Below are 54,493 nucleotides of genomic sequence, written 5' to 3'. Positions count from 1 at the left end.
GTACTGAAAAGTCTTGTTGCGCTGCGAGTGATTTAGCTGGCTTTACCCGAAGCCTGATGTGCCACTCCGTGGGTGAGCCATTCGGTGATGCTTTGGGCAAGGTCTTCGATGCTGGGGCGCTGCTCATCATCGGGGGCACGTAGCCAAAGTTCTCCGGCGGCACGAACCATGCCGATGGATGCCCGTGGCCATAGTTCGAGGGCCGGACTTGCACTTCCGCCGGGGCCAATGCCGATGTAGTCGTGCATGCGATCGCGCATCATCGAGGTGAGTTCCTCGAAGAAGTCATTTAGTGCGCCTTCGCGGACGCGTCCGCCGGCTCCGGCCGGGTCGGTAAGCACGTCGGTTGCCGGTGATGCTGTGACAAAGAAGTAGACGTTTGGCGAGTTTGCGGCCATCTTCAGGTAGGCGAGCATCATTGCATGCAGCGCATCTGATGGTTCCGTTGAGTTGCGTCCGGCAGTAATGACTCCGGCACGGAATTTGCCGATGACGTATTCGCCCACCGCGTGCCGTAACCCGTCCTTGTCGCCGAAGTAGCGGTAGAACACCGACTTGCTGGTGTTGGCCTGGGTGGCGATGTCGTCCATTGACGCACCGGGGCCCAGAAGGTGGATGGCGCGACGTGCAAGCCTGATGAGTTCGAGGCGGCGGGCGGCCCGGTGGGCGTCCCAGCGTGCTGAGCGGCCGTCACCGTTTGGTTCGAGCTGTTGCGACGATGCCTCGTCGACCGATTGGATGTTCACGATACCCAGCGTATCAGGTACGCTGGGTATCAGTAACACATCTCACATTTCTCTTTCAGGAGTTTCTTACATGAGTGCACAGTCCGATACCCCGGCAATCCGCCAAGCCGTCATCATCGGCGGCAACCGAATTCCTTTCGCCCGCTCAAATGGCGCCTACGCCAAGGCCAGCAATCAGGACATGTTCACCGCAGCACTCGACGGACTCGTGGCACGCTTTGGGCTGCAGGGCCAGCGCATTGGTGCAGTTGCCGGCGGTGCGGTGCTCAAGCACTCCAAGGACTTCAACCTCATGCGCGAATGCGTACTGGGCTCCTCACTTGCCTCCGACACTCCCGCCTACGATGTGCAAATGGCCTGTGCCACCGGAATGGAAGCCATCGGCTCGTTGGCCAACAAGATCAAGCTCGGTCAGCTGGATTCGGGGATCGGCGGAGGCGTTGATACAACCTCCGATGCGCCCATCGCCGTTTCCGAGGGCCTGCGCTCCATGCTCTTGGAACTCTCACGCGCTCGCTCAACCTCGGCCAAGCTCAAGGCCATGAGTAAGTTCCGCCCCTCATTCCTGGCACCCAACGCACCGGGCACCGGCGAACCACGCACCGGGCTGTCGATGGGGGATCACCAGGCGTTGACCACCAAGGCCTGGAACATCACCCGCGAGGCACAGGACGAGTTGGCTCTTGCCAGCCACAAAAACCTTGCCGCTGCCTATGAACGGCACTTCTTTGACGATCTGATCACCCCGTTCGCCGGAGTCTCCAAGGACACCAACCTGCGCGGGGATTCGACCATCGAGAAGCTCGGCAGCCTGAAGCCGGTCTTTGGCAAAAGCCTTGGCGATGCGGCAACCATGACGGCGGGCAACTCGACGCCATTGACCGATGGTGCCTCCGCAGTGTTGCTGGGTTCCGAAGCATTCGCCCGTGAAAATGATCTGCCCATGCTGGCAAACTTCGTTGACTTTGAGGCCGCAGCCGTCGACTTTGTGCACGGCGCCGAAGGACTGCTCATGGCTCCGGCCTATGCCGTGGCACGCATGCTCAAGCGCAACAACCTCACCCTGCAGGACTTTGACTTCTACGAAATCCACGAGGCCTTCGCCGGCACCGTGCTTTCCACTCTGGCGGCTTGGGAAGATGAAGAATTCTGCAAAAACAAGCTCGGACTCGATGCCCCACTGGGTGCCATTGATCGATCCAAACTCAATGTCACCGGATCCTCGCTGGCCGCGGGCCACCCATTCGCCGCAACCGGCGGACGCTTGGTGGCTACCCTTGCCAAGATGCTGCATGAAAAGGGCTCGGGCCGAGGACTCATTTCCGTGTGCGCCGCCGGCGGACAGGGCGTCGTAGCAATCCTGGAGGCACGCTAACAATGGCCGATAAGTACCTTGAACTAGTCAATTCCGGTTTCACCAAAAACCTTGCCAAGACCTTGGGACTGCCGCGTCCCTCGATTCTGCGCCGCTACGAACCCGGCGCGCCACTGGTCCCCGGACCGGTCCTGTTGCTGGGCGGCTCACCACAGGCTCAAAACATCTCCGACACCCTGCTGGGCTGGGGGCTAGATGTGCGCAGGCATGCGGTGGGCGAAGGCAAAATTGGTGCAATCATCCTGCTACTCGATGAAGTAAGCACACCGGGTGAACTCTCCGAACCCATGCTCGCCGCAGGACACGCGCTGCGCCAGCTGGCTCCCGGAGGACGCGTTGTCTCGATCAGCCGCAAGGCCCTCGCCACGGATGCCCCGGCACTTACGGCAACCCGATCCGGTCTTCAGGGTTCCCTGCGTTCGCTGGGCCGCGAACTACGTGGTGGGGCCACGGCAAACGGCGTTGTACTCGGCGAGCGCGTCGATGCAACGGCCCCATCGGCCATTGCCGCAGTGCGCTTCCTGCTTTCGGGGCGTAGTGCCTATGTTGATGGACAGTTCTTGGAGGTTGATACCACCGACGGTGAGCTGCCGGCGAACTTTGAGAAGCCGTTGGCTGGCAAGGTTGCCGTGGTGACCGGTGCTGCGCGCGGAATTGGTGCCGCGATTGCCGCAACGTTATTCCGTGATGGGGCAACAGTTGTAGTTGTCGATGTGCCCGCCGCCGGGGATGCGCTGGCAAAGGTGGCTAACCAGGTGGCGGGAACCGCATTGCAATTGGATATCACTCGTGTCGATGCAGGTGCCGTGATTATTGATCACGCGCTAGCGCGTCACGGGAAGCTGGATATTGTTGTGCATAATGCGGGGATCACCCGCGATAAATTACTCGCCAATATGGACGCTGCGCGCTGGGATTCGGTGATCGCGGTGAATATTGAATCGCAGCTGCGGATGAATGAGACGTTCTTGGGTGCAGAACTTCCTGGCCTGCGGCTTGTTTCCTTGGCGTCGACCTCCGGAATTGCTGGTAACCGCGGGCAGACTAATTATGCTGCGTCAAAGGCCGGTGTGATGGGTATGGTCACTGCAAGCGCACAAGCTTTCGCCGCAAGCGGTGGGGGCATTAATGCCGTGGCTCCGGGATTCATTGAGACGGAGATGACGGCGAAGATCCCCGTGGCGACGCGAACAGTTGCCCGCATGTTGATGCCGTCTTTGATGCAGGGTGGTTTGCCGCTTGACGTTGCCGAGGCAATTGCATTCCTGGCTTCGGATGCTGCAGGTGGCATTAACGGTCAAACCTTGCGGGTTTGTGGGCAGTCGCTGGTGGGTGCATAAATGCGTAAGACCATCGATCTAGAACGGGTTCCGACACTTGGATCGTTGTATGCCAAGGCACTGGGTGATCGGGTCAAGGAATTGTTGCCCGGTGCTAAAACATCTTTACTTGTACTTCCCGAGGTTTCGCATCGGGTTGCTGCGCTACGCCCGGACCGGGATCAACTGGTCGCCTATCAGCGTTTGATGGGCGATACCGTGCGCGAGGAACTTCCCAGTGTCTTTGTCCATGGGTTGGTCTTCCCCGTGGCAATGTCGGTGCTGGTACGAGACGATTTCCCCTTGCCCTTATTGGGGATGGTTCATTTAGCCAACTCGGTTGAACATTTTAGGCCGATAAGCCCCAGCTCGGAGCTTGAGGTGATTGCCTACGCTACCGATCTGCGTGAACATCGATCGGGGACTCAGCTAGATATGGTTGCCGAAGTTCGTCAGGCCGATGAACTGATATGGCGTGGCGTCTCAACCTATTTGGCACGCGGTGTGTGGTTGGGCAGTAAGCCCGAGCGCGTGGCGGTGTCTCATGATGAGTTTGTGCCACCCAGACGCAGTGCATCGTGGAGCTTGGCGGCAGATACCGGCCGGGCGTATGCGGCCGTGATGGGGGATTACAACCCGATTCATCTCTCCGCATTGAGCGCCAAGGCCTTGGGTATGAAACGGGCAATAGCGCACGGTATGTATTTGGCCGGACGAACGTTGGCCTCCAGCGCACCGCACGAGGGTGGCTATACCTGGAGCATTGACTTTGCTACCCCGGTATTCTTGCCGTCACGTGTTGATGTTTCCTTTATTGAAAGCGTGGATTCCACACGCTTCTGCGGGTGGAATGCCAAGAGCGGAAAACCGCATTTCTCCGGAACAATACAGCGGCTCTAAGCACAGTGCATTTCTGAGATATGAACTAAATTTTGTGGGCAGTGACCAGATCATCGGTTGCTGCCCACCTTGTTAGGCGACTATTGCGAATTTGGGAGAAAGCGCAAGCATGTAACTACGGTTTGATCTGTGTTCCGGTGGCCCAACGATCATGCTCATCGAGATGATTGCGGCTCACCGCGGGGTTGCCCGCATCTGCCTGTGCCATGACCTCCATTTGAGCCATAAGCACGGCGGCGGACTGCCACGTGGTCAGCGAGGACGGGGGATTAACCTCGGCGTTTCGAGCGATTTCGCGACGAAATTTATCGCTAAACCCGAACATCGTGGGTACATCAATATTTCGGTCCCAGAGCCAGCGGGCCAGGGTTTTTGCCTTGGCAGCACGGTTGGCCGTTGCCTTGGTGCCGTGGCTAAACGGGTCTCCGGCGGGCAAGGATTCTAACCAGTGGGCTTGTTCGTGGGCGAACTGTCTTTGGATCAACATCGACTCTGGTTCTTCGAGGGCCAGCAGACCCATTTTCGTGAGCAGACCAGATACCTCGGTCCAGACCTCTACCGGTGGGTTTGCCGCTAAGCCGGCCGCCCGGGAAAATCGTTCGCAGCGTTCGGGGGACAAACCGTTAGTTGCCGATAGGTCGAGGTTTCTGTCCCATAGCCAGCGTGCGAGAACCTGAGACTGCGTTAGTTGGTCGGCGGAGGACACCTGCAGCGCCGGTTCGGTAGCGCCTCTTGCCTGATTCCCAACTGCTGGAACAGCGGAGAATGCTTCGTGCTGCGTTGGTTGAGGTAGCTGGGAAATAGTTTCGGCGCGCGAGATGAGCAGTTCAATTTCGCTAAGAATCGAGCCCGGTTTAAGGTCGCCTTCCGCACTGATGAGTGAGCGAATGGACAGGACCATCTGCTCGTAGGCCGCTAGGCGGTGCTGTGGCCACGTCATGGGGACTGCTCCTGGATCTTCGATTGAATCTTTGCCAAAGCGCATATTCGGGATAAATAACTTGGGATGAAGTGAGAGGTCACAACTCAACCCGACTAACCAGCAATGATCAAATCATGATGCAGGCACACGATGGCTCCTAAATCGCTGGATCTTGGGCCGATACGTGGTGGAAATTAGCTGACCGGGGACATTCTAGAAAGCTGCAGAGTCATGGAGTTCTGGCTTAGAACTGACGATAGGAGAATTCTGAGCCATCGCATAAGAGTCTAGCGATGCAAGAGCAGTTTGTTCCCACCCCATTCCGGAGGCAAATACTGCTGCTTGCTTCCCTAAACGTTTGCGTAGTTCCACATCCTCGGCCAATGACACTAGGGCTGCGGCCCATGCCTCGGGCTCATTCTCATCAACAAGAAGCCCACTCACGCCATCACGCATGGCAAAAGGCAAACCACCAACACGATGGGCAAGCACCGGGGTTCCACATGCCTGAGCTTCCAAGGCCACGAGCCCGAAGGATTCACTGTAGGAGGGCACCGCAACTACGTCGGCACATCTGAAGGCTCGAGCCAGATGTTCGGCTGGCATCGGCAAGATAAATCTGACCATATGCTCGACGGCCTCGGCCTCAACCAGTTTTTGCAGATTCAATTCTTTAGCTCCGGAACGTGCCCCAATCACCGAAAGTTTTACATCTAGATCCGGGCGTTCACGAGCAATAATCCCTAAGGCACGTACCAAGAGCTGCGGACCTTTGAGTTTTTGAATACGTCCGGCGAAGACCACACGTAATGAGGTAGACGAGCTCTCACGCTCCGGGCATACCCGAGGATGGAACACTTCAAGGTCAACGCCCGGGGCCACCACGTCAATGTGGTCGGTAGCTGTGCCGTAAAGCTGTTCTAGTTCAATGGCCTCGGCCGGGGTATTGGCTGTCAACCGATCGGCTTGCTGACAGAGCAACATTTCACCAGCGATGCGGTCAGATGATTCCTCGGTTTTTGCCGACGCCTTTTTCACCTTACCCATGGTGTGCATGGTGTGAATCAAGGGGATGCCCCAATGCTCACTGAGTTCTAGCCCCACGATTCCCGAAAGCCAGTAATGCGAATGAATGACATCGTAGGGTTCAAAATGTGCTGCATACGCGCAGATTGCATCTGCCGATGCCTGGAGATGATTTGCTAATTCCTCCTTGCTGATCTTGCCCGTTGGTCCAGCTTGAACCTCATGGCAGATCACCCCGGGCGCCATTTCAACCGAACGGTTCTCCCAAGCGGCACGAGTGAAAACATCCACGTGCGCCCCCTGTGTAGCCAAGGCGAGGGCAAGCTGACGGATGTAAACATTCATTCCACCGGCATCGCCCGATCCAGGTTGTTCCAAGGGTGAGGTGTGTAGCGAGATCATCGCAATACGCTTGGGTTGAATCAAATGATCAGACATCGTGAAGAACGCCGCCTTGTGGAAGAGGAACAATACATCGGGTACCGAGAGCAAAAGTGGATTTGTAGCCAACGAATGCACCCCCACTCATCCTAGTAACAACGAAGCGACGCAAAAGATGCCCCAGTAAACAAAAGCTTAGAAGCGGCCATGAGCATGAGGCTGCTCACATTTTGCTAACCGCGCCGTGAAATATGTGGACGAAAAGCGGAAACTTCCTTGTGAACACGGGGTTTTGCGAAGAGTAAGGGTCGAATTGGAGTCAGTGCGAACCCCATGCTAGAGTCTTATCTCGCTGCGAACGAAGGAAAAGAAGTTCTTCAAAGAATTTCACCTAAAGGTTCGTCAGTCACCAGCGAGGGTGGCGGAATGGTAGACGCGCTAGCTTGAGGTGCTAGTCCACGTTAGTGGGTGGGGGTTCAAGTCCCCTCCTTCGCACAGATCAACCCCTGATCAGATAACAATCTGATCAGGGGTTTTCTCGTTCTTAATTCAAGTCCAGGCGTCCAGATCCCCAAATTTTCTACAATCGGGACGTGAGGGGTGGTGGGTGTAAAGCCTTCGGCCAAAACCGTGCTAGAATTTTCACGCTACGAACAGCACATTGAAAGTTCATCGAACATTCAATGTGGTTCGTTAGTCACCAGCGAGGGTGGCGGAATGGTAGACGCGCTAGCTTGAGGTGCTAGTCCACGTTAGTGGGTGGGGGTTCAAGTCCCCTCCTTCGCACAGATCAACCCCTGATCAGATAACAATCTGATCAGGGGTTTTCTCGTCTCTAGGCAAAGTAGGGTCGCCCCGAGAAATGGGGGCAGAGTTTTGCTTTTATGACGCGCGCACTGATGTGAGCTGAAACTCGCTAAGGTTGAAAACGCATGCACTCACAGTGAAAGGCAGCTCCCCGAACTCATGAACGCCGAATCAACACCATCGAGTCAACTCAGCGCCGAAGACGAAGTGGCAGAGATCTGCCAGCGACTGATCCGCTTCGACACCTCAAATTTCGGAAACAATGACGGGTCGGGGGAGCGGGCCGCCGCCGAATACGTTGCCGAACTCATTAGCGAGGTCGGACTTGAACCGATCATCCTCGAATCGGCACCAGGGCGCAGCAACGTCATCGTTAGGGTCGAAGGAACGGATCAGGGTCTTGGGGCTCTGATCGTTCACGGCCATTTAGATGTTGTACCAGCATTCAAAGACGAATGGTCTGTCGACCCATTCTCGGGTGAACTTAAAGATGGCATGATCTGGGGTCGAGGAGCCGTGGACATGAAAGACATGGACGCCATGATTCTTTCGGTTCTTCGCGACATGCAACGCAAGGGAACCCGCCCCCGCCGCGATCTCATCTTTGCTTTTTTCGCCGATGAGGAAGCCGGAGGAGACTACGGAGCCAGCTGGCTTGTGGAACACCACCCAGAACTATTCGAAGGCGCCACCGAGGCAATCAGCGAGGTCGGTGGATTCTCGGCAACTATCGACGGCGAGCGCGCCTACCTGCTACAAACGGCCGAAAAGGGCATCGCCTGGCTCAAGCTCACTGCTAGCGGCAGAGCCGGGCACGGGTCACAAATCAGCGAAGCAAATGCGGTAACTCGACTCTCCAAGGCCGTCACCCGCATTGGAGAGTATCAATGGCCGATCTCCTACACCGATACCACCCGGGCCTTCCTTGAAGGAATTTCCACCATGACGGGCATCGAATTTACCGATGGTAACCCGCAGATATTGCTCAAGGAGCTGGGCAACGTTGCCCGATTCGTGGGAGCAACATTGCAAAACACCTCAAACCCCACGGCACTAAACGCCGGATACAAGCACAACGTCATCCCCGGATCCGCCGAAGCCCTGATAGACGTGAGAACCCTACCCGGGCAACACGATGAGGTCTTGGCCAAGCTACGCGAGCTTGCCGGCCCCGACATAGTGCTCAGCTCCATCCATGAAGACAGGGCTTTGGAAGTGCCATTCGCTGGCAACCTCGTAGACCACATGGTTGCGGCGTTAGGAAGAGAAGACCCCGATGCAATAGTCCTTCCATACATGCTCTCGGGCGGTACGGATAATAAGTCCCTGGCCCGCTTGGGCATCACCGGATACGGATTTGCGCCACTACGCCTGCCAGCAGAACTCGACTTCACCGGGATGTTCCATGGAGTCGACGAACGAGTGCCGGTGGACTCCCTCAAATTTGGTACTCGTGTGCTCCGCGATCTACTGATCAACTATTAGTTGCTCAGGGCATTTGAGCACCATCACAACCCACGTTTTTGAAAGCGAACCGTCACCACATGAAAACTATTGACCAGGTCTTGACCACCGAACTTCTTGAACGGATTCGTTCACGTGCAGCTGCATACGACGAAGAAAATATCTTCTGCACCGAAGACTTCGAGGAACTCAAGGCCGCCGGATATCTCAGGGCCATGCTGCCCGTGCAGCGCGGAGGCTTCGGCTGGGGACTTGAGCAGCTGACCGCGGCTCAACGACTTCTGGGTTCCCATGCTCCGGCAACAGCACTTGCAGTAAATATGCACCACGTATGGGTTGGCGTCGCTACCCTCTTGGCTGCACGCGGAGATACACGCCTGAATATGGTGCTTGATTGGGTGCAAGCCGGCGAAGTCATGGCTTTTGGGGTTTCGGAGTCCGGAAACGATGAGGTGCTCTTCGACTCAACAACCACTGCCGTGCCGGCAGGCGACGGTTCTTACGCATTTACCGGGGTCAAGATCTTTACCTCTTTGTCCCCGGTCTGGACCAAGCTTGGGGTGTTCGGCAAGGACACCAGTGGAACCCAAGATCGTCTGGTCCATGGGTTTCTAGACCGTGAGAGCGAAGGGATTGAGATCCCTAATAACTGGAATACGCTGGGCATGCGTGCAACCCAATCAAATACAACGATTTTGAAGGATGCGCGGGTCCCGGCCGAGCAAATACATTCATTCCTACCCGTGGGACCCAATGCGGATCTGCTGGTTTTTGGAATATTTGCTTCATTCCTCAGCCTCACCGCTTCGGTCTATGTTGGTGTTGCCGAACGTGGCATGCAACTAGCCGCAGCGAATCCTGCACGCAGGAAATCTTTGAAGCATGATGGTCGTAGTTACGATCAAGACCCCGATATCCGTGCTCAGGTTGCCGGGGCCGGAATGAAAGTATTGCAGCTCGATGCAATGCTGCGGATCACCACACGCGATCTTGACGAACTTGTTGACCACGGAGCCTCACTCTTCCCGCGCCTTGTCACACTACGCACCCAGGCCGGGGATACGGCCCGCGAATGCATAGATATTGCTGCCCGGGTCTCGGGTGGGGGACAATACTTCCGCGGCTCCGAGCTGGAACGGCTCTATCGCGATGTACTGGCAAGCCTCTACCATCCATCAAATGCCGAATCAGCGCGTTCAACGGTTGCTAACTGGCTTCTTGGCCCGGTGCTGGACTAGCCCCCCATGAGGGGGAAGAACCCGGGTCTTTGGCTAAGCGCGAATGTTAAGCGTGGGAATGACCCGGGTAACTCGGCGCCGCAACCAATACTTTTGCCCGCCACCCTCAAAGAGGCAGCTACGCATCAGCTCCCACTTACCGTATTCGGCGTGCTCACGTATGGCCCCACGTATCAGTGAACGTTGTTCGTGCGGCAAGGTAGTGATGACCAAGTATTCGTATCGATGTGCAGCGTCCCCGATTTCGAGGGCGTTTGCTTGCGCCGCCGGAATTAACTTTTCTATCATCTGCCCTGCTGTCCCTGTCCATCGCGTGATACTGCATGTAACGTCATGCTCATGAGCACAGACCCTCGCGTAGCACTCAGCGTCCTGATTAGCTGCCTTGAAGAACATCTAGCGGCAGTGGCCTCCAAACGTGGTGCCGAAGATGCGGCACTGAGTTCGGCATTTCTGGCCGTCGCAGATGCCTTCGAGGAGTATGAGGATGCCCTCTATGAAGCCTACGAAGAGTTCTTACCGCTGAGCGTAGTGGATGAAGACGATGATGACGAGGGGTACAACGATCAAGCAGTGGGACCGGGCGGATCCCGGGAATAACCCGTGTGAGTAATCACAACGCGTATCTAGTCCGCTGGTATTAACTTTCTCGCATCTGGGAGTGCCAGCGAGGTAACAGAGGCGTTGGTGAAGTAGTGTCGGTACGTGAATTGGTTTGAAGCGGCTTTCCTGGGCCTGATCCAGGGTCTGACAGAATTTTTGCCCATCTCCTCAAGTGCGCATCTGCGCATTATTGGTGAAATGCTCCCTAACGCATCCGATCCGGGTGCCGCATTTACAGCAATTACTCAGTTGGGCACCGAAACCGCAGTGGTGGTGTTCTTCTGGAAAGACATTGTGCGCATTATTGGCGCGTGGTTCAACGCACTACGTGGCAAGGTCCCACACCGCGACCCCGATGCGCGCATGGGCTGGTTGATCATCATCGGTTCAATCCCCATCGCAGTCCTAGGCCTGCTCTTTGAAAGCCAGATCGACACAACGTTCCGTTCATTGTGGATCGTTGCTACAACACTTGTGGTCTTTGGCCTCATCCTTGCGGTTGCCGACCATTATGGTAGCCAGAACCGCCAACTGACCCAGCTGACCCCCAAGCACGGTATTTTCTTTGGTTTGGCTCAGGCCATGGCGCTCATCCCAGGTGTTTCACGCTCCGGCGGCACCATCACCGCTGGCCTATTCATGGGCTACACCCGTGAAGCCGCAGCACGATACTCCTTCCTCCTGGCAATCCCCGCCGTCTTCGCCTCGGGACTATACAAGCTGGCGAAGTCCCTCGATGAACCCGGAATCTATTCCCTGCCCCAAACGGGTCTTGCAACGCTTATCGCCTTCATCGTTGGGTTTGTGATTGTTGGCTGGTTCCTGAAGTTCGTTTCTACGCACAGCTACCGCCTCTTCGTCTGGTACCGAATTGCTCTTGGTCTTGCACTGTATGTGTTGTTGGGTTTTGGCGTCATCAACGCCTAAAGCATGATTTCGGTGTAATTTTCACCCGATCCTGCGCATACATGGAATAACCCCGCCCCTTATCGGCTTATTGAAAGTAAAGTACCCACCACATCCCCGCTGTGGCAGATGCCCCAGAGAAAGGACGCTCCGTGCTTGCATGGCCTGCGCCCACCATCCCGCATATCCCGGGAAACGCACCAATTCTTGAAATTCATGACACAGCGACGGATCGCTTGGTTAATACCGCAGCAGCAGATCAGGCAAATGCTCCGGCAAGCATGTACGTCTGTGGCATCACCCCGTACGACGCAACCCATATGGGCCACGCTGCCACCTACGTGGCCTTTGACTTGTTGCAGCGCACCTGGCGCGATGCGGGGCGGGCAGTGAACTATGTGCAGAACGTGACAGATATTGATGACCCACTCCTTGAGCGTGCGGCAGCCACCGGCGTTGACTGGGTAGCCCTAGCCGAAGAGCAAACAGATCTTTTCCGTGCCGATATGGAAGCGCTTAATGTTATCCCGCCGCAGGAATACATTGGGGCGGTCGAATCAATCAGCTGGCTGGTGCCACTTGTTGAAAAACTCGTCGCCAAGGATCTTGCCTACTTGGTACCCGGTGAAAACGGTGAGCCGGACGGGGACATCTACTTTGACTCGGTGGCAGCATCTAACGAAGCCTGGAAACTTGGCACCGTCAGCGGTTATGACCGCGAAACCATGCTCGGATTCTTCTCCGAACGCGGAGGGGACCCGCAACGTCCGGGTAAGCGTGATGCACTAGATCCGCTGCTTTGGAGAGTAGCCCGTATCGGTGAACCCCGTTGGCACGGTGCAAGCCTCGGCGAGGGTCGCCCGGGATGGCATATCGAATGTTCGGTCATTGCCAGGCGTTTCCTTCCCGCACCATTTACGGTGCAGGGTGGCGGATCGGACCTGATTTTCCCGCACCACGAATTCTCCGCCGGCCATGCCGCAGCACTCGATGGCAAGGCTCTTGCCGAAAGCTACGTGCATACCGGCATGGTGGGTCTTGATGGCGAAAAAATGAGCAAGTCACTGGGCAACCTCGTATTGGTGTCCAAACTGCGCGCAGCAGGGGTTGAGCCCGTTGCTATTCGCACCGTGCTGTTGGGCCAGCACTACCGCAGCGACTGGTTCTGGACCGACGAATTGCTGGCCGAAGGCCAAAACCGTGTTCAGCGGTGGCGTAAGCGTCTGCCAACTACTTCACTCGCCGAGGCAACAGCGGTGATTTCCCGCATTCGCGCAAAGCTTGCTACCGATCTAAACGCACCAGCTGCGCTTGCGGTGCTTGACGCATATGCTGCCCAAGAGCCGGATACTCTCGATGGATCCGAGTCCGAAGGCGGAATCCTATTGAGCGAGGCTCTCGATGCCTTGCTGGGCTTAAAACTCGGCTAAACGCCAAAAGCTAAGGCGTGTTCGGTGACCCGAGACCTCGGAATCTGAGGTTATGACGGTCGCCGAACACGCCTTTTGACTCTTTTAAGCCACGAGGTATGCGTGGCTAAGAACCGGCTGTGCGCTCAGGATCTTCTGGATCGTCGGGCGATTCTGGCACTTCGGGGGATCCCGAAGCATTCGGGGAATCGGATTCGTTGGCAGCTGAGGCGGGCCCGGAGATACTAGGATCCTCACCAAACACCGGACGATTTCTACGTTTCAGGTAGCGTTCAAACTCCTTGGCAATCGCCTCACCCGTTGCCTCGGGTAATGAAGTCTCGTCTTGGGCTTGTTCGAGCTGTCTGACATATGCAGCAACATCAGCATCGGCAGTAGCGACCTCGTTGACCCCACGTTCCCAAGCCAATGCGTCCTCGGACAGCTCTGCCAGATCAATTGTCAAGGGGAAGAACTCCTCAACCCTATGTAGCAGTGCCAGCTGAGCCTTGGGTGAAGGCGCTTGAGCTACGTAGTGCGGCACGGCTGCCCAAATACTTAGAGTTGGGAGCCCGGAGGCTTCGGATACCTGGGCCAAAACTCCCAAAATACCAGTGGGTCCCTCATAAGTGGCGTCCTGCACGTCAAGGGCCGCACGAATATGTTTATCTCCACTAGTCACGCTCGCCTGAATCGGCCTGCTATGCGGAACATCGGCAAGTAACGCACCGAGGGCCATCACGCCTTGCACGTTCTCTTCCTCCGCACGGGTCAGGATCTCGGCAATGAACGCCTTCCACCTATAGGTAGGCTCAACACCACGTAGAAGCACCAGATCTACCGGGCTATCTTCGAGTTCGGCCCGGTACATGTGCGTTGTTGGCCACTTAATGATCTTTTTGCCGCCGGCACCGCGGCGCACCTGCGGGCGGGAGAACTGATAATCATAAAAGTCATCATCGGATATCCCGATGATCTTCTTGGCGCCGCTTGCCTGACGTAGCAGGCGTATTGCGTCACTTGCCGCATCGCCAGCATCATTCCACCCCTCAAAGGCAACGACCATGATGGCGGGGCGCACCTCACTTACCGTGGTGGATGAGGCCACCAGCGATGAAAGTGTCACGGGATCGTTTATATCTTCGCTCACAACCCTCACACTAGCGCGCCGGGCGGTCAGCATGTGAACCCTAAGCCGATTAGAATTGGCTCATGCCAACCCTGAATTCGGCCTCGTGCCCTGCCCCCGCCTCCAATAGCCTGCTCCAAGGCGTACTTTGGGACATGGACGGAACACTTTTAGATACCGAACCCTACTGGATGGCCGCCGAAGGCGAGCTTGTCGCAGAATTCGGTGGATCTTGGAGCGACGACGATGCGCTAGCCCTGGTAGGAAATGCCCTTCCAGACTCCGCATTGGTGCTCCAACGCGCTGGAGTCAAATTGAGCGAACGTGAAATTATTGATCGACTCACCACCCGCGTGATGGAGGGGATCAACCAGCATATCGAGTGGCGCCCCGGTGCCCTGGAATTGCTCGAAGAATTGCACCAAGCTGGCATTGTGTGTGGATTGGTGACTATGTCCGAATCGGCGATGGCAACCCAGATCCTGGCCCGACTACCCAAAAAATACTTTGCTTTTCAGGTCACAGGGGACCAGGTCTCCAACGGCAAACCACACCCTGAACCATATCTCGTAGGTCTAAAAAAACTAGCAGAACTGGTCCCAGATCTCGACGTAACACGTGTGGTTGGACTCGAGGATTCCTTCCCCGGGATCAGTTCAGCAGCCGCGGCGGGCCTAAAAGCGGTGCTTATCCCGCATATTGCTGCGGTTCCCGAATCTGCGAACTGGCACCTCGTCGAATCCTTGACGCAGGTCAACGTGGAAACACTGTGTACCCTTACCGGCATCGGAGCTAGCTAAATGTCTGAAACACCCGAAAAATCAAAGGGCATCCCGCTGGGATCATTCTTTGGTGTTCCGGTGTCACTTGCCTGGTCATGGTTCATCATCACCGGCTTCATCGTCTGGGTTTTTGGACCCCAAGTGGCCCGGGCAATCCCCAGCATCGGCAATGGCGCCTACCTCGTGGCGTTCGTTTACGCTGTTCTTCTTGCCCTATCGGTACTCGTTCACGAACTTGCTCACGCACTGACGGCCAAGGCCTTCAATTGGCCTGGTGCGCGCATTGAGCTGAACCTTTGGGGTGGACACACCCAGTTCTCCTCGTTCAATGCGACACCTGGAAAATCCCTTGCCGTCTCCATGGCCGGCCCTGCGGCCAACTTCGTCATTGCTGGCGTTGGCTACGTCCTGCTACAGCTCGTTGATCCAGTAAACCCGGTAGTCAACCTGCTCTGGGGCATCTTGGTCTGGGCAAACCTCTTGGTAGCAATCTTCAACGTGCTTCCCGGGCTGCCCCTTGATGGTGGTCGTCTGGTGGAATCGGCAGTGTGGAAGGCCACGGGTTCCCAAGACCGTGGCACCATTGCCGCGGGCTGGGCCGGGCGTGTTCTGGTGGTTCTGATCGTTGGATACTTCGTCATCACCCCGTTGACCCGCAACCAACCCATGGATTTGCAACTGATCCTGGTGGCAATCTTCATTGGTGGATTTATGTGGGTTGGAGCCTCTCAGGGTATTGCCCACGCCAGGCTGCGTTTGCGACTTCCACTGGTCACGGTTCACACCCTGATGGAACCGGCAACGGCGCTACCGGTGAACTCTTCGCTTGCCGATGTCACAAGACGCATCAACGGTCGTGGGGGACGGGTGATTCTCATCGATGCCGCAGGAAATCCGCACGGAGTCATCGATGAGGCATCATTGACCCAGGTTCCCGACGAGCTACTCGCCACAACCCCAGGACTTTCCGCGGCACGGGCACTGAGTCCCGGGGCAATAGTCAGCGCCAGTGCCGACGGGCGGGCGCTGATTGGTTACTTGGCAACACTTCAGGGAAGCGAATATGCGGTAATCGATGAACAAAATCGCATTATTGGCCTGCTCGAACAACAAGCAATTGTCGCTGCAATCACCGGAAAAGCACGTCGGGATCATGGACAGTAACGTTCTGCGCGTACCTTAACACGGCACCCACACACCTGTGCAGATGGTCACCGCGTGGTGCCCCCCTGCACACAACTCAACGATTTTTAGACAACAACAGTACAAAAGGACACACGTTCATGAGTGACACGCAAGCAACGCCCCACGGCGCATCCTCCCGCCGCGGACCTTTCCGCCCCGGTGAACGAGTCCAGCTCACCGACGAAAAGCGTCGTATCAATACAATTACGCTGACCGAGGGCGGAGAATTTCACACCCACAAGGGCGTGCTCTTCCATGATGACCTGATTGGTTTGATCGAGGGCTCGGTAGTGGAAAACACCGCAGAGGTTCGCTATCAGGCGTTGCGCCCACTGCTGAAGGACTTTGTGCTTTCCATGCCACGTGGAGCAACCGTTGTTTACCCCAAGGATGCGGCACAAATCATCCAGATGGGTGACATCTTCCCAGGCGCCCGCGTCGTGGAAGCAGGTGTGGGCTCCGGCGCCCTCTCTATGTCGCTGCTGCGCGCCGTGGGCGATGGCGGTTACCTGCACTCATTTGAGCGCCGCGAAGAATTCGCAGATATTGCCCGCGGCAACGTCGAGACCGTCTTCGGCGGCCCACACCCGGCCTGGCAGATTTCCATCGGTGACTTCCAAGAAAAGGTCCTCGAGACCGAGGAAGCTGGCTCCGTGGACCGCGTGGTACTGGACATGCTTTCCCCCTGGGAATGCGTCGATGCAGTATCCACCGTGTTGGCACCGGGCGGCGTGTGGGTGAACTATGTGGCCACCGTAACGCAGATGTCCCGCACGGTTGAAGCCATCCGGGCCACCGGCCTGTACACCGAACCAGAATCGTTCGAGACCATGGTTCGTGGCTGGCACGTCGAGGGTCTGGCCGTACGCCCGGATCACCGCATGGTTGCCCACACCGCATTCTTGATCACCTGCCGCCGTCTTGCCGGAGGTGCCGTGGGAATCCCCGGTGCCAAACGCGTGAAGGAACACACCTACTCGGACGCGGACCTAGCCACCTGGACTCGTTCGAATGATCCAGAAGCCTGGAATAACGAGAACCTAGGGGAGCGCGAAGTTTCCGATAAGAAGCTACGCCGTGCAGCAAGGGACGCAAAGTCAACGGTACAGCGTGGTTCGCTGCCCGATGATGATCCGCGCATGATCGCCCTACACACCGGTGATGATGAAGCCGGAGAATAATTCCGGACTTCGTTAGTCACTCATATTTTTGAGCAACGCTATGCATGTGGGCGTGTGGCTCGGTGGTCATAAACCCCCGAACCACACGCCCACATGCATAGTATGAAGAAGTGTAGTTGTCCGCCGGTGCCAAGTCGTCGGCAGACAGATCTAGTAATAATGTGAAACGGGTTGATGATGAGCGAAGAAACAGACCGCGCACGCTTGGAAGGCCAAGTGACCACCGCCGAGAGGCAACTAAATGTGTTGCGTGAAAAAAATCGCCAGCTAGACCGCCAGCTGGCCTCCGCGGGAACTAATAATTCCCGCCTCGTGGCAATGCTTGAACGAACTCGCGAAGAAATCATCAACCTGAAGGCCGGGCTGGAAAAAGATGGTGACACACCATTTAGCCACGGCACCATCATTGAAATGCATGCGCGCTCTCATCCGCAAAGTGGTATCGCGATTTCCTCTACCGGTGTCCAATCGGTAGATATCATGCAGGGCGGACGCAAACTACGCGTAGCAATTTCGCCGCTGCTCGAGTTCGAGAAGCTCAGCGTCGGCCAAGAAGTACTGCTCAACGAGTCCCTTGTGGTTGTTGCGGGCCTAGGCTACGAACAATCGGGCGAACTTGTCACGGTGAAGGAAGTTCTCGAAGATCACCGGGTTGTAGCCATGGGACGCGCCGATGACCAACGCGTCATCAGGCTTTCGGGCCCACTAATCAAGGAAAAAGTCCGCGTGGGAGACGTCCTCTCGTTGGATTCACGCACCGGGTTGGGCATGGAAAAGGTTCATCTTTCGGACATGCAATCGCTGGTACTGGAAGAAGTTCCAAATATTTCCTACGCCGATATTGGCGGTCTGAGCGATCAGATTGAGGCTATCCGTGATGCCGTAGAGCTTCCCTTCCTGCACCCTGATCTCTACCGTGAACATGGTCTGACAGCGCCCAAGGGGATCTTGCTCTACGGTCCTCCGGGCTGTGGCAAAACTCTGATTGCCAAGGCTGTTGCGCACTCGCTGGCCGAACGCACCAACGAACGCAATGGGAACTCCGGCACTTCCAAGTCCTTCTTCCTGAACATCAAGGGCCCCGAACTCCTTGATAAGTATGTTGGTGAAACCGAGCGGCACATCCGTCTCATCTTCGCCCGCGCCCGCGAAAAAGCTGCGGGCGGCAATCCGGTTGTGGTGTTCTTCGATGAAATGGATTCGCTTTTCCGCACCCGCGGCACCGGGGTGTCTTCCGATGTAGAGACCACCATCGTTCCGCAGCTTTTGGCCGAAATTGATGGCGTTGAACGCCTCGATAACGTCATCGTCATCGGTGCTTCAAACCGTGAAGACATGATCGACCCCGCAATCCTGCGCCCCGGGCGCCTAGATGTGAAGATTAAGATCCGCCGCCCCGATGCCCAGGGAGCTGCGGAGATTTTTGCCAAGTATCTGACCTACGATCTGCCCTTGCACCCGGCAGATCTTGCCGAACACGGCAACGATCCGGCAGCAACTGTGCGTGCCATGATTCAGGCAACTGTCGATGCCATGTATTCAACCGGGGTTGAAAACCAATTCCTCGAGGTCACCTACGCTAATTCCGAAACCGAAATCCTGTACTTCAAGGATTTCTCCTCCGGAGCCGTGATTCGCAATGTTGTGGATCGGGCCAAGAAATCTGCGATCAAGGCATTGTTGACCGATGGCGAACGCGGAATGCGTATGGAACACCTACTCAATGCCGTCATTGAAGAATTCCATGAGCACGAAGACATGCCAAATACAACAAATCCCGATGATTGGGCACGGATTTCCGGGCGTAAGGGTGAACGCATCACCTTTATTCGCACCATCGTTGCCGATAAGAATGGCCGCGGAAAATCATTGGCAGCACCCTTGGGTGAAGAAACCGGACAGTACCTATGAGCGTGCAGCGTGTCATTGGTCTGGAAACCGAATACGGGGTGCTGGCTCCTGCCATGCCCGGAGCCAATGCGACAATGCTCTCGGCCCAGGTCATCAACGCCTATGCGGCATCCATCCGGGCCGGGTACGGGCACTTGGCCGGAACCCGTTGGGACTACACCGATGAGTCCCCGCTTAACGATGCCCGCGGCTTTACCCAGCCCCGCACCGAGGCGCACCCCACTCAGCTCACCGATATTGAGCCGGAGCTCGACGCCGAACAGGTAGCCCTTGATGGGGGAGATACCCCGGTGGGGAGCACCCTCTACGATCAGGAGAATGCCGGCCAAGAAGTACTCATGAATATGGTGCTGGGCAATGGGGCACGGCTCTATGTTGATCATGCCCACCCTGAATATTCGTCCCCGGAAACCACAAACCCCTTTGATGCAGTGCTTTACGATCAGGCAGGGGATCACGTTGCCTTGAGTGCTGCCCGCACCATCGAGGCAACCAACGGGTTTGTGCCAGTTCACCTGTATAAGAACAACACGGATAATAAGTCCGTTTCCTATGGGGCGCACGAAAACTATTTGATGCCCAGGCATGTTCCCTTTGATTCGATCGCGGCGCATCTGATCCCATTTTTTGTTACCAGGCAGATCATTTGCGCCTCGGGTCGGGTGGGCCGCGGAATGTTGGGGCAGTGGGAAGGGTTCCAGATCTCTCAACGTGCGGACTTCTTTGAAGCGCAGGTAGGGCTTGAAACCACGATCCGCAGGCCAATAGTCAATACGCGCGATGAGCCACATGCGCACTGGGAAAAGTATCGTCGACTACACGTCATCATTGGGGACGCGAACCTCGGACAGATTTCCACCTTGCTACGCACGGGCACCACTTCATTGGTGCTTTCAATGATTGAGGCGGGCACCGCCCCACATATTGAATTACGTGATCCGGTGGCAGATTTACAGACGATCAGTCACGACCCAACGTTGAAGGTCAAGGTCGAACTTACCGATCGACGCCTGCTCACTGGCTTAGAAATACAGCGCATCTATCTGGATGCCGCGGTGGAGCACTGTGCCAAGACCGGTGCCGATGACGCGCAGACTCAAGAAATATTACGCCGCTGGGATCAAACTCTCAGCACCCTGGGAACCGATATCTTTGCGGCAGCTAAAACCGTGGATTGGGTTGCCAAATACAAACTCATGAGCGGTTATGCTGATCGGCATGGCATCGGGTTCACCGATCCGCGCATCGCGCTCATGGATTTGCAGTGGGCAGATATTCGTCCGGAAAAAGGCCTGTACTACAGGCTTGCCGAACGCGGCATGATGGAAACCCTTTATACACCGGAACAGATAGCACATGCGGCAATCACTCCTCCGGAAGATACCCGCGCATACTTCCGGGGCCGGGTATTGAGCCAGTACCCGGAGCATGTTGTTGCGGCAAGCTGGGATTCGGTGTCTTTTTCGGTTCCGGGGGCACGCAAACTTGAGCGCATTGCAACTTTGGAGCCGCTGCGCGGGACCAAAAAACTTGTTGGCGAGCTTTTTGATGCCGATCTGTCAATTGCCGACTTTATTAGTACCTTGAAGCGCTAAAACTCCTAGACAGTGACAAGATAGAAGCAGCAGTAGTTTTTGGGTTGGTACCAATGATCTTGGTGCTGACCCGGCTAAAGCTTCGGGAAACAAACGCAACAGCGTTTCCCGAAACAAAACCTTACGAGGAAGGGATACGAGAATGACACAGGAAAGCTTCTCGGCTCGACGCACCGAGGCCGAGGTCGAACAGGAACAAGTTACCGAGACGGTCAAGGCGAACACTCAAGATGCCGGTGTTGATGACCTGCTCGACGAAATCGATGGTGTCCTTGAACAAAATGCCGAGGAGTTTGTGCGCGGCTTCGTGCAAAAGGGCGGACAGTGATCCGGCTGGGTCCAGGTCCCTCTTTTCTCGAATATTTAAACTCGGACCGCCCGGACCTGCTCCCGCACACCACCGCGCCGGCAATTGATGTTCCGCATGCAACAACCATCGTCGCCATGACTTACACCGATGGCATTGTGATGGCCGGAGACCGCCGTGCCACCATGGGCAACGTCATTGCTAGCCGACACATCGAAAAGGTTTTTGAGACCGATAGATACTCGGTGGTGGGGATCGCCGGAGCAGCCGGTTTGGCCATTGATATTGCCAAACTCTTCCAGGTGGAGCTCGAACACTACGAAAAGATTGAAGGCACACTGCTTTCGCTCGAGGGCAAGGCAAATCGATTGGCCTCGATGATTCGTTCAAACCTTGCGATGGCCATGCAGGGGATGAGCGTGGTGCCGCTCTTTGCCGGATACGACACCGCCGAAGCAAAGGGTCGACTCTTCTCCTTTGACATTACCGGTGGACTCTATGAAGAGGTTGAACACCACAGCATAGGTTCGGGTTCGGTCTTTGCCCGCGGCGCCTTGAAAAAACTGTGGAAGAAATCCATGGCGGCTGATCAAGCCATCCGAGTTGCCGTTGAAGCGCTCTTTGATGCGGCAGATGATGACTCGGCAACCGGCGGACCTGATATGGTGCGCAAGCTTTGGCCAGTGGTGTACACGGTAGATGCAACGGGTGCTCACCGAGTACCCAAGGAAAATCTTGAAGCAATCGCCTTGGAAATCATTGCCGAACGTACTGCCGAAGGGAAAGAAGCATAAATGAGCGCACAATATTATGTTTCCCCCGAACAGCTGATGAAGGATCGGGCAGATTTTGCCCGGAAAGGCATCGCCCGCGGACGAGCCGTCATTGTTGCCTCCTGCGCAGATGGAATTGCGCTAATCGCCGAGAACCCCTCGGGATCGTTGCATAAGATCGGCGAAATTTATGACCGGATTGCCTTTGCCGCGGTAGGAAAATACAACGAGTTTGAATCCCTGCGCCAGGCGGGAGTCCGTTATGCGGATACCCGCGGCTACTCCTACGCACGTCAAGATGTAACGGGTCGTGGCCTCGCCAGTGTGTATGCGCAATCGTTGGGTGCGGTATTCACCGCCGAAGCCAAGCCATTCGAAGTTGAGCTTGCTGTCCTTGAACTGGGGGATACCCCGGGGCAAGATACGCTCTTCTCACTGAATTTTGATGGGTCTATTGCCGAGCAACCCGGGTTGATCATTATGGGTGGTGACACTCCCGCGCTACGAGCAGCATGGAGCGTAGCATGGGGTGAGAAATCCCTGCCAGCAGCAAGTTCGGCCGAAGTAATTCGTGCCGCGGCAACCGTACTTCCCGGTGTGGTTGAGGGTAGTAACGGAGCCCCGCTGCTTGAGGTAGCAATCCTAGAGCGCGTGAGCTTCATGGGTACTCATCGGCATTTCCGTCGGCTTGAAACCGAAACCATCGCATCGATACTGACCTCAGGGGAGTAAGAAACTTTATGGATCGCAGGATTTTCGGCATTGAAACCGAATACGGAATCAACTATTCGGACCCCACCGGGCGGCCGCTAACTCCCGAGGAATCGGCACGATATCTTTTCCGCCGTGTCGTTGCCTGGGGACGGAGCTCAAACGTATTTTTGACCAACGGCTCGCGGCTTTACCTCGATGTAGGATCACACCCCGAATATGCGACGGCCGAATGCGATGACATTTTGCAGCTCATCACCCATGACCGTGCGGGTGAAGCGATCCTCAACGATCTGGTGCAAAGTGCCGAAGAACGTATGGTTGCAGATGGGTATAACGGGAAGCTGTATTTATTCAAAAATAATACGGATACAGCCGGAAACTCCTACGGCTGCCACGAGAACTTCCTGATCCCACGCAAACTCGAATTTGCTAGGCTCGCCGAAATCCTGATTCCATTCCTTGTCACACGCCAGTTGATTGCCGGAGCTGGAAAAATTGTCACGGTCGAAGGAGAACCGCTCTACGCCTTCTCGCAGCGTGCCGACCATGTCTGGGAGGGCGTCTCCTCGGCGACAACGCGTTCGCGTCCCATCATCAATACGCGCGATGAACCACACGCGGACGCCGAGTACTTCAGACGTCTGCACGTGATTGTGGGAGACTCGAATATGAGTGAAACCACCCAATTGGTGAAGCTCGGGGCCACGGATCTGATGTTAAGGATCATTGAGTCGGGCAAGATCATGGAAGATTTGCGCCTCGAAAACCCCATTCGTTCGATTCGGGAAATCTCCCATGACTTCACTGGCCGCACAGTTGTGAAACTGGCCAACGGCGGCGAACTGACGGCACTTGAATTGCAACGCAAGTTCTTGGCATTGGCTACAGACTTTGTTGCCGCCGAGGGCGCCCACCATGCGCAGGTGCCACAGGTTCTTGATTTGTGGGAGCGCACCCTCGATGCAGTTGAATCCGGCGATTTTTCTACGATCGATACCGAAATCGATTGGGCCATTAAACATAAACTGATCAGCTCCTACGCCTCACGGCACAATTTGGGGCTGGACTCACACCGTCTGGCCCAACTGGATCTGACTTATCACGATATTGACACCAAACGTGGGCTGTTCCACGTGTTGAAGAACCGTGGCCAAGCAGCGAGCCTGATAGATCCGGCAGATATTGATTTCGCAGTCGATAATCCTCCGCAAACTACGCGCGCAAAATTGCGTGGAGATTTTGTACGAGCAGCTAAGGGCGCCGAGCGTGACTTCACAGTTGATTGGGTACACCTAAAGCTCAATGATCAGATGAACCAGACCGTGCTGTGTAAGGACCCCTTTGCCAACGAAGATCCGCGTGTGAGCGCCCTGATCCAAAGCATCACCGGCTAACACACGGCATCGCCACATGGCTCGATAAGCAATTTCACAGATTCAGCGTTTACGCTGGAACAAGACTTTTACAACGACTCACCTTCGGAGTGGGTTAGTCATGTCTCAAAGACCCCAACCGAAAGTTGATTTCGTGCGCAAAGTTATGGCACTTGCCGCCGCAGCTTCATTGCTGTTGCTCTCCGCCTGCGGTTCCGCAGCACCGGCCTCCAGTGGGGATGTTGCCCCGCTCGAGTCCATCAAGGTCAAACCCGGTAAAGATGACTCATCGGATCCGGCCGTCACCTTCGATAAGCCGCTTGTTGCAGAAAAGACTGCCGCAAAGGTAGTTCTCGAAGGCAAGGGCGATCTGATCAAGGAGAACCAGAACGTCCAGTTCAAGTCGGTTGCCTACAATGCCGAAGACGGAGCATTGCTAGGTTCGGGCTTTGGACAGGCAGCCCTGGGCCTGCCCACCACCGATGAACTGAAGAAGCAGATGCCCGCACTCTATGAGACGTTCCTTGCCACCAAGGTAGGCTCGTGGATTGCTTTCGTTGAACCGGACGCCGATGCTGCTGCATCCCCTTCCACATCTGCAACACCCGCACCAAGTGATAAGCCCGTGACGGCAAAAACGGTAGTGGTGCTGAAGGTTCTTTCGGCATCGGATATCCCGGAACCATCAAAGAAGCTTAGCGATGACGAAGTTTCAAAGCTTAAATCGGACGGTGGCCTTCCAACTGTTGAAATGAAGGACGGCAAGCCAGTAATCACCATCCCGAAGGGCAAGGACGCGCCGACTGGCCTCGTTGTTGATGTACTGAAGGAAGGTACCGGAAAGGCAGCCGAAGCTAACTCGGACGTTGTTGCAAACTACAGCGGCGTGCGTTGGGAAGACGGTAAGGCATTCGACGCCAGCTACGACCGCGGCGAGCCAACACCGTTTAACCTTCAGCAGGTCATCGCCGGTTGGACCCAGGGCCTGACGGGCCTGAAAGCGGGAACCGAAGTCATGCTGACCGTTCCCGGGGACTTGGCCTACGGCGTTGATGAAGCAACAGCTGGTTCACGACCTGCCGGAACACTGGTCTTCTTCGTAGAGCTCAAGGAAGTAAAGTAGCTAGGACGCTACAAGCACTCAACCGAAAGGATTCAAGCATGTCATTCGGACAGCGTGAATACGACCGTACCAAGCCGGAAATTGATTTCCCGGGAACCGATGCACCAACCGAGCTGAAAATCGAAGACATCATCGTCGGCGACGGCGCAGAGGTTGTACCGGGCTCGACAGTCTCCACCCACTACGTAGGTGTTGCCTGGTCAACAGGTGAAGAATTCGACTCCTCCTGGAACCGTGGCACCCCACTGGACTTCCGCGCCGGTATCGGCCAGGTAATCCAGGGCTGGGATCAGGGCCTGATCGGTATGAAGGTCAACGGTCGCCGCCGCCTCGAAATTCCATCGGAACTTGCCTACGGATCCCGTGGCGCCGGCGGAGCCATTGGCCCGAACGAAGCCTTGATCTTCGTCGTTGACCTGGTTGCCGTTAGCTAAGCACTGAACGCTCGTAGAGCTATTCTTTGGTCGTGTTTGCCCTATTCATCGGGCAGGCACGACCAAAGTTCGTTTAACCGCGTTGGATTGGCTCGTGCCGACGGCAACGGGGTAATCTAACGAACGTGGCTCAAATTAACTCTGCTGGACCAACCCGCGCCGAGAAACTCGTAAGTCTCACCTATGCCCTGATCAATACGCCTCACGGCTATTCGAAAGCGCAATTGCGTAAAATCGTCGATGACTACAAGGGTCTCTCCGAGGCTGCATTCGATCGAAAATTTGATCGAGACAAGAAGGCCTTACGAGATATGGGCATCCCACTGAAAACGGTCGGCGAGGGCGGGGAAGAACATTACCGGATTCCACCGGAGAGTTATCGACTACCCGAAGTCCGCTTTAGCACCCAAGAAGCGGCAGTGCTGGGCTTGGCAGCACAGCTTTGGAAAGATACAGATCTTGAATCCTCGGCAACCCGCGCCACTGGGCGTCTAGCATGGGATGGTTCCGAGGTCGACAAGTCACAGTTCACCGAATACGTCCCGCGCCTCCATGCCTCGGGTCCGGCCTTTGCCGCCTGTCTGAACGCTGCATGGGCCCAAGAGGTCGTCAGGTTCACCTATCTAGACGCACAGGGTAAAACCACAGAACGCACTGTGGACGCCTGGGGGATCGGGTCACGGTTCGGCAACTGGTATCTTGTAGGCTTCGATCACAAACGTCAAGATGAACGCATCTTCAGGCTCTCACGCATTGTTAGCGATGTTTCGCTAGGCGAAGCTGGTACCCGGAGACCCGAGGGCTTTAAGATTGCCGATGCGCTGGCGCTGCTGAACCCGGAGTTCAGCGGCGTTGCGGCGAGAATTCGAATTGCAAAAGACAGCGGCTGGTCGCTTCGTTCTCGCGCGCAAAACATCGTCCCTGCCCAAACACACGACGAAATCGTTTTGAGCTTCCATGATTTGATGAGCACGGCCGCCGAAATTGCCAAACTAGGTGCTCGCGCACTCGTGCTACAACCAGAATCATTGCATCACGCCGTACAAGCGAACCTGGAAAATGCACTCCGTGCTCAGCAGGCGCCAATCCCTGCCTACAAACTCAGCAAACGTCGTAATGTAGGCCGTCCGCCATCTACCGAAGCCGTTGCCCGTAACCTGGACATCATTGCGTACGTGGCAAAATTTGGGTCACCGACGGTCACCCAGACGGCTAAGCACTTTGGGCTCAGTGAAAAAGTACTATTGGCTCATCTGCAAACCATCATGATGTGTGGTGTTCCAAATGGTCTGCCCGATGAGCTCATCGATGTCGAATGGGAGACCGGCACTATTAGTATCAATAATGCCGAAGCGCTCAATGCGCCAATCAGACTTAGCCTGCCCGAGGCGGCGGCAATGCTCTCCGGGCTCGCTTCTTTGAGGCAGTTGCCCGATTTTGAGCATTCGGTGGCAGTTGAGAGTGCCTTTGAGAAATTGCAAAGAGCTGCCATCGGTTTTGAAGGTATCGATGCGGTACTTTCCATTGCGTTGCGGTCCACCGAAGAAAACGCAAATTATGCCGCCCTGATTCAGGCAATTAGGGATAAGCGGGTAGTTAATCTTGGTTACTACAGCGCCTCACGTGACGCTGTAAGCGAACGCCTCGTGGAGCCAATCCGACTGGTGGAGCATTCGGGGAAGCAATATTTGCGGGCCTGGAGCCGACCAAATGAGCAGATTCGCAGCTTTAGGGTCGATCGAATTCAACATGCCGACATTACCAAAGAGCACTTTGAAGCAATCAAACAGAAGCACGATGATCTAGACGATATTTTCTTCACACCCGGTGCCGATGACACACTTGTTGTATTAGGTTTTGGTAAACGTCTAGAGCTGCTTGCCGATGAGTATGGACCTGAACAGTGGGCCAATTGGCAAGGAGAGCTCATTGCCGAAATTCGAATGTCATCAACGGACGTGCTACCCGGAATGGTGGCCTACCACGGTGGAGACCTGCGGGTCTTAGGCCCGGCGAGCCTGCGCGAAGAGGTCACCTCGTGGCTTGAAGATGCACTTTCACAGATAAGGAAAAACTGAGAATGTTGCCCTGGTGGTTTTGGGTATTGCTCTGGACCGTATTGGTTCTGGGAATGCTGCTCTTCTTTGTCCTGACCGGCATTAAGCTCTTCCGCGGATTCATGAAACTACTCAACGAGGCGGGTGAAGCCTCGGACCGCGTCGCTGATGCGCTACATCAATCGGATGAACCGATTGACTATGGTGTATTGCCACCAAGAGCCCCGGCCGGTGTCCCCGCCCTATTTCGTGATCCGCAGGAAGCCCGGGATACTTTTGACTTAGAAAAAGAACAACGCATTGAAGTTCGGCGCGCACGGCGCGTGGCACGTAAAGCCCTACACGGACAGCCGCAACGTGTGAGTGATCTCAAGCTGTTCTGACGTAGACTTAAACCGATTGAAAGGTAGGTTCCCCGTGGGTGGACTGCAAGGATGGCACTTGGTCATCATTATTATTTTGGCTCTGTTGCTTTTCGGTGCTCCGAAGCTTCCAGGATTGGCACGATCAATGGGTCAGTCCCTTCGAATCTTCAAGTCTGAAGTTAAGCAGATGAAGGAAGACGACAAGGCCCCCTCTGCTGCGGAAGAAACCGTAGAAGGCAAGATCGTTGACCCCGATCCTCGTGAGAACAACACCAAGTAATTCGTGAGTGACAAAGAAAGTGCCCCGCACAAGGGGCGGAAGAAAAACCCAGAGGGTCGCATGGCCCTCAAAGCACACCTAGTTGAGGCGCGCAATAGGCTTTTTGTAGCACTCATCGCCCTCGTGCTTGGCACAGTTGGCGGTTTCTTCCTCTATGATGACGTCCTTAAACTGATCATTGAACCAGTGCGCCAGTACGGTGGCGAAGTAACCTTCACCTCCGTGATGGGTCCCTTCGACATCATGCTCAAGACTTCGTTACTGCTTGGTCTTATTTTCTCGGCTCCAGTCTGGATTTATCAGTTATGGGCGTTTATCGTCCCGGGGCTCAAGAAAAAGGAACGTAACACGGCGCTCGCGTTTGCTGCTGCTGCGGCACCGCTATTCATTCTTGGCGTTGGCATGGCGTACTGGGTGTTGCCACATGCACTGAAGTTCTTCATCTCGCTGAGTCCCGATACTGCTAAGACATTACTGAGCACAGATAACTATCTGCCGTTCGTCTTCCGTCTGCTGATCGCCTTCGGATTGGCCATGCTTGCACCGGTGCTCATGGTTGGGCTGAACCTCATTGGTGTGCTGAAAGCTAAGCTGATCATGAAGCACTGGAGAATCACCGTCTTCTTGATTGCCTTGGTTGCTGCCATGGCGGCACCCGGCGGCGATGCAATTACCATGTTTGCTTTAGCCGGACCGCTATTCATCACCTTCGCCACTGCAACATTGATCTGTCACTTCAACGACCGTAAGCGGGAAAAGAAAAACGCTGCAATGGAATCAGCCAATGCAGCTTCCGCGAACGAGGCCTCGACATTGCCCGAAGCCCCAGACCTTCCTTAAGGGCTGGTGGCCTCGACCCTCAAACGCAGGACCACTTAACACCATCTTGAAAGGGGTCGTAGCGTGAGCACGCCGGCCGAACGTTACGTCAACGCCAAGGAACGAAACAAGGAAGCCACAACGGGTCTGCCCGAATTTCGGGCAAGCCTAGGCTTTGATCTTGACCCATTCCAAGAAGAAGCCTGCCGAGCCGTTGCCTCGGGTAGCGGTGTACTAGTTGCCGCACCCACCGGTGCCGGGAAAACAGTTGTCGGTGAATTTGCGATCTTTGAGGCCCTACGCACCGGACGCAAGGCGTTCTACACAACCCCCATCAAGGCACTGAGCAACCAGAAATATAGCGACTTGGTGGCGACCTACGGCGCCGAACGTGTAGGACTTCTCACCGGGGACATGACAATCAATGGCGAAGCCGACGTGGTAGTCATGACCACCGAGGTGCTGCGCAATATGCTCTACGCAGATTCCGAGACCCTTGATGGGCTCGGCTTCGTGGTGATGGATGAAGTCCACTATCTTGCGGATAAATTCCGTGGTGCTGTGTGGGAAGAAGTCATCATTCACCTGCGTGACGATGTTCAGGTGATCTCGCTCTCCGCGACAGTTTCTAACGCTGAAGAATTCGGTGGTTGGCTTGACACGGTGCGTGGTGATACCCAAATTATTGTTTCCGAGCACAGACCTATTCCACTGTTTCAGCATGTAATGGTCGGCGGGAAACTACTTGACCTATTTGCCGAAGACGTTGCCTTTGACAAGGTTGCAGACGAACCGGAACGTGGCAACGCTGTCAATCCTGAGCTTAGTAAGTTGGCCCGTCGCGGTTTTGATGCGAGCCGCTCTCGACGCTTCGCACACAAGGGAAGCCGCTCTCGCACTGGTGGGGGCCGACAGCATGAGCAGCTAAGCACTCGGGTCTCACGGCCGGACATGATCATGGCCTTGGACCGTGCTGGTCTGCTCCCATCGCTTGTCTTTATCTTCTCCCGTAACGGATGCGATTCGGCAGTAGCCCAATGTGTGCGCTCGGGGCTCGCCTTGACAACTATGAATGAAGCAACAGAGATTGAACAGGCGATTGATCTTGTTGCCTCCAAGCTACCCACCGATGATCTTGAGGTTTTAGGATTCTGGCCGTGGCGTGAAGGCCTCATGCGTGGGTTCGCCGCCCACCACGCTGGTCTGTTACCGATTTTCAAGGAAGTTGTCGAAGACCTCTTCGCTCGTGGTTTGGTCAAAGCCGTTTTCGCCACCGAAACATTGGCACTGGGGGTGAATATGCCAGCCAGGTCGGTTGTTATGGAAAAACTGGAGAAGTACAACGGTGAATCACATGTCTCGATTACCGCTGGCGAATACACCCAGCTGACGGGTCGTGCCGGCCGCCGCGGCATTGACGTTGAAGGTCACGCCGTGGTCTTGTGGCAAAACGACACAGATCCTGCGGCCGTGGCAGGGTTGGCTTCTAAACGAACCTACCCACTGAATTCAAGTTTCCGTCCGACCTACAACATGTCGCTGAACCTGACCTCACAATTTGGTCGCGAGCGAGCACGCAGCATCCTAGAAACATCATTTGCTCAATTCCAAGCGGACCGTTCAGTTGTCGGCATGGCTCGTCAGGTGCGTTCGCGTGAAGAATCACTTGCCGGGTACAAGAAATCGATGACGTGTCATCTGGGTGATTTCATCGAGTATGCCGCATTGCGTAGCGCATTGAACGAAGCCGAAAAGGATGCTGCCAAAACCGTTTCGCGGCTACGGCGGTCTGCAGCCATGGAATCGCTTGAGTCACTGATGATTGGCGACGTGGTTGAAGTACATGGCGTCCGCAAACTTGGCCGCTGTGTGGTGATTGAGCTTGATACCTCATGGCGTGATCCGCGCCCTACGGTGCTGACCGAAGAAAAGCATGTTCGACGCATTAGCGTTCAAGACCTCGATGGCCCACTAGAAATCATCTCGCGCATCCGGGTGCCTAAGGGCTTCACCGGACGCAGCCCCAAGGAACGTCGGGATCTGGTTTCTTCGCTTCACAACGCGATCACAGACTCCCGTCCACCACGTCGTGGCGCTGCAGGATTTAACTTTGCCGGAAGCCAAGAACAAGAAGAGAAGATCGCCAAACTCCGCAGGGATTTGAAGACACATCCTTGTCATGCCTGCCCGGAACGTGAAGATCACGCACGTTGGGGTGAACGCTATACGAAGCTCTTGCGTGACACAAACAAGCTGCGCGCGCAGATTAGCGGACGCACAAACACGATTTCCAAGACCTTTGATCGGGTTGCCTCGGTACTTGAACAATTCGAGTACCTGGTACCGGCAAACAATGACACGGATCAGGCACAAATTACCGAGGCCGGGCAACGCTTACGCCGTATCTACGGAGAGCGAGACCTGCTGACCTCAATGGTCATGGAAACAGGCGTGATGAATGAGATGAACGCCGAAGAACTAGCCGGGTTCATTTCTGCTTTGGTCTTCCATGCAAGGCGTGAAGACAATGCACCGGAACCACGCATGCCAACGGCAAAGATTCAAAAAGCGTGGGAGGCTTCGGTTAACTTATGGTCCTCACTGACCGATGCCGAAGTCATTGCACGGTTGCCGGAAACGACTGCACCGGATTCCGGATTGATCTGGCCCATGTACAAGTGGGCTCGCGGTTCAGATCTACGTGAATGCCTGCGCGGCACCGATTTAGCAGCAGGCGATTTTGTGCGCTGGGCCAAGCAGGTCATTGATGTGCTCGACCAGTTGGCAAAGATCCCTGATCTGAATACAGGGTTAGCGCGCTCGTGCAATCAGGCTGTCGAGCGTATTCGCCGCGGCGTCGTTGCCTACTCAAACGTTATTGACTAGCTGCTACTCTCCCAATTGCTGCCAGCCTCCTCAAACACGGTTATGCCGTGTCAGAACACTCAGTAAAGGTAAATAATGTCTCTTGATCTGTACCGCAACGGTTCTATCTACTCCCCGGCAGATCCGTTCGCCACCGCCATGCTCGTTGAAAACGGGACAGTCGCGTGGATCGGTTCCGAGGCTGCAGCAGGCGCCTTGCTCGATGAGCGTATGAATGAGATTGATTTGCAAGGTGCACTTGTGGCACCGGCTTTTGTGGACTCTCATGTGCATCTTGGCGCGTTGGGGGCACACCTCTCGGGACTAGATCTGCGCCAAATGCTCAGTGCGCATGAAATTCTCGACGCAGTGGCCCAGGCCGCTTCCCATGACGGCGGAACCATTCTGGGTTTCGGTTGGGACGAGACACGATTTGCTGATCAAACACTTCCAACGCTCGAACAGTTAAACAACGCTGCTGGGGGACGAGCTGTTTATCTGGCACGTATTGATGTTCATTCGGCGCTGATCAGTCCGTCGCTGGCTGAAGCGCTCAAGCTAGAACCGAACGACGAGTTCAGCGGGGCCGTGGTGAGTGGGACGACTCATGCGACGCTACGCAAAGAAGTTTTCGCCTACGACGAGTCAACAAATGCGGCTCATCGTGATCGTGCACTGGCTCATCTAGCCTCAACCGGGCACGGCACCGTAGTTGAGATGGCTGCCGAAAGCGTCTCGGGCCGTGCTGACCTTGAAGCCCTACTTGGCCGCAGCACCGAAGAACAGGCAAGAACACCCCAGGTATACGCATATTGGGGGCAAGCAGTGACACAGCAGCAAGAAGCACGTACGCTACTTGACTCCTTTAACTCGCGGGCACTTGCCGGCTTGGGTGGCGACCTCAACATTGATGGTTCAATTGGTTCTCGCACCGCCTTGTTGCGTGATGACTACACAGATGCACCGGGGAACAATGGAGCCTCCTACCTTTCTGTCGAGCAGATCAGTGCACACGTTGCGGCGTGTTCGCTGGCCGGAATTCAGGCATCCTTCCATGTCATTGGCGATGCTGGTTTAGATGCTGCGCTTGAAGGGTTTGCCAAGGCGGCCGAGGAAGTAGGGATAGCTGCGGTTCAGCGCGGACGTCACAGGCTCGAACACGTTGAGATGGTTGATGAAGCGCAACGTGCAAAGATGCTTGGTTTCTCGCTGACGGCATCGATGCAGCCACAATTTGATGCCATGTGGGGCGGAAGTGGCAACCTATATGAGCAGCGTCTGGGTGCCGAACGTGCCGCCGGTATGAATGCGATTGGGAAGTTCCTTGCAGCCGGCGTTCCTGTGACCATAGGCTCGGATGCGCCCGTGACGGGCACCAACCCATGGGCAAGCGTCAAGGCATGCCTGGAGCTCAACGATCCCGGATCGCGTATCTCGGCCAAGGCAGCATTTATGGCGCACACCCGCTCCGGCTTCCGCGCACTGGGGGAGTCCAACCCACTTGCCGGCCAGCTGGTGACGGGATCAGAGGCTACGTTTGCCATATGGAATGCCAGTGAACTTACTGTGCAAACGCCGGATATTCGGGTTTCCTCATGGAGTACCGATGCTCGTGCGGGTACCCCGATGCTTCCGGTGCTCGAAGATGAGCTGCCCACGTGCTTGCGTACGGTGCGTGCCGGAACAATACTGTTCGACGCCATGAATAGTAATTAGAAATTTAGTAAATGAAGCACTTCTGAGCAGAGACAGAAAGTCCCTGTTAAGTGCCAGGTTTTTGGCATGAAATAGCTATCTGACCTGATGATGTTTGCAAAATTAGTGGTCAGTTTACTGTTGACAGCACGATCTCTGACGGTAGGCTATAGACAATGTCCGGTCCTTTGATCTGGCTTGCCGGTTTACCGGTATGCACTGACGATTCGACCCCCATGAGCACTAGATAACACCCCTATACAAAGTGTAGGGGAATGGACCGAAGCTTATGGGGGTCGAGTTGTGTCCACGGTCAGAATGGCCCAAGTGGTCTTGATCATCACACGCGTTGTGCCCGGCTGAGGCTAGTCGCACGCGTATAATTATTCCTTGACCTCATTTTGATCCGGGTCCCGAGAGCTGACGTTGACGCCTCGGGATTTGTTGCCGAGTTTATTGAAACCAACTCGCAGCCACGCGGATCGATTTCCCCCAGCAGAAAGGGACTTTCGCGTGCGCGTAGTCACGATCATTCCGACCTACAACGAGCTTGAATCGTTGCCGATCACCGTGGGTCGCCTACGTGCCGCCGTTCCCGATTCGGACGTTCTGATTGTCGATGACAACAGCCCCGATGGCACAGGCGCTCTTGCCGACAAAATGGCAGCAGAGGATAACGCAATCCACGTCATGCACCGCACCGGTAAGGAAGGCCTCGGAGCTGCTTACCTGGCAGGCTTCCGCTGGGCGCTTGACGAGGGTTATGACGTGCTGGTTGAGATGGATGCCGATGGCTCTCACAAGCCAGAGCAGCTCCCACTGTTGCTTGCCGAAATCCCGAAGGGTGCGGACCTTGTCATCGGTTCGCGCTGGGTCAAGGGCGGTTCCGTGGTGAACTGGCCATTGCACCGCAAGGCAATCTCGCGTGCAGGTAGCTTCTACTCGCGCGTGATGCTTGGCGTAAATCTACGTGATATCACGGCCGGATTCCGTGCCTTCCGCCGTGAAACTCTTGAAGAGCTGGACTTCAACGCTGTGGAATCGGTGGGCTACGGCTTCCAAGTTGATATGACATTCCGCGTGGCTCAGATGGGTAAGAAAATTGTCGAAGTGCCGGTAACGTTCGTGGAGCGTGAACTTGGCGTTTCTAAGATGAGCGGCAATATCGTCATCGAGGCAATGCTTAACGTGACCAAATGGGGTCTTGGCGCACGTTGGAAAAAGCTCACTGGCTCTAAGAAGTAATTCTTAAACTAGCAATATTAAACGAGTGAGGGGCTCGACACGAATAATTCGTGTCGAGCCCCTCACTCGTTTAATGCTGTGCGTGTTAGGCCTTGGCTGCGGCCTGAGCCGCGCCGCGGGTTGCCCGCAGCTTATCCAAACGATCCTTCAGGATAACCTCAAGTTCTTCGGGCGTGCGACGTTCAAGAAGCATGTCCCAGTGGGTACGAATCGGCTTTTCCGGAGTTTCATCTTCCGGCGGAACACCATTGACCAGTGTTGCTTCCTTGCCGGTTTTCGAAGTCCAGGTGTGGGGAATTTCTGCCTCAGCGGCAAAAATTACGAACACCTGCTCGCCGTCTTCGCAACGGTATTCAACGCGCTGACGCGCTGCTGGCTCGACGCCAGCCTCAGTTTCCATGCTCTGCGCGCCAAGGCGCATTCCTCGCAGGCTGCGATCGCTCATGTTGTCTCCCTACTGCGATTACAAACGGGTTCGGCTACAGATTTCAACGCCCCGGTTCGCCAAATAATTCCCGCGGGACGCAAGTCTCCAAACAACCATTATACGGCCCCGACAAGGCTTCGGGCGGGCCGCCTCGAATGTGAGGTAGCCCGCCCGAAAATAATGGCATCAAAACGGATCGTTACATCAGAGTACTAGACCCCGAAGACGGCTTTTCGTCGTCTTCCGGATTCGCGAAATTACCTAACGCGCCACCGATTCCCTTCAACGCCTCGCCAACTTCACTCGGGATGATCCAAAGTTTATTGGAAGAGCCTTCGGCAATCTTCGGCAACGTTTGCAGGTACTGGTAGGCCAGTAGTTTCTGATCCGGTTTTCCGGCGTGAATTGCGTCAAAGACCTTCTGAATGGCCTGAGCTTCACCATCGGCACGCAGGATCGATGCTTTGGCGTCACCTTCGGCTTCAAGAATTGCTGCCTGACGCTGACCTTCAGCGGTAAGAATTGCCGACTGCTTGGTACCTTCAGCCGTAAGAATTGCGGCACGACGGTCACGCTCTGCACGCATCTGCTTTTCCATGGAATCCTGGATCGACAGCGGTGGGTCGATGGCCTTGAGCTCGACTCGGGAGACCCGGATGCCCCACTTGCCGGTGGCCTCATCGAGGACGCCACGGAGCTGGCCGTTGATCTGGTCGCGGCTTGTCAGCGCCTCTTCAAGGTTCAGTCCGCCGACCACGTTACGTAGTGTCGTGGTGGTCAACTGCTCAACCGCCTGAATGTAGTTAGCAATCTCGTAGGTTGCAGCACGCGGTTCCGTGATCTGGAAGTAAACCACTGTATCGATGGATACCACCAGGTTGTCTTCGGTGATCACTGGCTGCGGGGGGAAGCTGACCACCTGTTCACGAAGATCGAGAATTGGAAGCAAGCGATCCACAAAGGGGATCAGCAGGGTCAATCCCGGAAGTAGCGTGCGGTGGTACTTACCCAGACGTTCAACGATCCCGGCACGTGCCTGCGGGATAATCCGCACTGCACGCAAAAGCACGATGATCACGAAGACTGCGAGCACAATAAGGACGACGGTTAAGCCAAGACCTGACGTTTGCATCTCTTCTCTCTTTCAATGGGTGCGCTCCTGATGGAACGCAAATAAACCTTGGGGGACAGGAACCTCTGGAACTAGTCCAGGCTGCTCATGCGAGTTCGAAGGGTGATGTAAGCGGTAGCCCCTTCGATACGAACTACCGAACCGTACGTACCAGGCTGAAGAGGCGTCTCGTCATCGGTACGCACCGACCACGTTTCTCCGCCAATCTTGGCCCGGCCATTCATGCGGGTTGTTGGTTCGAGTACCAAAGCGTCTTCGCCAATCAGCCGATCCACGTTGGTGCGCAATGCTTCTGGATCTTTACGCAGATGTTGAAGTGCGATCGGTCGGACCAAGAAAATCATCGCCAGCGCTGTCACACAAAAGACAACAACCTGCAACCACCATGGGCCACCGGCCAACGCTACAGTTACTCCGCCGAGCGCCCCAACGCCAAGCATGATGAAGTACAAATCAAGAGAAATCATCTCGATGATGGCCAGCAACAGGAATAGCGCTAACCAGACCACCCAGGCATTTGATACCGCCCACTCAATCATTTTTACCCCTCAAGCCATGAAGCGTTGGATCCATACCAACTGTTGATTCCATTTTGCCCGATTGGCTACCCGAATCGAATCAGCACAAGGGAGTATGTTTGCGGCCACCGGCATCATCATGAAGATGAGCGGGGTTCCAACTGCGCTGAAATGGGCTTAATTACGTGTGAATTCCTGAATTCGGAAGGCAGCGGTGAGCTTGATCTGCTCCCCATGATTCTCAACGCGCTCACGCAATCTCTGCGGATCGGCGTGATGCCCCGCCGGTCCCATCATGGCCAGCTCGAAGGCTTCTTTGGGCGAAAGGATCAGTGGTACACGTATTTCGGATGTGTGCTTCAGGGCGAAGTTCTCTCCCATGGATTCAATGACCCCGGCGGCCTTATCTTCGGCAATGGCTAAGAGCCCCAATAGTTCTGCGCCGTCCATCAAATGCTCGGGCAGTGGGGTGATGACCAAGGCGCTGCCCCCCGGGCGCAGTACACGAGCAAACTCTGCTCCATTATGCGGCGAAAAGACGTTGATCAGCCCATCAAATGCGGCGTCTTCAAGTGGAAGATCCCGCCATAGATCCCACACCAAAGCCAACGTCGAGGGTATTTTTGCCGCTCGACGCATGGCGAACTTGGAAATATCCAACGCAACTGCGGTAGCTGAAGCCGGCAGCGCCGCTAGGAGCTGACCCAAGTAATAGCCTGTTCCCGCGCCCGCATCGAGGATTCTTGGCGAGGCAACGCCCGATAACGATGCGGCTAGTGCGGTGGAAATGGATTGGGCGAATGGAGCGTAGTGCCCGGCATCAAGGAATGCGGCGCGCGCGGCAACCATTGCCGAACCATCCTCACGAAAAGAGGTTCCTTTGCCGGTGAGTAGATTAAAGTACCCCTGCTTTGCAGCATCAAAAGCATGCAGATCAGGACAGGAAAGTCGGGCCGGCCGAGCCAGGCCTTGCTGCAGACGCAAGCCTTGGCGGCAGATCGGACAACTAATACCTTCATCTAGGTGAACTGGCTGCGACACGTGCTTCCTTCGGCTATTTGGTCTTCGATAAGCTAGCGCCGTGAAACCAGAGCAACTAGAGCTACTTACTACTGTATCGGCGCCAAGTCTGAGCCCAGATTCCGCCCGGGTGGTAGTGGCCACATCGCGTCCAAGTTTTGCCAATGACAGCTACGTTGGCCAGCTATGGGAACTTAACCCCAACGGGTCGACTGCACCACGTCGACTGACTCGAGGCGTGGCAGATAGTGCACCACAGTATTCGCCCGACGGAGCATGGATCGGGTTCTTGCGTGCCGATACCAAGGGCAAGAATCAGCTAGCGATCGTGGAGGCGGCCGGGGGAGAACCACGCGTCTTGACCGACAGACTCCTAGGGGTCTCAGGCTTCGCTTGGTCACCCGATGGCCACACCCTTGCCTTCACCTCGCGTACCGCTGCGAAGGGTCGCTATGCCTCCGTTGAAGGCGTCGGGGCAACTGCCGAAGACCCACGCAGGATCACCACGTTTAATTATCGTGGTGACGGTATTGGTTTCACTGACGCAAAAACACAGCAACTCTTCACGCTTGCAGTGCCCGGGCTTGATGAAGAACCGTTCGTCAAGCCCGCGGGACGTGCGGCAGACGAGGTAGAAAAACCTCCCACGGGACTTCCCGAAGCGCGGCTTCGCGTTGAAACGATCGAGGACATTGCCGATCCATGTTTCTCACCCGACGGAAAGTACCTGTACTTTTCGGCCGCACTGCACCCCGGACACGACACCGACCTACGATCACAGATCTACCGGGTTCCGAGCCTTGCAGAAAATCCGTCGGTGCCGGAATTAGTCCTTGGCGGTGCGGAATCACCTTGGGCTTACCGCAGTGCTTGTTTCGGCAATGATGGAAGTACTCTTTTCGTCTTAGGGCAGCAGATCGGGGATACCGGCGTTGACTTCATAGCGCGCCTCACAGCAGTTTGCAGTATTGATGCAGAATCTATGGGCATCTTGGAAGCGACTGTTCTTACCGATGAAGAGAATCTTGATTACACCGAATGTGGGCAGCTCGTTGCTTCGGGTCACCAAGGGGTGCTGGCCATGGCACGCGTTCGGGGTACCGGGGAACTGCATCTGATTACGACGGGCGGAAGGACTTCGGTGCTGGCCGCTGGCCCGCAAGTAATTCACGGAGCGGCTACGGATGGTTCCCGTGTCATAGTTTCCTTTATTGGGGAAGAATCTCCGGGGGAGTGCGCGGTTGTAGAAGATGGGAAATTGCGGTCGTTGACCGATTTTGCGCATTCCCTACGTGCTCACGCTCGCCACAGCACCGGGCGCGAGGTCACCTTCAATGCTCCGGATGGATACCCGGTTCATGGGTGGATTCATTTGCCAGCTGGCAAGGGACCGCACCCTGTGTTGCTGAATATCCACGGTGGACCATTTAGCCAATATGGCCCCGAATTCTTTGATGAGGTCCAGACTTATACCGGCGCAGGATATGCGGTGCTGCAATGCAACCCGCGCGGCAGCGCCAGTTATGGGCGCGAGCATGGGCTGGCGATTCGTCACGCCATGGGAACCGTCGATTTCCAAGATGTAATGGCGTTCCTCGATGGGGCCCTGGCGGGTGAGCCGGCGCTAGATGCTGAACGCACCGGCGTGCTTGGTGGCTCCTACGGCGGATACCTCACCGCCTGGACGATCGCGCACGAGCATCGTTTTGCGGCAGCCCTGGTTGAACGTGGATTCCTGGACCCGGCCTCGTTTGTAGGAACCAGCGATATTGGCTGGTTCTTCGCCCATGCCTATACCGGGTCGGATCCGGCGCAGGTCGCTGCTCAATCGCCGATGGCCGCGATCGATCAGGTTAGTACCCCAACACTTGTCATGCATTCGGAAGGGGACTACCGCTGTCCGTTAGAGCAGGCGCAACGCTACTATGTGGGCCTCAAGCAGCGCGGTGTGCCGACCGAGTTGGTGTTGTTCCCGGGCGAAAGTCACGGGTTGAGTCGTGGAGGTTCGCCTTGGCACCGCCGACAGCGCTTTGAAATCATTCTTGAGTGGTTCAACAAGTACTTGCCTGTGCGCAATAGCTAGTGATGCCTCCCTGCTAACTGGCCAAGCTCGCCCTTGGTTCACCGAAAAGCGAGCTTGACCGCTGGGTATCAGAAGTTCAGCCCTATTTTGGCTTCGGCAATGTCGGGGTTTGTCCACCGTACATACTCGTGATTGGCGCATAGTGAACGGGTGATCGCCTTGTCGATATACACGGTTCCGCTCAGATGATCGGTCTCGTGCTGGAAGATGCGTGCCTGCCAGCCGGAGAAGTTTTTTTCGTGAGCTGCGCCGTCAGCATCGAGGTATGAAGTCGCAATATCTGCCGGACGTTCTACAACCCCTTGGTAGCCGTTGAAGGATAAGCAGCCCTCGTAAAACGTCGCAGTACGCGTGCCAATGGCGGAGTAGATCGGATTGATGATTTCGAAATACTCGAGAGGCTCACGTTCGCGAACTGCAGCAATCTCCTCAGTTGTTTCGTAGAGATCCTGGAGCACCGCAATACGTAGCGGGATTCCCAGTTGTGGTGCGGCAAGACCAACTCCTGGAGCGTTGAGCATGACGGCTCGCATGGTGTCCAAGAGCCGGCGAAGAAGCTCAGAATTGAGCTGATCCGTGAAATCCGCGGCCTGTGCGCGGAGCACGGGGTGCCCAAGCTGTACGATCGGGGGCATCTGGCCCGATTCGAAAATTTCGATGATGCGAATGACTTCGTCACGAATCCATTCGGGGGAGTAAGCGTTGGTTTCGGCCGTCTGTACGGTGATTTCTACTTCGTTGCTCATACGAGGGTTTCCTCCGGTGTAGCTTGAGAATTGGCGGACTGCAAGGCGTTGAGCCGGCTGATGAGTCGAGCAGCATCTAGCTCTGGAAGGTGGTTCAGGGCTTCACCGAAATCAGCCTCTAGTATCAAATCGAGGCGAATGTCTTGATCGTAAAGTACATCAATGGCATTGGCGAGGCGTCGAAGCCCGAAAGGGGTCATCGTCTCGTTGCCTGGAACTTCGCTGATGACCCAATGCCTATGAGCTTTGGAGAGTTCAAGGTAATCAAGTGTTGAAGTTAGCGATTCGCAGAGGTTTTTGAAGCTGAACCAGAGCTGGTCTGGTGTTGCTCGATGGGCTGCGATGACGTGGCTCGTGGGTTTGAGTTCAACAGATTCGTCGTTGGCAGGACGTTCGAGGCCCGCATCCAGTAGTTCAAGGAGCGTTGGCTGGATCAGGATATTGCCGGTGTTGTAACCAAATCTCTGCGCATCAGCTATCTGAGCGCTGCGGTAATCCTGCTGTGCGTCGAGTTCATGAACATTCATGTGCTGACGTATTGATTCAATAGTCGGCAGGATTAGATGGTGATAGTACTCATCGGCCAGTAGTTCTTCCGGTGGGTAGTTTGAGGTGGTGATCAGTAAGATCCTGCGGTCCATGATGAATTTAAACATGCGTGATAAGAGCATGGCGTCGCCAGGATCGTTGCAATGGAACTCGTCAAAGCAGAGAATCTCGACATCGCCCAACATGGATTCGATCGCTCGTTCAATGGCACTGCTTCGGGCCTCGGCCCGATCAGTGCGTCCACGGTTGGCACCCTTGGTGCCGGGTTCCTGAACCTGCAACAGTGCCTGAGCTGTCGCCTGGTGCGCGGTGCGGTGAAGTTCCCTGAAAAACTCATGGAAGTGGAAGCGACGCTTCTGTCCGGTGGGTAACCCATCGAAGAACGCTCCGAGCAGCCAAGTTTTGCCACGTCCCGGAGGGCCCCAAAGATAAACGTGTTTTCCAGAGGGGTAGCGGCGCCCGGACTCTAGATGCGCAACAGAATTCTCGCTCAGCAGTTTCAGCGTGAGTTGCTGCTGAGCGTCAAGGACTAATCCTTGAGCGGCCGCACGCTCCAGGGCAAAGGCCTCGGGATCTAGCTGTGTAAGTGAGGAATCACCGGAATGTGCACCTGCATGGAGGTCCAAAAGTTTCGCTGGCATACCATCGAGTTTCCCTGAATAACTATGCAACCACCAAAACGAGTGCAAATGCAGTCGCATAGGTAGTTATGTCAAGCAAAACTTATCTGGGGGCTTTGGATGCTGGGGTAGTTCAAGCACGTGGATTTTGGAGAGTTAACCCTAGGGATTCTCACTCCACGATTCGGAGCCGGACTCGGCGTGCCTGGCAGTGTGGGCTTGAGGATTCGGCCCGTGCCGGTAAGCCCACACTGCCAGCAAGTTTTGAGTGCAAGATCTGAGGCGGAAAAATGAGGCACAAAAAACGGGGGATTCGGACAGGTTTGGCAAGAATGCCCAATGTTCGAATTTGGGTGATATTTAACCCCTTTCGGCCACCTATCAATAACGCCGATAATCTACATTATGTCAACTAACAGAAGGACTATTTGCAGAATGTGCAGATAATCCCCTTTTGATACTGTCCCGTTTTACTACAGGTGAGGCAATTTCACTACAGGTGAAGCATTAGGTGTTTTTGTTTCACTACAGGTGAAGCATCTGTCGGTTTCATTTCACTACACCCGAAGCAAACACGCTTCCGTTTCACTACACCCGAAGCATCCGGATCTTTTCGACTTACGCTGGGTGTCATGGGACGGGCGTTGTTAGCTCCCGACATTGAAGCCGGGCCCAAGCATCCTGTTGGTTCTCTGATTTTCAGGGAGCAGTTTTCCTCTGCCCAGAGCACTAGCCTTTTGGCGGATTGTTGGGCAACTGACTTTGAAAAGTCTCCACCGATCCGCCGTGTTGCTGCCTACAAAGGTCAACGGAATTTTGCTGGCCTGTGGTGGTTCGTATCCACCCAAGAACATGTTGGCTTTGAATCATGGTTGGAACACGATCACCTGATTCGTTTGGATTTCGACCCTTCCGTCGCAGGCATTGCTTCCCAGCCGTTTAGCATCAAACTTCCGCAGCTACTCCCCCAGACTTGGCACGTTCCGGACTATTTTGTTCGCCAAGTTGATGGCACCGTTGTCGTGCTCGGTATCCGACCCGATGCCAAGGTCACTGCCGAAGACCAGCTCGTTTTTGATGCCTCCGCAAACCTCTGCACGACGGTGGGATGGAAATACTATCGTCTGGGAGATTTGACCGGCGTGGGTCGTGCCAATCGTTATTGGCTTGCCGGCTACCGGCACCCGCGGTGCCACAGCCAAGCGACAGCCAACGCGGCTTTGAAGCACCTGCTGAACGAGGGTCCTTGCACGATCAGGAACTTATCCTGCGTCCTGGGTGATCCGGTGCTCGTGCTTCCCACGATTTTTCATCTGATATGGTGCCAAAAAATCGTTGTTGACTTGGACTTTCACCTGCTGTCCCTGCAATCGTCCCTTCGGGAAAGAATGCTCGGGACAACGACAGAGGCACTGCCGTTTCAGGACGTTGATGTCCTGGAACGAAGAAAGTTCCTAACCTGCCCGAAATGGATTAGATGTCTCGCAGAATATTCAGCGCTGGAGCGAATCGAAGCTAACGAAATTTAGCAAATACGCGGACCGGTGCAGAAACAAAATCAGCGCCTTCGGTCAGCCCCATCGACTCGTAAAAAGCGCGCTGCCGTGGCTCGTCGTCAGTGATGAGGACCGATTGCCGTACATGGCCGTATCTCTCCATGACCTGTTCAAGAAGGGCACGTCCCACACCTGTTCTTTGAAAATCTGGACGAACCAAAATATCTTGCAGATAGCAGATTGTTGCATCATCAGAAATCGCACGAGCAAGACCCACGAGGTTGCCAGATTCGTTCCACGCGGAGATGACGAAAGAGGAATTTTTGATTGCTTGATAGAGCAATTGGGGGTCTTTAGTGTAGGCGGTCCATTCGACTGAATCGTAAAGCGAAATTATCTCAGCTTCGGGAATGGTCGCGGATGAAGACAAGGTGAACGACGACATGGAAGTAGCTTTGCACGAAGAATTGTCACCTGCATGTTTGTGACCAACTTGGTGCACTCTAGATTTAGTTCAAACCCGCATGACTTGCGTAGATGTATCGAGGAAACTCAGGTTCTGCCGAGCTTGCTCGTGGGATCCAGAAGCACCACGAGGCACACCTTTACCAAGACTGGTAGAACAAGAACGAATGGAGCTAGACGCTGATCGTTGGGATGCTTGCGGAGTACCACTATTGATCCCCCGCGGCTGAACATGCTCGTGAACCATCAGATCAGGATTTCTCCCCTGCTCGGACAGCCTCCTATACGTAACGTAGCAACAGCTAAATATCGATTCCACTATTGGTTGGCTGTCCATCAAAAATCTACTTAAGTACTTTCGTACCGAGTACGGCTTTGGGGACCAGCGGTACAGCGGTTGGCGCTGAGCACTTGATCATGATCGGCTAACGCAGACGATCCAGGTTGCGCGGCGTTTCGTCGGAAGACTCTCGATCACTGGTGGGACGGCTATTGTCAGTCTCATGCCCGTGGAATTTCTGACTGATGAACAGGCCGAGGCCTATGGAAGGTTCGCCGAGGAACCGACGCGGCCCGAGTTGGAGCGCTTCTTCTTCCTCGACGACGAGGACCGGAACCTGATCGCGAAGCGACGCGGTGACCACAATCGCTTGGGCTTTGCCCTGCAGATCTGCACGGTCCGGTACATCGGACTGTTCCTGGATGACCCTTTGGCTGTGCCGTGGCCGGTCGTTGAGCATTTGGCGGATCAGCTGGAAATCGAGGATCCCTCCTGCCTCAAGGAATACACCGAGCGCCCAAAGACGGCGTACGAGCACGCGTGAGAGATCCGCGATGCGTACGGCTACCACCAGTATGAGGACCCCACCCACGGACGCATGTTCAGGGCGTTCCTGCACGGGCGGGCGTGGACGCACGCCGAGGGATCGGTCACGTTGTTCAACCACACGGCGGGTTGGCTGCGTCGGCACCGGGTGCTGCTACCCGGGGTGAACGTGCTGGCCCGGCATGTTTCCGAGGTCCGCACCAACGCCGAGAAACGGCTGCACGCCACCGTTGCCAAGGCCGCCCTGCGGGCGGACCCGGCGCTGCCCGTGGACTTGGTTGCCCTGCAGAAAACACCGGAGGGGACACGGTACTCGGAGCTGGAGCGGATGCGTCGACCGCCAACGCGGACCACCGGCACCGCGATGAAGGGTGCGTTGCAGAGGGTTGAAGACATCGCCGCTTTCGGGCTGGGCCGGCTGAAGCTGGAACAGATCCCGCCGAACCGGCTCTCCGTGCTGGCTCGGTACGGGCTGGGTACCAAGGCCCCGAAATTGGAGCGGACCGCGGAACCCAAGGGCACGGCGATACTCACCGCGGTGATGCGCCATCTGGAGGCCAAGGCGATCGATGATGCCCTGGACCTGTTCGAGATCCTGATGGCGACCAGGCTGATCAGCACCGCAAAACGCTCAACGGACAAGCAGCGATTATCCACCCTGCCACAGCTGGAGAAGGCGTCACGGATCGTGGCACGGGCGGCGAAGGTCTTCATCGAGAAGCTGGAGTCGATCGAGGCGGCCGGGGGCGAGGTGGATGTGGCCGCATTGTGGCGGGCATTGGAGGAGGTCGCGCCCCGGTCGGTGATGTCGGGCGCGGCCGCCATCGTGGTGACCTTGGTGCCCCAGGACGGCGATTCGGCGCAAACCGCACTGCGTGGGGCGCTGGCGCTGCGCTACAACACCGTCAAGCCGTTCCTGTCGCTTTTGGGTGAGACCCCGGCACTCGAGGCCGCTACCGGCGGGGTGCGGATCTTGGCCGGGGTGAAGAAGCTGCCCGCACTCTCGCGCGGGAAGGTCGGCGAGAAGCCTCTGCTGCCCCGGGAGATCGACGACAAGCTCGTGCCGCCGCACTGGCACCAGGCGGTGTATGCGAACGCCGAGCAACCCCAGGGAACGGTGGATCGCGACGCGTACGCATGTACTTGGTTCAACTTGAAGATCGGCGTCCAACAAGAATCTGACATCATGTTCAACAAAAATAAACTGTGGAGCACAGCATCCACTTGTTCCGGCAGCCGGTACGACCTTCGAGGGTTGGCGGTGCACGAGTTTGGACATGCATTCGGCCTGAATCACGTAGCAGAATCGACTGACCAGGTGATGGGAGACAAATCCGGCTACTGCGATACCTACATGCGCAAGCTCCAACGTGGCGACACACTGGAAATGATCAATCGATACAAGTAGACATTAGTGATTGAGTTCTTCCTGTGGAGGGAAAACAACACGGAATCCTGTGTCCTTCTGCTGGACGAGCTCGAACTCGAGGGGTTCCAGTTTGGATCCCGATGTGCTGGTGGCCTTGTACCTGCCATCCATATCTGCATCACCAATCTTCTCCAACCGAACGTTCTTTGCACTGATTCCGTGTGCCTGTGCGGCGGTCCACAACTTTTCAAGTTCCTACCCAAGATCCTTGCTCTTAGGAGTTCCGGTAGTGACCGTGCAAGCCAATACCGTGTCTGCTTGGCTCGCAGCGTCCAGCAGTATTTTCGCAGCTTTTTCAGGTGTGGAGACACTGGCGCCTCCGTCGCAAGTTGCCGCTGGAAATTCTCCTCGATCGGCGCTGGCCGAGCAACCCGTAAGCGCTAACGCTGTCAGGACCACACCCGCTGTCCATCGTTTCCAAACCATCGCATCCCCCTCGTGTCTCAGGAACCGATATTGCGGTCCTTGTCCCGAGCATAGGCGTGGAATAAACCGTTGGCGACAAGTACATATGTTTCGTAATCAAACACTTTTGGAAGACCCTGATCAAACGGGCTCTCGGACTTTGAGCGTGGTGTCATCAAATAAGTAAGGCCGCAGCCCTACGGAATTATGGATGTTCTCTAAACAACATATTTCCAAGGACTACGAGCCGTGTATAAGGATACTGGCGCAGTTGATGCTGCGTCGATTCTGCTGAATCTTGATGACTATTGTGTGCTCAGCAGTGAGCGCCACGGAGCGACTCGTTCGGTGCTGGTCGAACCCATCAACCGTGAAGCTGCCTGCCCTACCTGTGGGGTGTTTTCCCGCCGTATCCAGGCCCGCCCGGTGCATCGGGTCAAAGACATTGACACCGGCGGCAAAGACCTGGACTTATGGGTCAAGAAACGCAGGCTGGTGTGCCTTGAAGAGTCATGTAAAAAGAAAACCTTCGTCCAGGTCACCGAGCAGATCCCCTGACCACCCGGCTGGTAGGAAAAATCGTCGAAGACTGCGTGACCGAGATCCGCACCATGACCGGCATTGCCCAAGCCAACCAGGTCGCCTGGCCCACCATGCTGCGCAAGGCTTTTGCGACCGAACATATTCTCCTGGATGTTGACCAGTGCTTGGTGCGCCGACTGGGGATCGATGAACACCGGTTCCGGAGGATCCGCTACGTGCTGGGAGCTTCGGGAAAAGCTATCCGGTTGGAGCCGTGGTCGATCGTCTTTACGGATCTGGACTCCGGCAGATCCTTGATGTCATTGATGGACGCCACGGTGCAGCCGTCACCACCTAGATGGCTCAACGCCCCGAATCATGGAAGCGAAACATTGGCCATGTTTCGTTTCGATTTGTCGGCCGAGTTCCGCAAGGCCATCCATGAGTCTTTGCCGGAGGCGAAGATTTCGGTGGATTATTTTCATATCGTCCAACGTGCTCATTAGATGCTTACCGCGGTGCGGCAACGCCGCGCCCACGACTTGCATGAACGTCGTGGAAGGAACATTGATCCGGCCTACAAATACCGCAAACTGCTGACCTGCAACCTCGAGAACCTCTTTCGTGAAGCAGACCGGGCGCCTGAAGGAAATCCTTGAATCAGATACCGAACTCGTGGTGGTCTATGCCATCAAGGAACACGTGCGGGACCTGCTGAAAACCAGCACTCCAGAAAGCTTCGCCGCTGGCTGGGAGAAACTCTCAGCCTCGGTGAAAGCTTCCGGCATGGACGAAGCCAAGTCGTTGCTACGGACCTTTACTTCGTGGAAGAAAGAACTCGAAACCTACTGCCTCACCTTAGCTGACCAACGCCCGCAGTGAGGCTGCGAACCTGACGGCTAAGAACTTCAAACGGAGGGGACGCGGATACATCAACCACGAGAACTACCGACTACGGATATTATTTTTTTCGGCACGCGACCTCAGACCGTGCTGAACATCCGGTCACCACGCCCAAAGCCGAAGAGCCCCGATGTCTTGAGAGAAAACATTGTTAATGACGAACATTATGAATTAACTTCAGTAGGCACACCAATAACGAAAATGATGAAATACGATCGTTTTGTCTCCGATCGTTGATAAAACCAGCCGAACATTCATCTCAGGGGTAGTTGATCAGCGGATTCCTTCGGCTGGATCGATACGTGCTGCACGTAAAGCTGGAAACAACGCAGAGAGTGCACCGCTAAGAATACCTACGAGTGGTGCCACTGCCAGAGTCGCCCACGGCATAACTGCACTCCAACCTTGCACCGCAGAGACCGCTACGGATGCAGCCAACCCAAGAGAAAGGCCAGCCACTGAACCTGCGAGTCCCACAATTATTCCCTCCCAAATAAAGACAGCAGCCACACCACGCTGGCTAAGCCCCAAGGCACGACTTAGCGCTAGTTCTTGGATACGCGTCTGCACCGAAAGGAACATTGCAGAGGAAGCACTCAACACGGCCAAAGCCAGTAATGCCAGCGAGATCGAACTAAGCAGTCCCTCAAGATCTTGGGCAACACCGACTCGAAGACTTCTCAAGTCTCCAGTAGTCGAAACCGAGATTTCTGCTGGAGCGCTAGGTGATAGAGCCAGCGGGATAGCATCGGCAATACTTGCAGAAAAGCCACTCTCCGTCCTGACAATAAGTTGGGACGGTTGCTCGGGAAGAGATCGAACCGGGACCACCACGCTTGTCACCAAGTTCTCTGCGCGCGGTGCATCGGTAATGATACCGATCACCGAATATGGTCGTCCTGAGACCCAAATTTCTGTGCCTATCCCGCCCTCAGAAATTCCTAGTCCTTGAGCAACGTCCCGCCCAACGAGGGCAATATTTCCTGCCGTGGGATCAGCAAATAGTTCTTGAGCTTGGGCAGGATGAGTCCGCACTTCAAATAGTGACAGAGCGGCCTCATCAACGGCGGCGGTACTACCAGGAAATACGGTATCTCCAACTGTGGTGAATTGGGCAAATCTCGACGTACTGGCCGTGAGCGCATCAAGTGGAGCAACAATTCCAACGTTGAGCACGTGGTCAAGATGCTTGATCGTTTGAGCGCTCTGCATCCGTGTTTCTAAATTGCTGCCTACTGGAACAGATACACGCACTTCGTCCAAAGCTGCGGTTGCGAGACGAACCGCTATTTGTTGTGATGCGCTTGCTCCAATGCCCGCTGCGGTGATCATCCCGGCCATAGCAATGGCAAAAGCAGCCATCAACGTTGCCGAGCGAAGTGGACGCGATGACACGTTATTGATGGCGCGAATAGCATGTTCTGGCCACCATCGAAGACTGTGCCAGAAGCTGGTTTTCACAGTTGTGACAACGGGCGAAGACGCTGTTTCGGCCGATTTCTCGCTGACTTCTAAAACCTGCGCGATGGCTTGAGACTGAGCTCTGAGCACACCGTCTTCAACTTCTAGAATACGATCAGCATATTTAGCCACTGCAGAATCATGGGTAATAACGATGACCGTAGTACCGCGCTGGTTGAGTTCTCGCAACAATCCCATGACATTACTTGCAGCTTCGCTATCAAGATTGCCGGTAGGCTCATCGGCCAAGAGAATCCGCGGCTTCGTAGCGATCGCTCGTGCGATGGCTAGTCGTTGGCGTTCCCCGCCGGAAAGATTCCTCGCTAGGCTTTCGCCCTTTTCCCCCAATCCCACGGTCTCCAAGGCATCGCTCACTAGTTGACTTTGAGTTTGGAGGCTTTCACCCTGGATGGCTGGGCCAAGGGCTGCATTTCGCCGTGCCGATTCATAGGGATTCGCGTATGAAGACTGAAAAACAAAGCCAAACATCCTTGAACGAAACATATCTCGGTCTGTTCGGGAAAACGTGTCAACATTGACACCATTAATCTCATAGGTACCCTCCCAAGCATTATCAAGTAACCCGAGAATGTTCAGTAGTGTGGACTTGCCAGAGCCAGAGGGACCGATGATGGCAACAAATTCACCCGACTCGATTTCGAGGGATGCTTCCTTGATAGCGAACCATTGTCGTTGCTCACCATACCTGCGGGAAATATTACGCAGCGAGAGTTGTGTAGCAATGGTCATGAGGAGACCAGTACTTCGTCTCCAATTTCGAGTTCTTTGACGTTGATGGCTGTCCAACCACTAGCATTTCGTGTAACAGTTACATCGACGCGTTCGGCCTGGCTATTACCGGCTCGCCTCATGACGTAGTCACCTGCAGCATCCGAACGGATGGCTATCGTTGGTACGGCTTTCTCTGGTTCCGTTTTGGCTCCGAAAAGAACCGAAGCAATCTGTCCAGAGATTAATTCGCTTTCCTTTGGAAGCTCGATACGGATGTCTCTTCCCGGCGGTCGACCTGCAGTAGTTCCCTCGGACTGGAAATCAGAGATCGCGACAACCTTTCCGGTCAATGCAATATCCCCGGGTGTTTGTACCGTTGTTTGTTCCTTGAGTTTAATTTTGTCAGCTTCACTCACGCTGGCCCGCACATTCACAAAGCTCGCACCAAACCCTAGCTGAGCAAATGGCGTGTCATCACTTAGTTCCGTACCGATCTGGGCAATCGTCCGTACGACAGATGTCGATTTTTCTGCCGGTAAAGAAACAAATTCGTCCATTTTCAGGAAGGATCCAGCACCTTTCCCTCCGGGAGGAAGGACACCTGCTTTCGCATACATTTCTCGGATTACCTCCATCGTCTGCCCATTCATGACTCCAGTTGCACTAACACCAAGTGCCTTCTGGAGGCGGAATACATCGGTACCGGAGTCTTTAGTATGCAGGTCGCGGAAAAGTGGCGCTTCAAGCATGAGGCAAAAGATCGGCCGATCAGAAACCGTGCCAAGAAGCATGCCACTACTAATTTCTGTGCCAGGCTTGGCTACCACTTTTGTAACAACCATACGTTCAGTGCCTTCGGGACGCTTTGCATAAACCCGGTAGCTATCACCGATTACTACTTCGCCTTGAATCCTGATGTCTTGTGTTACAGATCGGTTTTCGACCGAGGCATAAACGGGCACTACCTGTTCACGAGCATCAAGTATCGTAGCGTCAGCCGAACGGACTTGAGTTCCTAGGACGAAGGCCAGCACAGCAACCAGCACACTCACCAGAATAAACATCCACGTTCTACCGGGGTGTGCCAGCCTACGAAGCGCAGGAACCTGCCGAGTTTTAGCTCTAGCCCCCATGGGTAGTTATCGTCTTTGTGACTGATTCCAAAACCTTGTCAACTTCGTTTCGGTAGTTCGTTAGCTCACTTTCGTGTTTCTTGATATAGGTTTTTTGCTCACTTGCCTCAAAATCTGCCAGCGGCTGCACACTATTCAAAGACTCTTTACATTCAACATCGGCTGCGGCAACTCGAAGTTGGTCCTCACCCCAAGCAGGAATTGCGGGAACCATCAACGTTGAGTTTGGATCCGGAGTAAGCCCAGCTGCGGTGACACACAACTTCCATTCATCACGAATCCGTTCAAATTCAGAACTGGCCAGCAGAGCTTCAAAAGACTCTTGCATGCCCAGGTCAACCGGTGAAGGATCCATCGCAGTGTTAATACCCATCATGGGAAAAAGTTGGAGGTCCGAATGACACACCTCATAAGCACTCCACCAATCCTGCCCGAGCGTTTCTTCTTGCTCAGTCAAAGATTTGGCGTCCTTGGCCTCAGGTAGTTCATAGCCGTTAGCTACCGCATCGGCTTTTGACCAGAGGCCATACCGCCGATCCGGATACGCAGGGATTGCTGCCCAGTCTTGGGTTGCCCGCGGAAAATTACGACCAGTCTCTTTCAGACATTTATTGAGTAGTAGCGCATTTGCCTGTCCTACATCCCGCTCATCCTTTTGGTTCATTGCATAGGCTTCTAGAGGGAGCACAATTTCACCCGTTGCAGAATCAATATGTGCTCGAACATTGTTCTCATTCGCTGATGTTTCAGAGGCACAGCCACCCAACAAAAAAACAAGCGTCATAATCCCCGGAGCGAGAACGGTACTAATAATTCGGGTATTTCTCATGAACCGTAAATAACCATCGATTCAAACGAATCATTCTTAGGGTCAAGCCACGCGAAATGGCCCGCTGCACCTGCAGCTTGCAACCACCGAGTGCCTGTATAGCCGGAACCGTAATACCAGCCGATACTCGTAGTTCTCCTATTCGAAGTCGAGGAAATCTGATTGGCGAACCCCGAAAGCGTACTGCTAGAAGATGTCCAGCTGCCAAAAGTACCTTGGTAGTTGGTGTCCTTCCATGCGCACACTTTGTTACTGGTGCACTGTGAAATTGCAGCATTAGCAGGTGCACTGACGCCAAGCGTGGCAGCAAGGCCAATAATTGATCCAGCTGCTACAGAAACAGCTAAAGACTTTTTCATTTCCCGTTCCCCTTTTCTGTGTTGATCTACAATCAACAAAACCCATACACATAACGTGTTTCACGTCACCATATATGGGGTAGGGGTAAAAAATCAACTGCCACCTCACCATAGTCAAAATAACCGGTGCAGCGTGCTGTCCGCCGCACCGGCAGGCCCCCAAAAACACCGAAAGTGCTTCTGTCCGAAGGAGTAGTTCATCTATTTTTCACCAGCTAGTTCCCGGGACTGAAGTCCGCGGTAATCTTCGGCAAGCACTATTTAAGCGTGAGGGTTGCCATTGTTGCTGAATCGTTCTTACCCGAAATGAATGGGGTTACCCATTCGCTACTGAAGACCTTGCAGTACTTAGATGCGCGTGGAGATGAAGTCCTGGTGATTGCTCCGTCAACGCCTGAACCTGCTCCCAATCGTGTTGAAGGTGCCACGATCAGGAGATTGCCTGCGGTTCCGTTGACCGGATACCGCAATATTCGGGTTGCCTTGGGTGGTGTGGCTCCGGTGAAGGCGCTGCTGGAGGAATTTCAACCAGATATCGTTCATTTGGCATCCCCCTTTGTTTTGGGGTGGCGGGCAGTTCGAGCCGCGGCCGCACTGGAGATTCCTTCCGTTGCTGTCTATCAAACGGATGTTCCCGGATATGCTGCACGCTACGGCATGCCTTTTCTGGAAAACTGGGCTTGGCAGCGTGTTAAGCGAATCCATATGCTTGCAACTAGGACGCTTGTCCCCTCGAACGACTCCCGAGAAAAACTTTGGAGCCACGGAATTTCGAGGCTTGAGTTATGGCGCCGAGGAGTTGACACTGTTCGATTTAATCCAAGCCATCGCAGCGCAGAGTTCCGGGCGACTACAGCCCCCGAGGGTCAGAAGATCATTGGTTTTGTGGGACGATTAGCGCTTGAAAAGCAGGTCGAGGATCTGGCGGTGTTGGCTCAAATCCCTAACACTCGATTGGTTATCGTCGGTGATGGGCCACAACGAGAAGCTCTTGAAGCTTTGCTTCCGAACGCATATTTCGCTGGGTTTCTGGGCGGCGATGAGCTCGCAACGGCGGTGGCTTCCTTTGATCTTTTTGTCCATCCAGGAGAGCTTGAAACCTTCTGCCAAACTATCCAAGAAGCCATGGCCTCCGGGGTTCCAGTTGTGGCCACCGGGTGCGGTGGACCGGTGGAGTTAGTTGATTCTTCTCGCACCGGGTGGCTTTACGCACCGGGTAACCTTGCGCAATTACGTGATTACGTCGTAGACCTTATCGGCGATGATGCTAAGCGAGCAGCTTTTGCCACTGCGGCGTTTCAACAGGTTCAAGGGCGCAGCTGGCTTTCTGTATGCGAACAGCTCATGGGCTTCTACTCCGAAGCGATCGAAATGCATCGGCGAATGCCTGCTGGGTTACGCGGCCGCAAATGAAGACACATTCTGTCAATGTCGTGGTGAAGCAGTTTCATGCCCCACGATGGGAAATCCTTTAGTCTCGGATGGAGATTCGTGAGCCCGGTCGCTACGTGGCCTTAGGAGATTCCTTCACCGAAGGTGTTGGAGATAGTAGTAAACGACGACCTAACGGCGTACGAGGCTGGGCCGACAGAGTAGCCGAGGCGCTTGCTAGGGATGCTCCCGGTTGGGAATACGCGAATTTGGCGATTCGAAGTAAGCGGCTTCGGCATATCATCACCGAGCAGCTCGAACCGGCGATTGCCATGAAACCCACTCTCATTACTCTTTATGCCGGCGGCAACGATGTCATGGACGTGAGCACTAAAACCGTTGATATTTTGGCCCAATATGAATACCTGGTCGAAAGGCTGACACAGACCGGCACAACATTGGTGCTTTTCACTGGTTATGACGTAGAAGTGGCACCCCTGCTGGGTCCCTTACGCCGTAAAAATCATGCATACAATCT

The 54,493-nt window shown here is 55.2% G+C and carries 52 protein-coding genes, 2 tRNA genes and 1 pseudogene (1 of these 55 running past the window's edge); 38 read left to right on the top strand and 17 right to left on the bottom strand.

The features are described 5' to 3' along the window. Positions 1-32: 32 nt before the first annotated feature. Positions 33-746: a TetR/AcrR family transcriptional regulator gene (locus CQ018_RS09885; RefSeq protein ID WP_105549847.1), complete on the bottom strand. Its 714-nt coding sequence runs from the start codon at positions 744-746 to the stop codon at positions 33-35. 70 nt (positions 747-816) lie between these two features. On the opposite strand from CQ018_RS09885, the gene CQ018_RS09880 reads away from it, so the two are divergent. Genes CQ018_RS09880 through CQ018_RS09870 form a run of 3 tightly spaced genes read left to right on the top strand, consistent with a single transcriptional unit; the run spans position 817 to position 4,340 of the window. After that, positions 817-2,121, top strand: a complete 1,305-nt coding sequence (locus CQ018_RS09880) for an acetyl-CoA C-acetyltransferase (RefSeq protein ID WP_105549800.1) — start codon at positions 817-819, stop codon at positions 2,119-2,121. A 2-nt stretch (positions 2,122-2,123) separates the two neighbouring features. Beyond that, on the top strand, positions 2,124-3,461 hold the full coding sequence (locus CQ018_RS09875; RefSeq protein WP_105549799.1) for a 3-oxoacyl-ACP reductase: 1,338 nt from the start codon (positions 2,124-2,126) through the stop codon (positions 3,459-3,461). Beyond that, positions 3,462-4,340, top strand: a complete 879-nt coding sequence (locus tag CQ018_RS09870; RefSeq protein WP_105549798.1) for a MaoC/PaaZ C-terminal domain-containing protein — start codon at positions 3,462-3,464, stop codon at positions 4,338-4,340. It abuts the gene before it with no gap. 115 nt (positions 4,341-4,455) lie between these two features. On the opposite strand, the gene CQ018_RS09865 is transcribed toward CQ018_RS09870, so the two are convergent. Further along, positions 4,456-5,280, bottom strand: coding sequence for a hypothetical protein (locus tag CQ018_RS09865; protein ID WP_105549797.1), 825 nt, complete (start codon positions 5,278-5,280; stop codon positions 4,456-4,458). A 195-nt stretch (positions 5,281-5,475) separates the two neighbouring features. Further along, positions 5,476-6,798, bottom strand: a complete 1,323-nt coding sequence (locus CQ018_RS09860; protein ID WP_308729108.1) for a glycosyltransferase — start codon at positions 6,796-6,798, stop codon at positions 5,476-5,478. 283 nt (positions 6,799-7,081) lie between these two features. Here CQ018_RS09860 and CQ018_RS09855 point away from each other — a divergent pair. From CQ018_RS09855 to CQ018_RS09840, 4 genes are all read left to right on the top strand, one after another. Continuing rightward, positions 7,082-7,164 (top strand) — tRNA-Leu (locus CQ018_RS09855). Between the two features lie 208 nt (positions 7,165-7,372). Continuing rightward, positions 7,373-7,455 (top strand) — tRNA-Leu (locus CQ018_RS09850). A 180-nt stretch (positions 7,456-7,635) separates the two neighbouring features. Then, positions 7,636-8,961: a M20/M25/M40 family metallo-hydrolase gene (locus CQ018_RS09845; protein WP_105549796.1), complete on the top strand. Its 1,326-nt coding sequence runs from the start codon at positions 7,636-7,638 to the stop codon at positions 8,959-8,961. Between the two features lie 59 nt (positions 8,962-9,020). Further along, complete coding sequence (locus CQ018_RS09840) at positions 9,021-10,178, top strand: acyl-CoA dehydrogenase family protein (RefSeq protein ID WP_105549795.1); 1,158 nt, start codon at positions 9,021-9,023, stop codon at positions 10,176-10,178. Positions 10,179-10,211: 33 nt separating this feature from the next. Here the strand turns inward: CQ018_RS09840 and CQ018_RS09835 are convergent, their stop codons facing one another. Next, on the bottom strand, positions 10,212-10,466 hold the full coding sequence (locus tag CQ018_RS09835; protein ID WP_219844042.1) for a DUF5703 family protein: 255 nt from the start codon (positions 10,464-10,466) through the stop codon (positions 10,212-10,214). A gap of 51 nt (positions 10,467-10,517) precedes the next feature. Between CQ018_RS09835 and CQ018_RS09830 the strand changes: the two genes are divergently transcribed. The 3 genes from CQ018_RS09830 (at position 10,518) to mshC (ending at position 13,117) form a co-directional block, all read left to right on the top strand. Further along, a complete protein-coding gene (locus CQ018_RS09830) occupies positions 10,518-10,778 on the top strand; it encodes a hypothetical protein (RefSeq protein ID WP_105549844.1) in 261 nt (86 codons plus the stop codon). Positions 10,779-10,883: 105 nt separating this feature from the next. Next, positions 10,884-11,708 (top strand): undecaprenyl-diphosphate phosphatase, encoded by an 825-nt coding sequence (locus CQ018_RS09825; protein WP_105549794.1) that lies wholly within the window; start codon positions 10,884-10,886, stop codon positions 11,706-11,708. A gap of 131 nt (positions 11,709-11,839) precedes the next feature. Beyond that, positions 11,840-13,117 (top strand): cysteine--1-D-myo-inosityl 2-amino-2-deoxy-alpha-D-glucopyranoside ligase, encoded by a 1,278-nt coding sequence (gene mshC, locus CQ018_RS09820; RefSeq protein WP_105549843.1) that lies wholly within the window; start codon positions 11,840-11,842, stop codon positions 13,115-13,117. 106 nt (positions 13,118-13,223) lie between these two features. On the opposite strand, the gene CQ018_RS09815 is transcribed toward mshC, so the two are convergent. Beyond that, a complete protein-coding gene (locus CQ018_RS09815; protein WP_258142540.1) occupies positions 13,224-14,246 on the bottom strand; it encodes a PAC2 family protein in 1,023 nt (340 codons plus the stop codon). Between the two features lie 62 nt (positions 14,247-14,308). On the opposite strand from CQ018_RS09815, the gene CQ018_RS09810 reads away from it, so the two are divergent. The 18 genes from CQ018_RS09810 to CQ018_RS09725 all read left to right on the top strand — a co-directional run bounded on the left by CQ018_RS09810 (position 14,309) and on the right by CQ018_RS09725 (position 34,929). Next, a complete protein-coding gene (locus CQ018_RS09810; protein WP_105549793.1) occupies positions 14,309-15,025 on the top strand; it encodes an HAD family phosphatase in 717 nt (238 codons plus the stop codon). Further along, positions 15,026-16,171 carry a site-2 protease family protein gene (locus CQ018_RS09805; RefSeq protein ID WP_105549792.1) on the top strand — a complete coding sequence of 382 codons (1,146 nt, stop codon included), beginning with the start codon at positions 15,026-15,028 and terminating at the stop codon, positions 16,169-16,171. Between the two features lie 119 nt (positions 16,172-16,290). Continuing rightward, positions 16,291-17,373: a tRNA (adenine-N1)-methyltransferase gene (locus tag CQ018_RS09800; protein ID WP_105549791.1), complete on the top strand. Its 1,083-nt coding sequence runs from the start codon at positions 16,291-16,293 to the stop codon at positions 17,371-17,373. Positions 17,374-17,547: 174 nt separating this feature from the next. Then, positions 17,548-19,284: a proteasome ATPase gene (arc, locus tag CQ018_RS09795; RefSeq protein ID WP_105549790.1), complete on the top strand. Its 1,737-nt coding sequence runs from the start codon at positions 17,548-17,550 to the stop codon at positions 19,282-19,284. Beyond that, the gene (gene dop, locus CQ018_RS09790) at positions 19,281-20,879 is read left to right on the top strand and encodes a depupylase/deamidase Dop (RefSeq protein WP_105549789.1); all 1,599 of its coding nucleotides are present in this window, start codon (positions 19,281-19,283) and stop codon (positions 20,877-20,879) included. Before arc ends, dop begins: the two co-directional genes overlap by 4 nt. A gap of 142 nt (positions 20,880-21,021) precedes the next feature. Then, a complete protein-coding gene (locus CQ018_RS09785; RefSeq protein WP_105549788.1) occupies positions 21,022-21,207 on the top strand; it encodes a ubiquitin-like protein Pup in 186 nt (61 codons plus the stop codon). Further along, positions 21,204-21,980, top strand: coding sequence for a proteasome subunit beta (gene prcB, locus CQ018_RS09780; RefSeq protein ID WP_105549787.1), 777 nt, complete (start codon positions 21,204-21,206; stop codon positions 21,978-21,980). The genes CQ018_RS09785 and prcB overlap by 4 nt, the downstream gene beginning before the upstream one ends. Further along, entirely contained in the window at positions 21,981-22,691 is a 711-nt protein-coding gene (prcA, locus tag CQ018_RS09775) for a proteasome subunit alpha (RefSeq protein ID WP_105549786.1), read from the top strand. An 8-nt stretch (positions 22,692-22,699) separates the two neighbouring features. Further along, the gene (gene pafA / locus CQ018_RS09770; RefSeq protein ID WP_105549785.1) at positions 22,700-24,067 is read left to right on the top strand and encodes a Pup--protein ligase; all 1,368 of its coding nucleotides are present in this window, start codon (positions 22,700-22,702) and stop codon (positions 24,065-24,067) included. A gap of 133 nt (positions 24,068-24,200) precedes the next feature. After that, positions 24,201-25,169 carry an FKBP-type peptidyl-prolyl cis-trans isomerase gene (locus CQ018_RS09765; RefSeq protein WP_181149824.1) on the top strand — a complete coding sequence of 323 codons (969 nt, stop codon included), beginning with the start codon at positions 24,201-24,203 and terminating at the stop codon, positions 25,167-25,169. Between the two features lie 38 nt (positions 25,170-25,207). Continuing rightward, complete coding sequence (locus tag CQ018_RS09760) at positions 25,208-25,603, top strand: FKBP-type peptidyl-prolyl cis-trans isomerase (protein WP_105549783.1); 396 nt, start codon at positions 25,208-25,210, stop codon at positions 25,601-25,603. A gap of 125 nt (positions 25,604-25,728) precedes the next feature. Next, positions 25,729-27,681 carry a YafY family protein gene (locus CQ018_RS09755; RefSeq protein ID WP_105549782.1) on the top strand — a complete coding sequence of 651 codons (1,953 nt, stop codon included), beginning with the start codon at positions 25,729-25,731 and terminating at the stop codon, positions 27,679-27,681. Between the two features lie 2 nt (positions 27,682-27,683). Next, complete coding sequence (locus CQ018_RS09750; RefSeq protein ID WP_105549781.1) at positions 27,684-28,043, top strand: hypothetical protein; 360 nt, start codon at positions 27,684-27,686, stop codon at positions 28,041-28,043. A gap of 34 nt (positions 28,044-28,077) precedes the next feature. After that, positions 28,078-28,305: a Sec-independent protein translocase subunit TatA gene (gene tatA, locus CQ018_RS09745; protein ID WP_105549780.1), complete on the top strand. Its 228-nt coding sequence runs from the start codon at positions 28,078-28,080 to the stop codon at positions 28,303-28,305. 3 nt (positions 28,306-28,308) lie between these two features. Further along, the gene (gene tatC, locus CQ018_RS09740; RefSeq protein WP_258142539.1) at positions 28,309-29,145 is read left to right on the top strand and encodes a twin-arginine translocase subunit TatC; all 837 of its coding nucleotides are present in this window, start codon (positions 28,309-28,311) and stop codon (positions 29,143-29,145) included. 63 nt (positions 29,146-29,208) lie between these two features. Then, on the top strand, positions 29,209-32,010 hold the full coding sequence (locus tag CQ018_RS09735; protein WP_105549778.1) for an RNA helicase: 2,802 nt from the start codon (positions 29,209-29,211) through the stop codon (positions 32,008-32,010). A gap of 75 nt (positions 32,011-32,085) precedes the next feature. Continuing rightward, positions 32,086-33,705, top strand: a complete 1,620-nt coding sequence (locus CQ018_RS09730) for an amidohydrolase (protein WP_105549777.1) — start codon at positions 32,086-32,088, stop codon at positions 33,703-33,705. Positions 33,706-34,197: 492 nt separating this feature from the next. Next, positions 34,198-34,929 carry a polyprenol monophosphomannose synthase gene (locus tag CQ018_RS09725; protein WP_105549776.1) on the top strand — a complete coding sequence of 244 codons (732 nt, stop codon included), beginning with the start codon at positions 34,198-34,200 and terminating at the stop codon, positions 34,927-34,929. Between the two features lie 85 nt (positions 34,930-35,014). Here CQ018_RS09725 and CQ018_RS09720 read toward each other — a convergent pair whose 3' ends face one another. The 4 genes from CQ018_RS09720 to CQ018_RS09705 form a co-directional block, all read right to left on the bottom strand. Continuing rightward, a complete protein-coding gene (locus CQ018_RS09720) occupies positions 35,015-35,374 on the bottom strand; it encodes an RNA polymerase-binding protein RbpA (RefSeq protein ID WP_105549775.1) in 360 nt (119 codons plus the stop codon). 181 nt (positions 35,375-35,555) lie between these two features. After that, positions 35,556-36,488, bottom strand: coding sequence for an SPFH domain-containing protein (locus CQ018_RS09715; RefSeq protein ID WP_105549774.1), 933 nt, complete (start codon positions 36,486-36,488; stop codon positions 35,556-35,558). A gap of 71 nt (positions 36,489-36,559) precedes the next feature. Next, positions 36,560-37,027 carry an NfeD family protein gene (locus CQ018_RS09710; RefSeq protein WP_105549773.1) on the bottom strand — a complete coding sequence of 156 codons (468 nt, stop codon included), beginning with the start codon at positions 37,025-37,027 and terminating at the stop codon, positions 36,560-36,562. A 156-nt stretch (positions 37,028-37,183) separates the two neighbouring features. Further along, on the bottom strand, positions 37,184-38,047 hold the full coding sequence (locus tag CQ018_RS09705; protein WP_105549772.1) for a putative RNA methyltransferase: 864 nt from the start codon (positions 38,045-38,047) through the stop codon (positions 37,184-37,186). A 40-nt stretch (positions 38,048-38,087) separates the two neighbouring features. On the opposite strand from CQ018_RS09705, the gene CQ018_RS09700 reads away from it, so the two are divergent. Next, on the top strand, positions 38,088-40,109 hold the full coding sequence (locus CQ018_RS09700; RefSeq protein WP_105549771.1) for a S9 family peptidase: 2,022 nt from the start codon (positions 38,088-38,090) through the stop codon (positions 40,107-40,109). Positions 40,110-40,177: 68 nt separating this feature from the next. Here CQ018_RS09700 and CQ018_RS09695 read toward each other — a convergent pair whose 3' ends face one another. Further along, positions 40,178-40,855 carry a peptide deformylase gene (locus CQ018_RS09695; protein ID WP_105549770.1) on the bottom strand — a complete coding sequence of 226 codons (678 nt, stop codon included), beginning with the start codon at positions 40,853-40,855 and terminating at the stop codon, positions 40,178-40,180. After that, positions 40,852-42,045 carry a cell division protein ZapE gene (gene zapE / locus CQ018_RS09690; protein ID WP_181149823.1) on the bottom strand — a complete coding sequence of 398 codons (1,194 nt, stop codon included), beginning with the start codon at positions 42,043-42,045 and terminating at the stop codon, positions 40,852-40,854. Before zapE ends, CQ018_RS09695 begins: the two co-directional genes overlap by 4 nt. 611 nt (positions 42,046-42,656) lie before the next feature. On the opposite strand from zapE, the gene CQ018_RS09685 reads away from it, so the two are divergent. Further along, complete coding sequence (locus CQ018_RS09685) at positions 42,657-43,553, top strand: TnsA-like heteromeric transposase endonuclease subunit (RefSeq protein ID WP_105549768.1); 897 nt, start codon at positions 42,657-42,659, stop codon at positions 43,551-43,553. Here CQ018_RS09685 and CQ018_RS09680 read toward each other — a convergent pair. Beyond that, positions 43,540-43,965: a GNAT family N-acetyltransferase gene (locus tag CQ018_RS09680; protein ID WP_105549767.1), complete on the bottom strand. Its 426-nt coding sequence runs from the start codon at positions 43,963-43,965 to the stop codon at positions 43,540-43,542. The genes CQ018_RS09685 and CQ018_RS09680 overlap by 14 nt on opposite strands. 523 nt (positions 43,966-44,488) lie before the next feature. Here CQ018_RS09680 and CQ018_RS20505 point away from each other — a divergent pair. Next, positions 44,489-44,995: pseudogene (locus CQ018_RS20505) on the top strand (DUF4158 domain-containing protein); the annotation flags it as partial. Positions 44,996-45,139: 144 nt separating this feature from the next. Beyond that, entirely contained in the window at positions 45,140-46,219 is a 1,080-nt protein-coding gene (locus tag CQ018_RS20700) for a matrixin family metalloprotease (RefSeq protein WP_308729113.1), read from the top strand. A gap of 3 nt (positions 46,220-46,222) precedes the next feature. Here CQ018_RS20700 and CQ018_RS09665 read toward each other — a convergent pair whose 3' ends face one another. Then, complete coding sequence (locus tag CQ018_RS09665; RefSeq protein WP_105549766.1) at positions 46,223-46,423, bottom strand: hypothetical protein; 201 nt, start codon at positions 46,421-46,423, stop codon at positions 46,223-46,225. A 471-nt stretch (positions 46,424-46,894) separates the two neighbouring features. Here CQ018_RS09665 and CQ018_RS20495 point away from each other — a divergent pair, with 471 nt between their 5' ends. The 4 genes from CQ018_RS20495 to CQ018_RS20805 all read left to right on the top strand — a co-directional run bounded on the left by CQ018_RS20495 (position 46,895) and on the right by CQ018_RS20805 (position 48,164). Continuing rightward, positions 46,895-47,203: a transposase family protein gene (locus tag CQ018_RS20495; protein ID WP_258142538.1), complete on the top strand. Its 309-nt coding sequence runs from the start codon at positions 46,895-46,897 to the stop codon at positions 47,201-47,203. A 35-nt stretch (positions 47,204-47,238) separates the two neighbouring features. Beyond that, positions 47,239-47,673: a transposase gene (locus tag CQ018_RS20490; protein WP_258142536.1), complete on the top strand. Its 435-nt coding sequence runs from the start codon at positions 47,239-47,241 to the stop codon at positions 47,671-47,673. A 118-nt stretch (positions 47,674-47,791) separates the two neighbouring features. Then, positions 47,792-48,049: a transposase gene (locus CQ018_RS20485; RefSeq protein ID WP_258142525.1), complete on the top strand. Its 258-nt coding sequence runs from the start codon at positions 47,792-47,794 to the stop codon at positions 48,047-48,049. After that, a complete protein-coding gene (locus CQ018_RS20805; RefSeq protein WP_374954188.1) occupies positions 48,030-48,164 on the top strand; it encodes a transposase in 135 nt (44 codons plus the stop codon). Before CQ018_RS20485 ends, CQ018_RS20805 begins: the two co-directional genes overlap by 20 nt. Positions 48,165-48,343: 179 nt before the next feature. Here CQ018_RS20805 and CQ018_RS09655 read toward each other — a convergent pair whose 3' ends face one another. Genes CQ018_RS09655 through CQ018_RS09640 form a run of 4 tightly spaced genes read right to left on the bottom strand, consistent with a single transcriptional unit; the run spans position 48,344 to position 52,584 of the window. Then, positions 48,344-50,281 carry an ABC transporter ATP-binding protein/permease gene (locus CQ018_RS09655; RefSeq protein ID WP_105549765.1) on the bottom strand — a complete coding sequence of 646 codons (1,938 nt, stop codon included), beginning with the start codon at positions 50,279-50,281 and terminating at the stop codon, positions 48,344-48,346. Further along, positions 50,278-51,327, bottom strand: a complete 1,050-nt coding sequence (locus CQ018_RS09650; protein ID WP_105549764.1) for a hypothetical protein — start codon at positions 51,325-51,327, stop codon at positions 50,278-50,280. The genes CQ018_RS09655 and CQ018_RS09650 overlap by 4 nt, the downstream gene beginning before the upstream one ends. Before the next feature lie 58 nt (positions 51,328-51,385). Continuing rightward, positions 51,386-52,225 carry a hypothetical protein gene (locus CQ018_RS09645; protein WP_105549763.1) on the bottom strand — a complete coding sequence of 280 codons (840 nt, stop codon included), beginning with the start codon at positions 52,223-52,225 and terminating at the stop codon, positions 51,386-51,388. After that, complete coding sequence (locus CQ018_RS09640; RefSeq protein ID WP_105549762.1) at positions 52,222-52,584, bottom strand: peptidase inhibitor family I36 protein; 363 nt, start codon at positions 52,582-52,584, stop codon at positions 52,222-52,224. The genes CQ018_RS09645 and CQ018_RS09640 overlap by 4 nt, the downstream gene beginning before the upstream one ends. Positions 52,585-52,851: 267 nt before the next feature. On the opposite strand from CQ018_RS09640, the gene CQ018_RS09635 reads away from it, so the two are divergent. After that, a complete protein-coding gene (locus CQ018_RS09635; protein ID WP_105549761.1) occupies positions 52,852-53,997 on the top strand; it encodes a glycosyltransferase family 1 protein in 1,146 nt (381 codons plus the stop codon). A gap of 68 nt (positions 53,998-54,065) precedes the next feature. Beyond that, a protein-coding gene (locus tag CQ018_RS09630; RefSeq protein WP_105549760.1) for an SGNH/GDSL hydrolase family protein crosses the window boundary here: on the top strand, positions 54,066-54,493 show its 5' portion. The gene runs 385 nt beyond the window's last position; 428 of the gene's 813 nt are visible here — the first part of the coding sequence; it begins with the start codon at positions 54,066-54,068; its stop codon lies off the right edge, out of view.

It is taken from the genome of Arthrobacter sp. MYb227, assembly GCF_002975435.1.
GTDB lineage: Bacteria > Actinomycetota > Actinomycetes > Actinomycetales > Micrococcaceae > Paeniglutamicibacter.
Note: the sequence above shows the minus strand (reverse complement) of the source record. Positions and strands in the feature narration are given on the sequence as shown.

What these genes read in the sequence shown, in the direction of transcription:
- CQ018_RS09710 (WP_105549773.1), bottom strand. Translation starts at nt 37,027, where the DNA reads ATGATTGAGTGGGCGGTATCAAATGCCTGGGTGGTCTGGTTAGCGCTA.
- CQ018_RS09750 (WP_105549781.1), top strand. Translation starts at nt 27,684, where the DNA reads ATGTTGCCCTGGTGGTTTTGGGTATTGCTCTGGACCGTATTGGTTCTG.
- CQ018_RS09870 (WP_105549798.1), top strand. Translation starts at nt 3,462, where the DNA reads ATGCGTAAGACCATCGATCTAGAACGGGTTCCGACACTTGGATCGTTG.
- CQ018_RS09840 (WP_105549795.1), top strand. Translation starts at nt 9,021, where the DNA reads ATGAAAACTATTGACCAGGTCTTGACCACCGAACTTCTTGAACGGATT.
- prcA (WP_105549786.1), top strand. Translation starts at nt 21,981, where the DNA reads ATGAGCGCACAATATTATGTTTCCCCCGAACAGCTGATGAAGGATCGG.
- pafA (WP_105549785.1), top strand. Translation starts at nt 22,700, where the DNA reads ATGGATCGCAGGATTTTCGGCATTGAAACCGAATACGGAATCAACTAT.
- CQ018_RS09800 (WP_105549791.1), top strand. Translation starts at nt 16,291, where the DNA reads ATGAGTGACACGCAAGCAACGCCCCACGGCGCATCCTCCCGCCGCGGA.
- CQ018_RS09695 (WP_105549770.1), bottom strand. Translation starts at nt 40,855, where the DNA reads ATGAGCAACGAAGTAGAAATCACCGTACAGACGGCCGAAACCAACGCT.
- CQ018_RS09865 (WP_105549797.1), bottom strand. Translation starts at nt 5,280, where the DNA reads ATGACGTGGCCACAGCACCGCCTAGCGGCCTACGAGCAGATGGTCCTG.
- CQ018_RS09650 (WP_105549764.1), bottom strand. Translation starts at nt 51,327, where the DNA reads ATGTTTATTCTGGTGAGTGTGCTGGTTGCTGTGCTGGCCTTCGTCCTA.
- CQ018_RS09685 (WP_105549768.1), top strand. Translation starts at nt 42,657, where the DNA reads ATGGGACGGGCGTTGTTAGCTCCCGACATTGAAGCCGGGCCCAAGCAT.
- CQ018_RS09785 (WP_105549788.1), top strand. Translation starts at nt 21,022, where the DNA reads ATGACACAGGAAAGCTTCTCGGCTCGACGCACCGAGGCCGAGGTCGAA.
- CQ018_RS09845 (WP_105549796.1), top strand. Translation starts at nt 7,636, where the DNA reads ATGAACGCCGAATCAACACCATCGAGTCAACTCAGCGCCGAAGACGAA.
- CQ018_RS09655 (WP_105549765.1), bottom strand. Translation starts at nt 50,281, where the DNA reads ATGACCATTGCTACACAACTCTCGCTGCGTAATATTTCCCGCAGGTAT.
- CQ018_RS20700 (WP_308729113.1), top strand. Translation starts at nt 45,140, where the DNA reads ATGCGTCGACCGCCAACGCGGACCACCGGCACCGCGATGAAGGGTGCG.
- CQ018_RS09760 (WP_105549783.1), top strand. Translation starts at nt 25,208, where the DNA reads ATGTCATTCGGACAGCGTGAATACGACCGTACCAAGCCGGAAATTGAT.
- dop (WP_105549789.1), top strand. Translation starts at nt 19,281, where the DNA reads ATGAGCGTGCAGCGTGTCATTGGTCTGGAAACCGAATACGGGGTGCTG.
- CQ018_RS09805 (WP_105549792.1), top strand. Translation starts at nt 15,026, where the DNA reads ATGTCTGAAACACCCGAAAAATCAAAGGGCATCCCGCTGGGATCATTC.
- CQ018_RS09810 (WP_105549793.1), top strand. Translation starts at nt 14,309, where the DNA reads ATGCCAACCCTGAATTCGGCCTCGTGCCCTGCCCCCGCCTCCAATAGC.
- CQ018_RS09835 (WP_219844042.1), bottom strand. Translation starts at nt 10,466, where the DNA reads ATGATAGAAAAGTTAATTCCGGCGGCGCAAGCAAACGCCCTCGAAATC.
- CQ018_RS09830 (WP_105549844.1), top strand. Translation starts at nt 10,518, where the DNA reads ATGAGCACAGACCCTCGCGTAGCACTCAGCGTCCTGATTAGCTGCCTT.
- CQ018_RS09880 (WP_105549800.1), top strand. Translation starts at nt 817, where the DNA reads ATGAGTGCACAGTCCGATACCCCGGCAATCCGCCAAGCCGTCATCATC.
- CQ018_RS09640 (WP_105549762.1), bottom strand. Translation starts at nt 52,584, where the DNA reads ATGAAAAAGTCTTTAGCTGTTTCTGTAGCAGCTGGATCAATTATTGGC.
- CQ018_RS09730 (WP_105549777.1), top strand. Translation starts at nt 32,086, where the DNA reads ATGTCTCTTGATCTGTACCGCAACGGTTCTATCTACTCCCCGGCAGAT.
- CQ018_RS09715 (WP_105549774.1), bottom strand. Translation starts at nt 36,488, where the DNA reads ATGCAAACGTCAGGTCTTGGCTTAACCGTCGTCCTTATTGTGCTCGCA.
- CQ018_RS09720 (WP_105549775.1), bottom strand. Translation starts at nt 35,374, where the DNA reads ATGAGCGATCGCAGCCTGCGAGGAATGCGCCTTGGCGCGCAGAGCATG.
- zapE (WP_181149823.1), bottom strand. Translation starts at nt 42,045, where the DNA reads ATGCCAGCGAAACTTTTGGACCTCCATGCAGGTGCACATTCCGGTGAT.
- CQ018_RS09645 (WP_105549763.1), bottom strand. Translation starts at nt 52,225, where the DNA reads ATGAGAAATACCCGAATTATTAGTACCGTTCTCGCTCCGGGGATTATG.
- CQ018_RS09680 (WP_105549767.1), bottom strand. Translation starts at nt 43,965, where the DNA reads ATGTCGTCGTTCACCTTGTCTTCATCCGCGACCATTCCCGAAGCTGAG.
- CQ018_RS09875 (WP_105549799.1), top strand. Translation starts at nt 2,124, where the DNA reads ATGGCCGATAAGTACCTTGAACTAGTCAATTCCGGTTTCACCAAAAAC.
- arc (WP_105549790.1), top strand. Translation starts at nt 17,548, where the DNA reads ATGATGAGCGAAGAAACAGACCGCGCACGCTTGGAAGGCCAAGTGACC.